The organism is Bacteroides caecimuris, from assembly GCF_001688725.2.
Taxonomy (GTDB): Bacteria; Bacteroidota; Bacteroidia; order Bacteroidales; family Bacteroidaceae; genus Bacteroides; species Bacteroides caecimuris.
Genome location: NZ_CP015401.2, coordinates 2,249,185 through 2,306,855 on the forward strand (window position 1 = coordinate 2,249,185; position 57,671 = coordinate 2,306,855).

The 57,671-nt window shown below is 41.1% G+C and carries 54 protein-coding genes, 5 pseudogenes and 1 riboswitch (2 of these 60 only partly in view); of the genes and pseudogenes, 27 read left to right on the forward strand and 32 right to left on the reverse strand.

Annotated elements, in window-relative coordinates; all coding sequences use genetic code 11:
- Nucleotides 1-2,307: the 5' portion of an ATP-dependent helicase gene (locus A4V03_RS09725; RefSeq protein WP_065538739.1), read on the reverse strand. 72 nt of this gene lie to the left of the window's left edge; the window shows 2,307 of its 2,379 coding nt (coding positions 1-2,307); its start codon is at nt 2,305-2,307; the stop codon falls past the left edge of the window.
- 145 nt (nt 2,308-2,452) lie between these two features.
- Between A4V03_RS09725 and A4V03_RS09730 the strand changes: the two are divergent.
- The 9 genes and pseudogenes from A4V03_RS09730 to A4V03_RS09770 all read left to right on the forward strand — a co-directional run.
- A pseudogene (locus A4V03_RS09730) lies at nt 2,453-2,887 on the forward strand (RHS repeat protein); the annotation flags it as partial.
- Between the two features lie 274 nt (nt 2,888-3,161).
- Nucleotides 3,162-3,779: a superoxide dismutase gene (locus A4V03_RS09735; protein WP_065538740.1), complete on the forward strand. Its 618-nt coding sequence runs from the start codon at nt 3,162-3,164 to the stop codon at nt 3,777-3,779.
- Nucleotides 3,780-3,938: 159 nt separating this feature from the next.
- Nucleotides 3,939-4,032, forward strand: a riboswitch (TPP riboswitch).
- 60 nt (nt 4,033-4,092) lie between these two features.
- Nucleotides 4,093-4,293, forward strand: coding sequence for a sulfur carrier protein ThiS (gene thiS, locus A4V03_RS09740; RefSeq protein WP_065538741.1), 201 nt, complete (start codon nt 4,093-4,095; stop codon nt 4,291-4,293).
- A 4-nt stretch (nt 4,294-4,297) separates the two neighbouring features.
- Nucleotides 4,298-4,963, forward strand: a complete 666-nt coding sequence (locus A4V03_RS09745; protein WP_065538742.1) for a thiamine phosphate synthase — start codon at nt 4,298-4,300, stop codon at nt 4,961-4,963.
- Between the two features lie 121 nt (nt 4,964-5,084).
- Nucleotides 5,085-5,858 (forward strand): thiazole synthase, encoded by a 774-nt coding sequence (locus tag A4V03_RS09750; RefSeq protein ID WP_065538743.1) that lies wholly within the window; start codon nt 5,085-5,087, stop codon nt 5,856-5,858.
- A gap of 12 nt (nt 5,859-5,870) precedes the next feature.
- Nucleotides 5,871-7,568 (forward strand): phosphomethylpyrimidine synthase ThiC, encoded by a 1,698-nt coding sequence (gene thiC, locus A4V03_RS09755; protein ID WP_065538744.1) that lies wholly within the window; start codon nt 5,871-5,873, stop codon nt 7,566-7,568.
- A gap of 87 nt (nt 7,569-7,655) precedes the next feature.
- Nucleotides 7,656-8,780: a 2-iminoacetate synthase ThiH gene (thiH, locus tag A4V03_RS09760; protein WP_065538745.1), complete on the forward strand. Its 1,125-nt coding sequence runs from the start codon at nt 7,656-7,658 to the stop codon at nt 8,778-8,780.
- A gap of 4 nt (nt 8,781-8,784) precedes the next feature.
- Complete coding sequence (locus A4V03_RS09765; RefSeq protein ID WP_065538746.1) at nt 8,785-9,477, forward strand: HesA/MoeB/ThiF family protein; 693 nt, start codon at nt 8,785-8,787, stop codon at nt 9,475-9,477.
- Between the two features lie 62 nt (nt 9,478-9,539).
- A complete protein-coding gene (locus tag A4V03_RS09770) occupies nt 9,540-10,148 on the forward strand; it encodes a thiamine phosphate synthase (protein ID WP_004313169.1) in 609 nt (202 codons plus the stop codon).
- 144 nt (nt 10,149-10,292) lie between these two features.
- Here A4V03_RS09770 and A4V03_RS09775 read toward each other — a convergent pair whose 3' ends face one another.
- Nucleotides 10,293-10,862 (reverse strand): porin family protein, encoded by a 570-nt coding sequence (locus A4V03_RS09775; protein ID WP_065538747.1) that lies wholly within the window; start codon nt 10,860-10,862, stop codon nt 10,293-10,295.
- A gap of 196 nt (nt 10,863-11,058) precedes the next feature.
- Nucleotides 11,059-11,592: an outer membrane beta-barrel protein gene (locus A4V03_RS09780; protein WP_065538748.1), complete on the reverse strand. Its 534-nt coding sequence runs from the start codon at nt 11,590-11,592 to the stop codon at nt 11,059-11,061.
- A 329-nt stretch (nt 11,593-11,921) separates the two neighbouring features.
- Here A4V03_RS09780 and A4V03_RS09785 point away from each other — a divergent pair, with 329 nt between their 5' ends.
- A complete protein-coding gene (locus A4V03_RS09785) occupies nt 11,922-12,485 on the forward strand; it encodes a YdeI/OmpD-associated family protein (protein WP_065538749.1) in 564 nt (187 codons plus the stop codon).
- 380 nt (nt 12,486-12,865) lie between these two features.
- Here A4V03_RS09785 and A4V03_RS09790 read toward each other — a convergent pair whose 3' ends face one another.
- Nucleotides 12,866-13,318, reverse strand: a complete 453-nt coding sequence (locus tag A4V03_RS09790) for a helix-turn-helix domain-containing protein (RefSeq protein WP_065538750.1) — start codon at nt 13,316-13,318, stop codon at nt 12,866-12,868.
- Between the two features lie 143 nt (nt 13,319-13,461).
- On the opposite strand from A4V03_RS09790, the gene A4V03_RS09795 reads away from it, so the two are divergent.
- The 7 genes from A4V03_RS09795 to A4V03_RS09825 all read left to right on the forward strand — a co-directional run bounded on the left by A4V03_RS09795 (nt 13,462) and on the right by A4V03_RS09825 (nt 20,219).
- Nucleotides 13,462-13,653, forward strand: coding sequence for a hypothetical protein (locus tag A4V03_RS09795; RefSeq protein WP_005680880.1), 192 nt, complete (start codon nt 13,462-13,464; stop codon nt 13,651-13,653).
- Between the two features lie 2 nt (nt 13,654-13,655).
- Nucleotides 13,656-13,973: a hypothetical protein gene (locus A4V03_RS09800; RefSeq protein WP_065538751.1), complete on the forward strand. Its 318-nt coding sequence runs from the start codon at nt 13,656-13,658 to the stop codon at nt 13,971-13,973.
- 100 nt (nt 13,974-14,073) lie between these two features.
- Entirely contained in the window at nt 14,074-14,277 is a 204-nt protein-coding gene (locus A4V03_RS09805; RefSeq protein WP_005680877.1) for a MerR family transcriptional regulator, read from the forward strand.
- Complete coding sequence (gene dnaG, locus A4V03_RS09810) at nt 14,274-17,528, forward strand: DNA primase (protein WP_065538752.1); 3,255 nt, start codon at nt 14,274-14,276, stop codon at nt 17,526-17,528. Before A4V03_RS09805 ends, dnaG begins: the two co-directional genes overlap by 4 nt.
- A 241-nt stretch (nt 17,529-17,769) precedes the next feature.
- Nucleotides 17,770-18,744 (forward strand): type IV toxin-antitoxin system AbiEi family antitoxin, encoded by a 975-nt coding sequence (locus tag A4V03_RS09815; protein ID WP_065538753.1) that lies wholly within the window; start codon nt 17,770-17,772, stop codon nt 18,742-18,744.
- The gene (locus A4V03_RS09820) at nt 18,734-19,609 is read left to right on the forward strand and encodes a hypothetical protein (protein WP_065538754.1); all 876 of its coding nucleotides are present in this window, start codon (nt 18,734-18,736) and stop codon (nt 19,607-19,609) included. Before A4V03_RS09815 ends, A4V03_RS09820 begins: the two co-directional genes overlap by 11 nt.
- Nucleotides 19,596-20,219, forward strand: a complete 624-nt coding sequence (locus tag A4V03_RS09825) for a PP2C family protein-serine/threonine phosphatase (RefSeq protein WP_065538755.1) — start codon at nt 19,596-19,598, stop codon at nt 20,217-20,219. The genes A4V03_RS09820 and A4V03_RS09825 overlap by 14 nt, the downstream gene beginning before the upstream one ends.
- Nucleotides 20,220-20,336: 117 nt before the next feature.
- On the opposite strand, the pseudogene A4V03_RS09830 reads toward A4V03_RS09825, so the two are convergent.
- The 4 genes and pseudogenes from A4V03_RS09830 to ppdK form a co-directional block, all read right to left on the reverse strand.
- A pseudogene (locus tag A4V03_RS09830) lies at nt 20,337-20,570 on the reverse strand (SLOG family protein); the annotation flags it as partial.
- A gap of 133 nt (nt 20,571-20,703) precedes the next feature.
- Entirely contained in the window at nt 20,704-21,477 is a 774-nt protein-coding gene (istB, locus tag A4V03_RS09835) for an IS21-like element helper ATPase IstB (protein WP_065538199.1), read from the reverse strand.
- A complete protein-coding gene (istA, locus tag A4V03_RS09840) occupies nt 21,467-23,032 on the reverse strand; it encodes an IS21 family transposase (RefSeq protein ID WP_065538200.1) in 1,566 nt (521 codons plus the stop codon). Before istA ends, istB begins: the two co-directional genes overlap by 11 nt.
- 340 nt (nt 23,033-23,372) lie before the next feature.
- Nucleotides 23,373-26,093 carry a pyruvate, phosphate dikinase gene (gene ppdK / locus A4V03_RS09845; protein ID WP_065538756.1) on the reverse strand — a complete coding sequence of 907 codons (2,721 nt, stop codon included), beginning with the start codon at nt 26,091-26,093 and terminating at the stop codon, nt 23,373-23,375.
- 247 nt (nt 26,094-26,340) lie between these two features.
- Here ppdK and rlmD point away from each other — a divergent pair, with 247 nt between their 5' ends.
- Nucleotides 26,341-27,711 carry a 23S rRNA (uracil(1939)-C(5))-methyltransferase RlmD gene (gene rlmD / locus A4V03_RS09850; protein ID WP_218976230.1) on the forward strand — a complete coding sequence of 457 codons (1,371 nt, stop codon included), beginning with the start codon at nt 26,341-26,343 and terminating at the stop codon, nt 27,709-27,711.
- 10 nt (nt 27,712-27,721) lie between these two features.
- Complete coding sequence (locus A4V03_RS09855) at nt 27,722-28,642, forward strand: RluA family pseudouridine synthase (RefSeq protein WP_065538757.1); 921 nt, start codon at nt 27,722-27,724, stop codon at nt 28,640-28,642.
- 87 nt (nt 28,643-28,729) lie between these two features.
- Here A4V03_RS09855 and tnpC (A4V03_RS09860) read toward each other — a convergent pair whose 3' ends face one another.
- The 4 genes and pseudogenes from tnpC (A4V03_RS09860) to A4V03_RS09870 all read right to left on the reverse strand — a co-directional run bounded on the left by tnpC (A4V03_RS09860) (nt 28,730) and on the right by A4V03_RS09870 (nt 31,845).
- Nucleotides 28,730-30,331, reverse strand: a complete 1,602-nt coding sequence (gene tnpC, locus A4V03_RS09860) for an IS66 family transposase (protein WP_084081121.1) — start codon at nt 30,329-30,331, stop codon at nt 28,730-28,732.
- Between the two features lie 78 nt (nt 30,332-30,409).
- Nucleotides 30,410-30,766, reverse strand: coding sequence for an IS66 family insertion sequence element accessory protein TnpB (tnpB, locus tag A4V03_RS09865; RefSeq protein WP_065538284.1), 357 nt, complete (start codon nt 30,764-30,766; stop codon nt 30,410-30,412).
- Nucleotides 30,753-31,322, reverse strand: coding sequence for a hypothetical protein (locus A4V03_RS20750; RefSeq protein ID WP_065538285.1), 570 nt, complete (start codon nt 31,320-31,322; stop codon nt 30,753-30,755). Before A4V03_RS20750 ends, tnpB (A4V03_RS09865) begins: the two co-directional genes overlap by 14 nt.
- Before the next feature lie 117 nt (nt 31,323-31,439).
- A pseudogene (locus A4V03_RS09870) lies at nt 31,440-31,845 on the reverse strand (hypothetical protein).
- 111 nt (nt 31,846-31,956) lie between these two features.
- Between A4V03_RS09870 and A4V03_RS09875 the strand changes: the two are divergent.
- Together A4V03_RS09875 and A4V03_RS09880 are read left to right on the forward strand one after the other, a co-directional pair.
- Nucleotides 31,957-33,597 carry a B12-binding domain-containing radical SAM protein gene (locus tag A4V03_RS09875; RefSeq protein WP_065538758.1) on the forward strand — a complete coding sequence of 547 codons (1,641 nt, stop codon included), beginning with the start codon at nt 31,957-31,959 and terminating at the stop codon, nt 33,595-33,597.
- Between the two features lie 19 nt (nt 33,598-33,616).
- Nucleotides 33,617-34,315: a hypothetical protein gene (locus A4V03_RS09880; protein ID WP_235827606.1), complete on the forward strand. Its 699-nt coding sequence runs from the start codon at nt 33,617-33,619 to the stop codon at nt 34,313-34,315.
- A gap of 39 nt (nt 34,316-34,354) precedes the next feature.
- Here the strand turns inward: A4V03_RS09880 and A4V03_RS09885 are convergent, their stop codons facing one another.
- Together A4V03_RS09885 and A4V03_RS09890 are read right to left on the reverse strand one after the other, a co-directional pair.
- On the reverse strand, nt 34,355-35,719 hold the full coding sequence (locus tag A4V03_RS09885) for a vWA domain-containing protein (protein WP_065538759.1): 1,365 nt from the start codon (nt 35,717-35,719) through the stop codon (nt 34,355-34,357).
- Nucleotides 35,716-36,441, reverse strand: a complete 726-nt coding sequence (locus tag A4V03_RS09890) for a hypothetical protein (RefSeq protein WP_236588646.1) — start codon at nt 36,439-36,441, stop codon at nt 35,716-35,718. Before A4V03_RS09890 ends, A4V03_RS09885 begins: the two co-directional genes overlap by 4 nt.
- A gap of 71 nt (nt 36,442-36,512) precedes the next feature.
- On the opposite strand from A4V03_RS09890, the gene A4V03_RS09895 reads away from it, so the two are divergent.
- From A4V03_RS09895 to tnpC (A4V03_RS09905), 3 genes are all read left to right on the forward strand, one after another.
- Nucleotides 36,513-36,881 (forward strand): hypothetical protein, encoded by a 369-nt coding sequence (locus A4V03_RS09895; protein WP_065538205.1) that lies wholly within the window; start codon nt 36,513-36,515, stop codon nt 36,879-36,881.
- A gap of 1 nt (nt 36,882) precedes the next feature.
- Nucleotides 36,883-37,227, forward strand: coding sequence for an IS66 family insertion sequence element accessory protein TnpB (tnpB, locus tag A4V03_RS09900; RefSeq protein ID WP_065538204.1), 345 nt, complete (start codon nt 36,883-36,885; stop codon nt 37,225-37,227).
- Between the two features lie 87 nt (nt 37,228-37,314).
- Nucleotides 37,315-39,075, forward strand: a complete 1,761-nt coding sequence (gene tnpC / locus A4V03_RS09905) for an IS66 family transposase (protein ID WP_065538760.1) — start codon at nt 37,315-37,317, stop codon at nt 39,073-39,075.
- Nucleotides 39,076-39,161: 86 nt separating this feature from the next.
- Here tnpC (A4V03_RS09905) and A4V03_RS09910 read toward each other — a convergent pair.
- The 17 genes and pseudogenes from A4V03_RS09910 to A4V03_RS09980 all read right to left on the reverse strand — a co-directional run.
- Nucleotides 39,162-40,004: pseudogene (locus A4V03_RS09910) on the reverse strand (AAA family ATPase); the annotation flags it as partial.
- Between the two features lie 120 nt (nt 40,005-40,124).
- Nucleotides 40,125-40,328, reverse strand: a complete 204-nt coding sequence (locus A4V03_RS21540) for a tetratricopeptide repeat protein (RefSeq protein WP_065538761.1) — start codon at nt 40,326-40,328, stop codon at nt 40,125-40,127.
- 168 nt (nt 40,329-40,496) lie between these two features.
- Nucleotides 40,497-40,736: pseudogene (locus A4V03_RS09920) on the reverse strand (IS66 family transposase); the annotation flags it as partial.
- A gap of 464 nt (nt 40,737-41,200) precedes the next feature.
- Nucleotides 41,201-41,455, reverse strand: coding sequence for a hypothetical protein (locus A4V03_RS09925; RefSeq protein ID WP_065538763.1), 255 nt, complete (start codon nt 41,453-41,455; stop codon nt 41,201-41,203).
- A gap of 64 nt (nt 41,456-41,519) precedes the next feature.
- The gene (locus A4V03_RS09930) at nt 41,520-43,016 is read right to left on the reverse strand and encodes a tetratricopeptide repeat protein (protein ID WP_065538764.1); all 1,497 of its coding nucleotides are present in this window, start codon (nt 43,014-43,016) and stop codon (nt 41,520-41,522) included.
- Nucleotides 43,017-43,132: 116 nt separating this feature from the next.
- On the reverse strand, nt 43,133-43,267 hold the full coding sequence (locus tag A4V03_RS09935; protein WP_236588645.1) for a helix-turn-helix domain-containing protein: 135 nt from the start codon (nt 43,265-43,267) through the stop codon (nt 43,133-43,135).
- 12 nt (nt 43,268-43,279) lie between these two features.
- Nucleotides 43,280-43,558: a hypothetical protein gene (locus A4V03_RS21320; protein ID WP_065538765.1), complete on the reverse strand. Its 279-nt coding sequence runs from the start codon at nt 43,556-43,558 to the stop codon at nt 43,280-43,282.
- Between the two features lie 131 nt (nt 43,559-43,689).
- Nucleotides 43,690-44,079, reverse strand: coding sequence for a YkvA family protein (locus A4V03_RS09940; protein WP_065538766.1), 390 nt, complete (start codon nt 44,077-44,079; stop codon nt 43,690-43,692).
- 5 nt (nt 44,080-44,084) lie between these two features.
- A complete protein-coding gene (locus tag A4V03_RS20755; protein WP_141243586.1) occupies nt 44,085-44,318 on the reverse strand; it encodes a hypothetical protein in 234 nt (77 codons plus the stop codon).
- Between the two features lie 2 nt (nt 44,319-44,320).
- Nucleotides 44,321-44,569, reverse strand: a complete 249-nt coding sequence (locus A4V03_RS09945; protein ID WP_236588644.1) for a hypothetical protein — start codon at nt 44,567-44,569, stop codon at nt 44,321-44,323.
- Complete coding sequence (locus A4V03_RS09950; RefSeq protein WP_065538768.1) at nt 44,556-44,834, reverse strand: hypothetical protein; 279 nt, start codon at nt 44,832-44,834, stop codon at nt 44,556-44,558. Before A4V03_RS09950 ends, A4V03_RS09945 begins: the two co-directional genes overlap by 14 nt.
- Before the next feature lie 4 nt (nt 44,835-44,838).
- Entirely contained in the window at nt 44,839-46,314 is a 1,476-nt protein-coding gene (locus A4V03_RS09955; RefSeq protein ID WP_065538769.1) for an HNH endonuclease, read from the reverse strand.
- 1 nt (nt 46,315) lies between these two features.
- Complete coding sequence (locus A4V03_RS09960) at nt 46,316-48,958, reverse strand: ATP-binding protein (RefSeq protein WP_065538770.1); 2,643 nt, start codon at nt 48,956-48,958, stop codon at nt 46,316-46,318.
- Between the two features lie 13 nt (nt 48,959-48,971).
- Complete coding sequence (locus A4V03_RS09965) at nt 48,972-50,885, reverse strand: Hsp70 family protein (RefSeq protein ID WP_065538771.1); 1,914 nt, start codon at nt 50,883-50,885, stop codon at nt 48,972-48,974.
- Between the two features lie 4 nt (nt 50,886-50,889).
- Entirely contained in the window at nt 50,890-51,684 is a 795-nt protein-coding gene (locus A4V03_RS09970) for a hypothetical protein (RefSeq protein WP_065538772.1), read from the reverse strand.
- A gap of 37 nt (nt 51,685-51,721) precedes the next feature.
- Nucleotides 51,722-52,141 carry a hypothetical protein gene (locus tag A4V03_RS09975; RefSeq protein WP_065538773.1) on the reverse strand — a complete coding sequence of 140 codons (420 nt, stop codon included), beginning with the start codon at nt 52,139-52,141 and terminating at the stop codon, nt 51,722-51,724.
- Between the two features lie 35 nt (nt 52,142-52,176).
- On the reverse strand, nt 52,177-52,746 hold the full coding sequence (locus A4V03_RS09980; protein ID WP_236588643.1) for a phospholipase D-like domain-containing protein: 570 nt from the start codon (nt 52,744-52,746) through the stop codon (nt 52,177-52,179).
- 438 nt (nt 52,747-53,184) lie between these two features.
- On the opposite strand from A4V03_RS09980, the gene A4V03_RS09990 reads away from it, so the two are divergent.
- The 3 genes from A4V03_RS09990 (at nt 53,185) to A4V03_RS10000 (ending at nt 57,152) form a co-directional block, all read left to right on the forward strand.
- Nucleotides 53,185-54,654, forward strand: coding sequence for a hypothetical protein (locus tag A4V03_RS09990; RefSeq protein WP_065538775.1), 1,470 nt, complete (start codon nt 53,185-53,187; stop codon nt 54,652-54,654).
- 405 nt (nt 54,655-55,059) lie between these two features.
- Complete coding sequence (gene map / locus A4V03_RS09995) at nt 55,060-55,914, forward strand: type I methionyl aminopeptidase (RefSeq protein ID WP_024987244.1); 855 nt, start codon at nt 55,060-55,062, stop codon at nt 55,912-55,914.
- Nucleotides 55,914-57,152, forward strand: a complete 1,239-nt coding sequence (locus A4V03_RS10000) for a DNA recombination protein RmuC (RefSeq protein ID WP_065538776.1) — start codon at nt 55,914-55,916, stop codon at nt 57,150-57,152. Before map ends, A4V03_RS10000 begins: the two co-directional genes overlap by 1 nt.
- Here the strand turns inward: A4V03_RS10000 and nhaA are convergent, their stop codons facing one another.
- Nucleotides 57,153-57,671, reverse strand: partial view of a Na+/H+ antiporter NhaA gene (nhaA, locus tag A4V03_RS10005; protein WP_065538777.1) — the end only. The gene runs 801 nt beyond the window's last position; the window shows 519 of its 1,320 coding nt (coding positions 802-1,320); the start codon falls outside the window, past its right edge; the stop codon is at nt 57,153-57,155.

A 57,671-nucleotide genomic window follows, 5' to 3' on the forward strand; every position in this document is an offset into this window, starting at 1 on the left:
AGCTTTTGCGTTATCTCCCGTTCCTTCTACTTTCATCACTTCTCCCAATCCGAAGCGTTCGTGCTCTATCATTTGTCCGGCTTGCACTCCTGCCGCCAACGCAGAACCGGAAGACGATGCCTGAGCTCCCCCACTGCTGCCTACCGCACTTACCTTCTTCAAGTTTCTCGGCACACTGGGAGCTATTATCTGCGCCTTCGGTCGTTCACGCTGTTCAGACGAAGATGTACTTCCGAAAGGTGCACGCGATGGAGAAGCAGAACGGGTAAATCCGCCTTCTATCTCTCTGCGGAAGCGTCCCGCACCTTCATCAACCAAACGGCTGACTCCTGCTTCGTGCGGCATCCGTAAATAGTCAATATCAATATCCCGCAAGAAACGGCTGGGACTTCCAAACTCCATCTTTCCATAACGGAAACGGGTTTTGGCAAACGACAGATAACAATGTTCTTCCGCACGGGTAATGGCTACATAGAACAAGCGGCGTTCCTCTTCCAACGCACGTGGCGAATCTCCTACCATGCCGCTAGGAAACAAGTTTTCTTCCATACCAACCACAAACACGTTCTTAAATTCCAATCCCTTGGCGGAATGGACAGTCATCAAAGTGATCTTCTCCCCATCATCTGCCTTATCGGAATCTTGGTCGGTAAGTAACGAAATCTCCGAAAGGAAATCGGTTAGGAATATATTCGGATTGCCTTCTTCCTGCCGTAAAGCGCAGAAATCATTCATACCGTTTACCAACTCTTCTATATTTTCCTTGCGGCTCAGATTCTCAGGAGAAGTGTCCTGGCAGACATCATTGATAATGCCGGATTGACGGATAATATCCGTTCCAATCTCGTATGCGTTCTTATCTGCCTGGTCGGTAATAAAGCCTTCTATCAACTCACGGAAACCTTGAAGTTTCGTATGTGTCCCTTTGTTGATATTCAAGCCATAGCTCAACGGCTCGCAAAGCGTTGCCCACAGGCTGACTCCATTATCAGTGGCTGCCGATATTATTTTGCCGACGGTAGTATCTCCAATGCCACGGGCAGGATAATTGATGATACGCTTGAACGCTTCTTCGTCATTCGGATTCACCACCAGACGAAAATAAGCAATAACGTCTTTTATCTCCTTTCGTTGGTAGAACGAAAGTCCGCCGTAAATCTTATAAGGCATCGTCCGCTTCCGAAGAGCTTCTTCAAAAATACGGCTTTGCGCATTCGTACGATACAGGATAGCGAAATCCGCATAGCCGTAGGAATGTTCGCGGCGCAGTTCGGCTATCTTATTCGCCACAATATCACCCTCTTCCACATCGCTGTATGCCTGGAACACACCGATAGCTTCTCCTTTCTCTTTCTTGGAGAATACGGCTTTCCGTATCTGACGCTCATTCTTCTCAATCAGGCTGTTGGCAGCACAGACAATGGTCTGTGTGGAGCGGTAATTCTGCTCCAGTTTGAAGACTTTCGTATCAGGATAGATTTTCGTAAAATAAAGGATATTGTCAATATCCGCTCCACGGAAAGAATAGATGCTTTGTGCATCATCCCCTACGACACAGATTCGTTGGTTCTCCTTAGTCAATTGCAAGATAATACTATGTTGAGCATAGTTGGTATCTTGATATTCATCTACCAACACATAATGAAATTTGTTCTGATAACATTTTAAAACATTTGGAAAATCACGAAACAAAATATAAGTATACATCAGCAAATCGTCAAAATCCATAGCTCCCGCTTGACGGCATCTTTCCCAATAACGGGTATAAATATCACGAATAGCTGGCATTCTGGCTGCTATATCGCCTTCATAGGCTTCTTTATTGGTGGCGTAACCTGTAGGAGTGACCAAATGATTCTTGGCATTGGAGATACGGGATTGCACAACTCCCGGTTTATAGGTTTTCTCGTCCAACCCCATTTCTTTAATAATGGAACGAAGCAAACTTTTACTATCAGCCGCATCATAAATAGTAAACTGGGAAGTAAATCCTATATATTGCGCTTCGCAACGAAGGATGCGGGCAAAGACAGAGTGAAAAGTACCCATCCATATATAACTTGACCACGGAAGACCGATGTCTCGATTAACACGTTTCACTATCTCGCGTGCAGCTTTATTAGTAAATGTCAGTGCAAGTATATTATGCGCATCATACCCTTTCTCTTTTATAAGATAATCAATTTTATAAGTCAATACACGTGTTTTCCCTGAGCCCGCACCGGCTATCACCAGCGAAGGGCCATCAATATAAGTCACAGCTTCATACTGACTTTCATTCAGTTCATCTTTATATTTGGTATTCATAACAGCATTATAAAAACAATGAGTTTTTTAACAAACTCTTGGCGTTCAATTTTGTTCTCAATACAAAAGTATAACATTCATGCGAGAATGAAGGTATTTTTACGATTTTTCATCACTAACTATTTTAACCTAATCCCCAAAAGCAATGAAAAGGAGTATCTTTTTATCAATTATTTTGAGTTTGTTTCTGGTTGCCTGCATTCCACAGGCAATGGCACAAAAGCAGAGCCGCTTGGAAAAGCTGCTAAGGTATCTGAACGATAATGACGCCGACAAATGGCAGAAAAACCGCGATAAGATAGATGACGAGACACAAACCTATTATAGCGAAGAACTGGCATTGTTGGACGTTCTCTATGAATTGTGGCACGAACAAAGTGAACAAGCCGCCACCAACTATTTCGGCTGCTATGAAAGAGCCGCAAAAGCTTATTTTCCGAATATCTGCGAAGAAGAGAAAATACAGCTTTCCAACGTACAAGATAAAGCGGAACAAGCTGTTATATCCATCTTGGAAGCATCGAAAGAGCAAATTCCCTTTAGCAAGACATTGATGGACAGCATCCAGTCAAACGGTTATCTGTCGCAGATTGTTTACCAACGGATTTTGGGTAATAACCAAAAAACGTCCGGATGCCTGACTTGCTTGTATGATAAATACGGGAACCGGATTGACAGCAATTCTTATTATGAATATGACAATACGGGGCAATGGATCTCCCGGACCAGCCGGGATAACCCAAAAGAAATGGAACGTATACAGTACCTTTACAAATAAAGTAAGATACTGTGAACATTTTGCAGAAAACTTCTGTTATTACTAATATAACAAGCCAATTAAAACTTGTAACATTATGAATAGTATATTAATGTCTTTAATTATGATGACCATGACTTACGAAATGCCTAAACTTCCTTACGCAAACAATGCGTTGGAACCTGTAATCAGTCAGCAAACAATAGATTTCCATTATGGAAAGCATCTACAAACGTATGTAAATAATCTGAATAGCCTCGTGCCCGGAACAGAATATGAAGGTAAAACGGTAGAAGAAATCGTTGCAACCGCACCGGACGGAGCTATATTCAATAACGCCGGACAAGTATTGAATCACAATTTGTACTTCCTGCAATTTGCCCCGAAACCCTCAAAGAAGGAACCGTCAGGCAAACTAGGAGAAGCCATCAAACGTGACTTCGGTAGCTTTGAAAATTTCAAGAAAGAATTCAACGCAGCAGCAGTCGGATTGTTCGGTTCAGGATGGGTCTGGTTATCCGTTGGGAAAGACGGTAAACTGAAAATCACTAGAGAAGCCAACGGCAGCAATCCGGTACGTGCCGGTTTAAAGCCGCTTCTCGGATTTGACGTTTGGGAACACTCCTATTATCTGGATTATCAGAACCGCCGCGCCGACCACGTAAATGTCCTGTGGGATATCATCGACTGGGATGTGGTTGAAAAAAGAATGTAAACGGATTTACTAGCAAAATTATACTTATAAAAAAAGGTCGTTGTGTTTTTCACAGCGACCTTTTCTCATCCCATCAAAAAAACAGGAACTAACAGAAAAATGAAAAAAAAATCGACCGATTTAGTGTTTTTCTGTTTCTTTTTCGCTTACTTTGCTCCCGTAAAGACAAAGGGGTGCCCCATGAGGGGCTGAGATTATACCCTAGGAACCTGAGGCAGTTAATACTGACGTAGGGATTGTGTTTCTTCTTATCGCCTTTCTATTTAAGCATGCTCTTTGTATTTACTTTCAACTTATTTATTCTGATAGGACAATGAAAGTACAAGTGAACAACAAAGAGGTGGAAATGTCTCCTGACTCTACCCTTACGCAACTGACAGCACAGCTCGAACTTCCGGTTCAAGGCATTGCTATCGCCGTAAACAACAAAATGATTCCCCGTACCGAATGGGAGCGTTTCATTCTACATGAGAACGATAACCTGGTGATTATCAAAGCTGCTTGCGGAGGATAAGGAGATGATTAGTCTACAATTTATCACGCATCAGACCGAACAGTATTCGTACCTCGAATCGGCACGTATGGCACTCGAAGGCGGATGCAAATGGATCCAGCTACGTATGAAAGACGCTCCTCTCGAAGAAGTGGAAGCAGTAGCCCTGCAACTGAAGCCGCTTTGCAAAGAGCACGAAGCAATCCTGATTCTGGATGATCACGTCGAACTGGCCAAAAAGCTGGAAGTGGACGGTGTGCATCTAGGCAAAAAGGATATGCCTATCAACCAGGCCCGTCAAATACTTGGTGAAGCCTTTATTATCGGCGGCACTGCAAACACTTTCGAAGATGTCGTACAGCACTATCGTGCCGGAGCCGATTATCTCGGCATTGGTCCTTTCCGGTTTACTACCACTAAAAAGAATCTAAGCCCCGTACTGGGTTTGGAGGGCTATTCTTCTATTCTTTCACAGATGAAGGAAGCGAATATCGAAATCCCCGTTGTAGCTATCGGAGGAATTACTTTTGAGGATATTCCTGCCATACTTCATACAGGAGTAAATGGAATAGCCCTGTCAGGAACTATTCTCGGAGCAGATAACCCGGTAGAAGAAACACGTAGAATCATTGATTCACCACAGAGGACACGGAGGACACAGAGTTTCTCGTTCTTTCCTAAAACAGAATGATAAACACGTATACTCTGTGCAACTCCATAACGAATAAGAAATTATCAGACCTCTGTGTCCTCTGCGTCCTCTGTGGTGAACTCATAAATCAGCATTTAAATAATCAACTAAAATATATAGAATGGAAAAGTTAGTAATTGCGGGACGCGAATTTAACTCCCGTCTTTTCCTGGGAACAGGAAAATTCAATTCCAATGAAGTAATGGAACAAGCTATTCTGGCTTCGGATACGGAAATGGTAACTGTCGCCATGAAACGAATCGACATGGATAACAAAGAGGACGACATGCTGAAACATATCATTCATCCGAATATTCAGTTATTGCCCAACACCTCCGGTGTACGTAACGCGGAAGAGGCTGTTTTCGCCGCGCAACTGGCTCGCGAAGCTTTTGGAACAAACTGGCTGAAACTGGAAATTCATCCGGACCCGCGCTATCTGCTCCCCGACTCTATCGAAACACTGAAAGCTACGGAAGAACTAGTAAAACAGGGCTTTATCGTGTTACCTTATTGCCAGGCTGACCCTGTACTCTGCAAACGCCTGGAAGAAGCAGGCGCAGCTACCGTTATGCCACTCGGTGCACCTATCGGTACGAACAAAGGATTGCAGACAAAAGAATTCCTGCAAATCATTATCGAACAAGCAGGTATCCCGGTGGTAGTGGATGCCGGTATCGGTGCGCCAAGCCATGCTGCCGAAGCAATGGAACTGGGAGCTTCCGCTGTATTAGTGAATACTGCAATAGCTGTTGCCGGAAATCCGGTAGAAATGGCTAAAGCATTCAAAACAGCTACAGAAGCCGGAAGACAGGCTTACGAAGCAGGATTAGGATTACAAGCCATCGACTTTGTAGCAGAAGCAAGTTCACCTCTTACGGCTTTTCTTGATTAAAACAAATAAACTATGGAACAAAAAATAAAATTCCCCCGCTCGCAGAAAGTCTATTTACCCGGTAAACTTTATCCTAATATCCGCGTTGCCATGCGGAAAGTGGAGCAAGTGCCCAGTGTCAGCTTTGAAGGCGAAGAAAAGATAGCAACACCGAATCCGGAAATATATGTATATGATACCAGCGGACCGTTCAGTGATGCAGAAATGAACATTGACCTCAAAAAAGGACTGCCCCGCATGCGTGAAGAATGGATCGTGAGTCGTGGTGACGTGGAACAGTTGCCTGAAATTACTTCGGAATACGGACAAATGAGAAGAGATGATAAAAGTCTCGATCACTTACGTTTCGAACACATCGCCCTGCCCTACCGTGCTAAAAAAGGAGAAACAATCACCCAAATGGCGTATGCCAAAAGAGGAATTATCACTCCTGAAATGGAATACGTAGCGATCCGCGAAAACATGAATTGTGAGGAACTGGGAATTAAAACTCACATTACCCCCGAATTTGTTCGTCAGGAGATTGCGGAGGGACGTGCTGTACTACCGGCCAACATCAACCACCCGGAAGCTGAACCGATGATTATCGGACGTAACTTCCTTGTAAAAATCAATACGAACATCGGAAATTCGGCTACTACCTCCAGCATTGATGAAGAAGTGGAGAAAGCACTGTGGAGCTGCAAATGGGGTGGAGACACGTTGATGGATCTTTCCACAGGAGAAAACATCCATGAAACACGTGAATGGATTATCCGTAATTGTCCCGTACCAGTAGGCACTGTTCCTATTTATCAGGCACTTGAAAAAGTGAATGGCATAGTGGAAGACCTCACCTGGGAAATCTACCGGGACACATTGATTGAACAATGCGAACAAGGGGTCGATTACTTTACCATCCATGCAGGGATTCGCCGTCATAATGTCCATCTTGCCGATAATCGCTTGTGCGGCATTGTCAGCCGTGGAGGAAGTATTATGAGTAAATGGTGCCTCGTACACGATCAGGAAAGTTTCTTATACGATCATTTTGATGATATCTGTGATATTCTGGCACAATATGACGTAGCCGTGTCATTAGGTGACGGACTTCGCCCGGGTTCTATCTACGACGCAAACGATGAAGCGCAGTTTGCCGAACTCGATACCATGGGAGAACTGGTGCTCCGTGCCTGGGATAAGAATGTTCAGGCATTTATTGAAGGTCCCGGACACGTTCCGATGCATAAAATTAAAGAGAACATGGAACGTCAGATTGAAAAATGCCATGACGCCCCTTTCTATACGCTCGGCCCGTTGGTGACAGATATTGCTCCCGGATACGACCATATCACTTCTGCTATCGGTGCCGCACAAATCGGATGGTTGGGTACGGCTATGCTTTGTTATGTCACCCCGAAAGAACACCTTGCCTTACCTGATAAAGAAGACGTACGCGTAGGAGTTATTACCTACAAGATAGCCGCTCATGCCGCTGACCTGGCAAAAGGACACCCGGGTGCACAGGTACGCGACAACGCATTGAGTAAAGCTCGCTATGAGTTCCGCTGGAAAGACCAGTTCGACCTGTCTCTCGATCCGGAACGGGCGCAGACCTATTTCCGTGCAGGACACCATATCGATGGAGAATATTGTACGATGTGCGGACCTAATTTCTGTGCAATGAGATTGTCACGCGATTTAAAGAAAAGCACTAAAAGCAATAAATAATGAGTGGGGAGAAACAAAACGTCGGGCCACTGACCTACCCCTCTCCCCTCATTTTAATTTTCAATTTTTAATTTATAATTGAATAAAATGTTCTCAGACGAATTAGAAAAAATATCCTGGGAAGAGACGACAAAAGCCATCTATTCCAAAACAGATGCTGACGTACGCCGTGCGTTGGGTAAAAAAGAGCATCTGAATGTCAACGACTTTATGGCGCTGATTTCACCTGCCGCCACTCCTTATCTGGAAGTGATGGCACGCCTTAGTCAGAAATATACAATGGAACGGTTCGGTAAGACAATCTCTATGTTTGTACCGCTCTACCTGACTAATTCATGTACCAATTCCTGTGTCTATTGCGGTTTTCACATCAGCAATCCGATGAAGAGAACGATATTGACGGAGGAAGAGATTGTCAATGAATACAAAGCCATCAAACGGTTGGCTCCTTTTGAGAATCTACTGCTTGTAACCGGTGAAAACCCTGCCGCAGCAGGTGTTCCATACATTGCCCGGGCGTTGGATTTGGCAAAGCCTTACTTCAGCAACCTGCAAATTGAAGTAATGCCTCTTAAAACGGAAGAATACAAGGAACTAACCAATCATGGCCTGAACGGAGTGATCTGTTTTCAAGAGACTTACCATAAAGCAAATTACAAAACGTATCATCCGAGAGGCATGAAGTCAAAATTCGAATGGCGTGTAAACGGCTTCGACCGCATGGGACAGGCAGGTGTACACAAGATTGGTATGGGGGTCCTGATCGGCCTGGAGGAATGGCGAACCGACGTAACGATGATGGCTTATCATCTGCGTTATTTACAGAAGCATTACTGGAAAACGAAATATAGCGTAAACTTCCCGCGTATGCGCCCGTCTGAAAACGGCGGATTCCAGCCGAATGTAGTCATGAATGACCGGGAACTCGCCCAACTTACATTCGCCATGCGAATCTTCGACCATGATGTAGATATCTCTTATTCTACCCGTGAGAGCGCAGAAACCCGAAACCACATGGCAACACTTGGCGTAACCACAATGAGTGCGGAAAGTAAAACTGAACCGGGAGGATATTTCAGTTATCCTCAAACCCTGGAACAATTTCACGTAAGTGATGAGCGAAAGGCGGTTGAAGTGGAACGTGATTTGAAAAAACTGGGTCGTGAACCCGTCTGGAAAGATTGGGATCAGTCTTTTGATTTTAAAAGATAAACAGATGCGATACGACAGACAAATTATACTTCCCGAAGTCGGAGAAGAAGGTCAAAAGAAACTGCAGGAAGCCAAAGTGCTTATTGTAGGCGTGGGAGGGCTGGGCTCTCCCATCGCTCTCTACCTGTCAGGTGCTGGTGTGGGATGCCTGGGGCTGGTAGATGATGACTTAGTAAGCGTCACCAACCTACAACGACAAGTGCTCTATTCCGAAAAGGAATTAGGTAAACCAAAAGCTATCTGTGCTGCGGAACGGCTCTCCGCTCTTAACAGTGAGATCGAAATACACCCCTACGCTGCCCGGCTGACGAAAGACAATGCGTATGATATCATTCAGGAATATGATATAGTGGTGGATGGCTGCGACAACTTTGCCACCCGTTACCTGATTAACGACATTTGCATTGAACAGAAAAAGCCCTACGTATATGGTGCTATCTGCGGTTTTGAAGGACAGGTTTCTGTGTTCAACTACGGAAATCAAAAGAAAAACTACCGGGATCTTTATCCCGATGAAGAAGAAATGCAACGGATGCCTCCTCCGCCCAAAGGAGTGATGGGGGTTACTCCTGCCATTGTAGGGAGCATTGAAGCTACGGAAATATTGAAAATAATCTGTGGCTTTGGTGATGTTTTAGCCGGCGAACTATGGACAATTGACCTGCGGACACTGCAATCTAACAAATTTTCACTATAAAGGTTGGTTTCTGACATAGTTAATTAGTAACTTTGCTAAACAATCCAATTTTAACAAAAGAAATGAAACTAATTGTAGTTACCACCCCTACTTTCTTCGTCGAAGAAGATAAGATTATTACCGCTCTTTTCGAAGAGGGGCTGGATGTCCTACATCTTAGGAAGCCGGAGACTCCGGCTATGTATTCGGAACGGCTATTGACACTTATTCCGGATAAATATCACCGTCGCATCGTTACACATGAGCATTTTTATCTGAAAGAAGAATTCAACCTGATGGGAATCCACCTGAATGCACGTAACCCCAAAGAACCGCATGATTACTATGGTCATATCAGTTGTTCCTGCCATTCAGTGGAGGAGGTAAAAAACAGAAAGCACTTTTACGACTATGTTTTTATGAGTCCTATCTATGACAGCATCTCTAAAGTGAATTATTACTCAACATACACTGCCGAAGAGTTACGCGAAGCACAAAGAGCCAAGATTATCGACTCGAAAGTGATGGCATTGGGAGGTATCAATGAAGACAATTTATTGGAGATTAAGGATTTCGGTTTTGGAGGAGCTGTCGTCTTAGGAGATCTCTGGAATAGATTCGACGCTTGTCAGGACCAAAATTATTTAGCCGTAATCGAGCATTTCAAAAAGCTGAAGAAACTATCAGATTAATAAATATAGCCGATCATAAAACTAACTGGTTATGCTTCCTCATTTTATCCAATAAGAGAAGTGTTTTTCCCAATCATGAAATATTAAAAAAGCCGTTGCGAATTACCTTCTGCAACGGCTTTCTATATTTTCAGTGTTTTCTTATCAGAACTTATATCCTACAACAATAGAAAAGTTCATGTTTTTAGGATTACCAACTTTTTGTACGTCAACTAAACCGAACTGACCTTCCAAACCTGCAATGATTTTACCAAATTCCAATGCAACTCCTACACCAAGACCTGCATCAAAACGCTTCAAAGCATCGTCACCAAACGTATCTTCCTTATACTCTACATTACCCATATCCATTTTCGATTTTCCCGCAATTCCACATGCCAAATAAGGGCCTGCATTAACCACAAGATTAGTATTGTCTGCAACATTAAAACGAGCAGCAGCCATTACAGGTAATTCCAAATAATAAGCGTTGATGGTCAATTCATCTTTTTTGGCACCTTTACTAGTCAGGAATAATGAAGGCTGCAACGACCATGTATCATTAAAAGCATATTCAAAACCTCCTCCAAGCTTAAAGCCAACTTTTGCATTCAGATCAAGATCACCTGTATAATTGCTAAAGTTCATACCTACCTTGGCATTCCAACCTGTAATTTGAGAAAAACCTGCTACTGAAATCAGCGCAAATAAAACAAACAAAACACTCTTCTTCATAATTTTAAAGTTTTAAATTAATACTAAAGGTTTTTATTGACCTCATTGTTTAATAATACAAATGTATAACTGTAATTTGTATTAAACAACTTTTTCGTTAACAACTGCGTAATTTATAGAGATTATACATAAAAAAAGGGAATTCCCTATTTTTGAGAACTCCCTTTCCTATTTTGTTGAATTACTTTTCTTCTTATCAGAATGCGTAGTGGAAACCAATTGAAAGGTCTTCGCTAGTAAGATTAAGTCCGAATGAATGCTTAATAGGAGCATAATCCTCATCATAATCCATATTTCTCCGATAACCCAAGAAACCATACTTAGCTATAAAAGAGAAATTGTCATTCAACTTAACTGCGATTCCCGGTCTCAAACCGACTTGACCTCTTTTAAAAGTATCTCCATCTTTCACTTTATCCAAACCGATTAAAGCGGTTCCATCTAAGAATAAACGCACAATACCACTTTCATAATAAGAGAAACGGATATACGGAGCAAAGTCAAATGAATTCATAGAAACTTTGTTTGCATACTCATGTCCATACGCTAATTCAGCACCCAGCGCCCATGTTTCATTAAAGTTGTATCCGATTTCCGGAGCAATTTTAAAAGAAGTAGTGTTGCCTGTGCTGTTACGCCAAACGTTCAAAGATCCGCCTACGTAAACTTCTTGTGCTTTTGCAGCGATAGTTGCTAACATCACAACTACCAATAACAAACCCTTTTTCATTTTCTTTATTTTTTAAATTAAACATTAGACCCCAATTCGGTCGATTGATTTCTGGGTACAAATGTAAAGCAGTTTTCATAAAGAAACAAATATTTAGTTAGTTTTTTATAATAAACGCCAAATAAATGTTTAACGGAGACTCTGTACATCATATTATATAGCAACACAAAATTCTAGCTATAAGATTCTCTACAAGATTTAGTATCTTTGACGAGTGGTAAGCCTTTCAGTCATCAGGCACAGCCACGTTTGACTGACATTGGATAGTGTAAAATGCTTCGTTATTATGAAAGTAAAAGCAATAAAACAGTTAGTTTAAACGAATTGTTATGTCAATAAAAATAAAGTATTTGGAGAACAGAAAAGATTGGCGAAAGTGGTTGAATGACAACTTTGAGACTGCCAATGAAGTTTGGTTTGTATTTCCCAGTAAATCTTCAGGCGAAAAAAGTATCACATACAACGACGCTGTTGAAGAAGCTCTTTGTTTCGAGTGGATTGACAGTACAATAAAATCGCTCGACAAAGAACATAAAATTCAGCATTTCACCCCTAGAAATCCTAAAAGTACCTATTCGCAAGCTAACAAAGAAAGACTTAGGTGGCTATTGGAAAATAAAATGATACACCCCAAATTTGAGGATAAAATACGAAATGTATTATCTGATCCTTTCATTTTCCCCAGTGACATAATTGAAAGATTGAAGGAAGATAAAACAATCTGGGAAAATTATCTACATTTTTCCGACACATATAAACGTATCAGAATTGCATACATTGATGCAGCCAGAAAACGACCAGAAGAATTTGAAAAGCGATTAAACAACTTTATCAATAAAACGAAAGAAAATAAAAAGATCATAGGATTTGGCGGAATAGAGAAATACTATTAGTCCCAACTAAGAATCCATGAAAACCTAAAATAGGCTGCAAATACTTTCACAAGTATTTACAGCCTATTTATCAGATAGTTAAGTACCTAACCAGCGTATTTGACTATCCTTCTATCGCTGCCTGCGCCCCTCTAATTTACATCTAACATTCAATAAGTTATTAACTTAGTGTATGCAATTGTATTCTCAGTTCTTAGAGAAACACTTTCGACAACATTCAAAAGCAACTTTTTTCTTTCTTAAATCTGATGACTTCTACAAATATTTTGGCTATGCAGCGTCCTCAAATCTACAAAATACAAGTCTCAATCTGAATTTAGTTAATGAATTACCTGTATAATAACATTGCGCATATATTATAAGGTATATTTATAATGTTTTTATCTCCTTTCTTTTAAGAGTTCTATAATAGCGTCCTTATCCTTTAAGTTGGAGTCCAGACGATTGATTTGTGCATTCAAACTATCAATCTGTTCTTTTAGAAGTTTGACAGTTTCTTTTTGGCTTTCAGTTTCTGACCGAGCCTGAGCCAACTGACTGGCAAGTTCGGCATCGCCAATAATGTTATGGACATTTCCTTCCAATGCTACTGCCGCAAGGTATGCGGAAATTTGATGCTGAACCGGACAGAACAGCGAGAAGAAGTTAAAATCTAAAACCTCACAGACCCTAACAAGCCGTTTAGTCTCCATTGTCTCCCTCTCCAATATGCGGTTAACGTGCTGTTGGGGAACGCCAATTCTCCGGGCAAATTCAGACTTGCTAAGCCCAAGCTCGTTGCGACGTCTATCTATCGCTTCACCCACATGCACGTATTTTACATCTACATCCATAGATTTTAATCATTAATTGAATCTTAAATAATAAATCATCAAACGAATATTTGGATAGATAAACCTTTTTATGTTACTTTGTGGCGTTATCATCTCTTTTGTAGGGACAAAGTTAAACATTAAATATTAAACATCCAACAATTATGACTGAAAACTTGGAAAAAATCCGCCCGGCACTCGTAGCCCTCGAAGTAGGCGATTCTGTTACATTCCACATTTCACGCTTGAAAAGCGTCCGCACGCAAGCCTCGGAACTGGGAGCGATTCATAATCGTCAGTTCAAGACGAAGACAAACAGGGAAGAACAAACCATAATCGTCAAACGTATTCTGTAAGTATGGCATTCTTTCAGTTTATAGACCGGATTATCCCATATGAAACCTTCTTGGAAGACCTTTCCGCACGGATTGTCAAGATGCTAAAGACGGATCATGACGACCCGGAATTCATCAGCCAAAGGAAGGCATACGCACTTTTCGGTCGTCGTAATGTAGAAAGATGGAGGCGACAGGGAAAAGTGGAAATATACAAGAGGCCGGGTAAGGTGGAATACAGAACTGCTGACCTCCGTCTTTTGCAGCGCACTGTTCAAGACTATTTCGACATTCCATCAACAGAAAACAAAAATAGATGCAGGAAGGAACAAGGAAAGTAAACTAAATTGTGGCTATATCCGATAAAGAAACTGCTCCAGCGGTATAGCTATTACCAGCATTTTTAAAGAGGCAGCATAAAAGTAAGCAGGTAAATGTTATATGAAAGAAATTAAACCAACGTGCGACCCCAACGGAGTCTATTCGGTTAAGCGGACTTGTGCCGAATTGGGTATAAGTAACAAAACGCTCCGCAAGTACAGGTTGAACGGCTATATCCAACCGCTCAACCCGAACAACACCTACCGTCCCAAATACTCCGGACAGTCAATCATTGAGTGCTGGAACATTCTAACAACCTTATGATTAGCGAGTCCGTCATTCAAAAAGTCAGGAATCTCGCCATTGAAGAGGTTCTTCAACCCTACGTCAAACTCTCACGGAAAGGTTCGACGCTGATGGGGTTATGCCCTTTCCATACGGAAAGAACTGGCTCATTTGGCGTAAGCCCACATAAGAACCTGTTTCACTGTTTCAGCTGTAACCGTGGCGGTGATGCCATCACTTTCATTATGGAAAAAGAGAATCTTTCCTTTATGAAAGCCGTGGAGTTTATTGCCAAGCAGCATAACATTCCTGTTGAATACATTCAAGAAGAGCAAAATGAGGAGCAGATAGCCGAAGCTAAGCATAAGGAAGCACTGTTGGCTGCCCTTGACTCAGTACAGGGTTTCTTCGTAGAGAACTTAAGACATACGGAGAATGGAGAATGCGGTAAAGCCCGGGAATATGCGTATGGCAGGTGGTCGGAAGAGTTTTGTTCCATGGTCGGCATTGGCTATGCGCCTCAAAACAGCCAAACATTTATTGAGTATTGTCAACGAAAAGCACTTAATGAGGAACTGCTGTATGAATTAGGAATGCTCAGACGCAATGAGGACGACAATACTTATGCCATGTTTCGCCAACGCATCATGATTCCCATACGGAACAGGTGGGGACGCATTATCGCCTATACCGCCCGATACATAGGCGACAACAAGAACGCTCCGAAATATATCAACTCCGCAACCTGCCCGATTTATTCCAAAGGGGAAAACCTGTTCGGCATTGACCGGGTCAGTCGCTTGCGCAATGTGGATTACATAATTATTGTGGAGGGTGCGCCTGATGTACTTAGGATGCAGTCCATAGGGTATGACAACACTGTAGCCGCCCTTGGAACATCGTGGACTGACAGTCAGTTTGAGCAACTGAAAAAGTACACCACTTCACTATGCTTCATACCGGATTCAGATATTGCTGAAGGAAAGGTCTATGGACCTGGCTTTGAAGCGGTCATGGCAAACGGTGCTGCGGCAATCAAAAAAGGATTCCATACGACAGTCAGGGAACTGCCTTTCTTGAAAATTCCAGCAACTGACAAGGAATTGGCAAGTGAAGTTTCAGAGGTAAAATACACCAAAAATGATGCAGACAGTTTCATCCGTTTCAGCGAAGACTATACCTCGCTTATGGAAAAGCATTTCATCATTTGGTTAGCCCAGAAACGCTTCCTTGTGGCATCCTCCTTGGTGGAAGAACGGAAATGTGTGGCTGAGATAGCCGACCTATTGCGCTATATCAAAGACCAGTTGGTGTTTGACCAGTGTATCGACCAATTGGCAAAACTGCACGGTAAGGTGAAACTGTGGCGAGATGCCGTCGTTCAGGCTCGTGGGGAAGCCCGGAAGAAAAATGACTTGCCGTCCTCCATGAATGACCTGCAACGCGAGGCGGAGCTGCTGCGTCAGTTCGGTCTGTTTGTCCGTGAAAACTGCTATTATGCCATTGGAGAAGAGGACGAGGATTCGATGCGTATTTCCAACTTCATCATGGAACCGCTGTTCCATATAGAGGACGAGAGCAACGGAACCCGTATCTTTCGGATGCGGAATATATATAATGTATGCCGTGTCATTGAACTGAAGGAGTCCGAACTTTGCTCGTTGAGCAATTTCCAGCAAAAGGCAGGTTCCTTGGGCAATTATGTGTGGTTGGCGAAGATTGACAAGCTCAACCGTGTCAAGGAATACCTCTATTCCAAGACCGACACGGCGGAACGCATCCGAAAATTAGGATGGAATGGTACCGAAGGCTTCTTCGCTTTCGGCAATGGCATACTGGTGGAAGGCACGTTCAGAAATGTTGATGACCTCGGTATTGTCCGTGGCATCAATGGAAAGGCATTCTATATACCTGCCACTTCCAAAATCTACCTTCACAATCAGGAAATCTTTCAGTTCGAGCGGTTGATGGTACATGAGAACCGCAACGGCGTGAAACTGTATGACTATGTATCAAGGCTAATGGACGTGTTTGGCGAAAATGCTTCCATTGCCTTCTGTTATTTGCTGTCCACCCTGTTCCGGGACATCATATTCAAACGTACCCGTCATTTTCCCATCCTCAATCTCTTTGGCGAGAAAGGAACCGGTAAGACTACCCTTGCCACCTCACTCCAGTCTTTCTTCCTGCACGGCATAGATCCGCCCAACTTGGGCGTTACTTCCGTGCCTGCCATGAACGACCGTGTGTCGCAGGCGGTCAACACCCTTGTTGTGCTTGATGAATACAAGAACGACTTGGATATACGCAAGATTGCCTACCTCAAAGGGCTTTGGGGCGGTGGCGGTCAAACCAAGAAGAACACGAATACGGACGGTATGGCTGTCCAAACCATTGTAACTACGGGGGTGGCACTATGCGGACAGGACAAGCCTACGCAGGACATGGCACTCTACACACGTGTTATCTTCCTTGCCTTCACCAAAACCTCGTTCAACCAGATGGAGAAAAGGCATTACGAGGATTTGGTGGCTCTCTGCAACTTGGGACTAACCCATCTGACAATAGAAATTCTGACCCATCGGGAACTATTCGAGAAGAATTTCCCCGAAATCTATTCCATCACCAAGAGAGAACTGGCTGCAAAGCTGGAAAACGAAACCATCCATGACCGTATTTTCGGAAACTGGGTGATTCCGCTGGCTACCTTCCGCACGTTGGAAACGGTGATAGATGTACCGTTCGGCTATACTGAGTTATTCGAGACTGCCGTCAAGGAAATACGCAACCAAAACGAACTGGCACAGGAAAGTTCCGAAGTAGCCGACTTTTGGAATATGTTGCAGGGCTTCCAGACTTCAGGGAAATGTATCGACAAGGCTCATTACCACATCCGGTACCTGAAAGCGTTCCGCCCTCTATCCACCAAGGAAGACATTGAGTTCATGGAAGCGCGTCCAGTTCTGTATCTGAACATGGCAGCTGTGGCATCTTTGTTCAACAGCCGGAACATGAACGCTACTGCAAACCGTTCTAACTGGTCCACTATTATGTCATATCTGAAATCGCACTCGTCCTATTTAGGCTTGAAACAAGACCGGTTTACGATTCTCCTTCCAAGCGGTTTGCCGGACTATACGATAGAGGTTGTCAATGGCGAGCAAGTCAGGAAAGTTAAAGTGAATCGTCCGAAAGCTCTTTGCTTTGATTATCTGCAACTAAAGGATGTGTTTGGTCTGGAATTGGAAACAGAAGTAATAACTGATGTGCAAGATTCAGATAACTTTTAAGAATCAGAGATTTATGATAAATATCTAATAATTAATACGATAACATAAATTATGCCATGCTGAGAATATTGCCAGGACGTCAACAAGTAATATTTTGTTCACTAAATCGAGTCTGTTCATAAATTCGTGAACGCAAGGAAATAATGAACGCAAGACTTGCTCAAACAAGAAATGTTCACTAAATTTGCACTGTTCACGAATTTATGAACAGTGTATAAACAATGAACAAAGGAATATAAATATGGGAACTGACTATATGGAATTATTTCATGAAGCTATTAATAACTTAAGAGTAGCGACAGGGAATGACAATATTGCCATTGATGATAAAATGGATAAATCCGTTTGCATTAATGGCATAGGATTTTGTTGTGAAATTAAGAAAACCATAAGCAACGCCAATATCTTTTCTGTCATAGATGGTATCAATAACACGAACGATGAAGGTATGCCTATGATTCTAATAACCAATAAGCTCTATCCTAAGTTAGCCAATACGCTTGCGGATAATCGTATAAACTGGATAGACAAAGCTGGTAATTGCGACATCAGGCATGAAAATCTGACCATCAAGATTTCCGGGCAAAAAAATATAACTTCGGGTAGTACAAGTAGTGTATCAAAAACAAGTGAGACAAACATCAAACTCATCTTGTTCTTCCTGCAAAATCCCGAAAGCATAAACTGGTCATATCGTGAAATTCAGGAAAAAGTCGGATTATCCCTTGGTACTATCACAAAAGCTTTTGATCTGTTGAAGACGAAGCGATACTTAGTGCAAACCGATAAAGGAAGACGGATTGCCATGCGTGAGGAGCTTATTGAGTGGTGGCAACAACAGTACAATGAGTTCTTGAAACCCAAATTACTCATTCACCGGATGAGCTTCCGCACTCCAGACGCCAGAAAGAAATGGAAAGAAATGCCGCTTCCTGAAGGAATGTATTGGGGTGGCGATTGTGGTGCCAATTTAGTGGACGGTTACTTGATTCCGGGCGAATTTGAAATTTATTCCGAGGTAGTGAGTTCTTTGCTTCTTCGGACTGGTGCGGTGGTGCCTGACCCTAATGGAGAAATACGTATTTACAAGAAATTCTGGATAGGAGATGACAAAGAAAATTTGGCTCCTACTTTAGTTATATATGCCGACTTGATGGGCACCGGTGATAGCCGATGCCATGAAGCTGCTTTAAGAATCAAAGAAAATGGAATATAAAATTACGCGAGACGCATTACAAAATAATCTGCTTTATGACACCCTTGAGGCATTGGGCAGAGTGATGAAAGACCTTCAACTGGATGTGTATGTTGTGGGCGCATTGGCAAGAGACATTGCTATGGAAATCCTTGAAATGCCACCTTCGCCTCGAAGAACTGCCGATCTTGATGTGGCAATCGCATTGAAGGATTGGAGCCAGTTTGATTTATTGAAGGAACATTTATTGGAAAACCATTTTATTAAAGGGGAACCGAAACAACGATTCTATTACATAGGTGCAGATGGTACCAATGATTACGAAATCGACATCGTTCCTTTTGGAGAACTGGAAGCTGACGAGAAAGTGGCATGGCCGCCTGAAGGCAATCCGGAAATGTCGGTCAAATGCTTCAAAGATGTAATGAGCATAGCCGATACGGTTACAATTGATGATGCTATTACTATAAGGATGGCTCCTTTATCCGGACAATTTCTAATAAAGTTTGACACCTGGCTCGACAGGCATTTACTTACCGACAAAGATGCTGCCGATATGCTCTACATAATGGATAACTTCTATTTGGCAAATGTTTCGTTCAAGCAACCTGTTCCTGACGAAGTTCAAGATACAAGCGAAAACTTCGACCTTTTGACAGGTGGAGCCAGATGGATTGCCTGTGAAATGAGAGATTTTCTTACCAGAGAGCATCTTCAATTTTATACTGACCAACTGCAAGAACAGATTGAGTTGGATGAAAGTAGTCCATTAATCAACTCTATGAGTAGCAGACATTCCGGAAGCGACGCACATCAAATTATCAGAAATGCACTTATTGGAATGGTTGAAATATTAAAGAAAGAAGAAAGCGATGAAGATAGATAGTTTTTCAATAGAAGGCATACATTATTCCAATGAAGATAGTTTGTCTGTCCACCAGTTAACTCCCAATAAAGCTGTAGTAGTATTGGCAGACGGCATGGGTGGCTTGACCTTCGGTAAGGAAGCGGCAGATTTGATTATAAGTACAATCACTGCCTTTATTTGTGAGCATGTGGAAAGATTGCCTATACAAGAATTGTTGGGTAAAGCGTTGGAATATGCCGATGAAACTATTTGTCAGAAGAGCATGGGAACTCACAGCAAAATGGGAGCAGCTGTTGCCATAGCCTTCATTGATGACAATAACATTCACTATACTTGGCAGGGTAATGTCAGAATCTACCTTTTCAACCACGATAAAGCAGAACAATTAACCACAGACCATATATTGGATGCTGGATATGGCAAATATTTGCTTACAAGATGTATAAAGGGAGCAGGCTTAAGAACAGATATACCTTATCAATGTAGAGAGGTCAATGCAGGAAATGTACTTCTTCTTTGCACTGACGGATTCTACAAGCAAACAGAGGTCAATCAAATGACAGATACGACATTCCTTATAAACAAGGAATACGAAGACGATGCTTCTTTCATAAAGATAGTATTATAATGGCAATGTCAAGCATAGGCTGGAACATAGGTCGATTGGTCTGTGAAGAAGGCTTGCTCATAACATTCTGAGCTTCCCATATAGCTTTAATTTATCCACTTCGGTTTTTAAATCACCTTAATCCCCAATTTCGTAAAGGTTGACCACCTCCATCCCTTTGTCCCGGGCTTTCCCACAAGTATAATATGTACCCCCTTTCGGTTTGCCGTCAAAGTAGGCTATCACACCACAAGAGTGCGCCAGCATATAGTCGTTTCTTCTGAGCAAGCATCCTTGATAATAGTGCTCACTCAAAACAATAACCTTATCTGCTTGGGCAAGAAGTTGCCTATATCGTCTTTGTTCAATGGCTGACTGGAAAATTTAAAGTCGATTGACCCACTATTATACTCTAAATTGACCCATCAAAAAAATATTAGATTTAAATAAAGAAAAATGCATTTTAACCCGGGTCATTTTCAATTATAATAATCTACAATATATACTATTTCTTTTTAGCATTAATCTTTCTTACAGAATCCCCGGTAAGTTCAATCTTGTGTGCTGTATGTACAATTCTGTCCAGGATTGCGTCAGCTACTGTAGGATCACCAATTGCATCATACCGGCTTTCGACAGGAAGTTGTGATGTTATTATGATTGATTTTAATCCGTGTCTGTCTTCTATTATTTCCATAAGGATTGACCTTTCCCTGGCATCCAGTCCTATAAGAAACAGATCGTCAAGAATCAGCAGTTGACACTTTTCTATTTTTTTCATCTCAGATTCTATAGTGCCCTTGTTTTTGGCAATTTTAAGCTGTCCCATAAGCTTTGACGCATTTGAATACAAAGTCTTTATTCCATTCTTACATGCCTCATATCCTATGGCTGAAGCTATATAGCTTTTACCTGTACCGGAGCTTCCCGTGATGAAAACATTCTGTCCGTCTCTTATAAAATCAAGAGATGCAAGTCTCTCAAGCTGGTTACGGTCAAGGTTACGTTTTATGGTATAGTCTATTTTTTCCATATATGCCTTATATCTGAAGTTTGCAGACTTTATCAGTCTCTCAATGCTTACATTGCGTCTGTAATCATATTCGCTTTCAAGAAGCCATTTAAGAAACTCATCGTTTGTCATACCATCAGAGGATGTGGTCCTGCAGTCATTTCTATATGTTTCAAGCATACCGTAAAAACGTAACTTGGAGAGTAGTTCCATTATTCTGTCCATATTTTTTCCGACAGTTCTGCTTGTTTTATTATTACTTGTCATTTTTATCCATGTTTTTAGAGTTAAAATAATCCTTGCCTCTGAGATTTCTGTGTTTGGGGGTAAGTTCTGGAGCCTGTCCCTCCATCTGTACATGATACTTCTCATCTTCCCTGTTTACCAGAATACTTTCAAGTTCGTTGTATCCGAACATACCGAATTCCATTGCCACCTGACATGAAAGAACCACCCTGTCATGTCCGAAACGCTCCACAAGACTTAATATGCCATCGGCTGAACGTACGGCCTGGACCGGATATTTCTTGGCAACGGCCACACGCTTTATGTACTCTTCCAATACCGGATCAATTCCACATGCCTTGCGGTATATATCATCCATTCTGATTCTGTATTCATGTGGCACTCCCGAAAGTTTGTGGGACGGTTTTTCTGAATAAGTGAAAGGTGTATCATCCTTTCGATGTGTCGTTATGTGTCTGAACTTATGATATATCTCCACTGTGTCCCCATCATACAGTAATTCTACAGTATCGCCGATATACTCTTTAGGAACACTGTAATAGTGATTGTTAAGCGATACATAACTGTTTCTCATGACAGTTGCCGTTTTCCGGCTTTTTGATATAAATTTTGTTGCCGGCAATGTATGCAGCCTGTCTTTCTCGACTTCGAGGAAACGTTCCCGACGGCTGTAGTTGCGATTGTACATCTTTCGGCTGTTCAACGCATCCGTATGCTTCATTATTTCTATGTTCAAGGCTTCAAGATCATTGAATTTCAATCCCGTCATCTTTGAATACACCTCCCTGTAGAGCAGTCTTACAGCATTCTCAACCAGAGCTTTGTCTTTAGGCTTTCGTACTCTTGCCGGGAAGACAACACATCCATAATGGTCTGCAAATGCAGCAAAGTCGTCATTGATTACAGGTTCAACACCTCCAGGCTTTGTTACGGCTGATCTCAGGTTGTCTGGAACTATGGCATTGGGGACACCTCCAAAATAATGGAAAGCATTTTCACATGCCTGGATAAGGTGTTCTTTCTTTTGTGATGGTACAGCCTCGTAATAGGTAATCTGGCTGCATGGAAGTATGGCGGCAAATACTTCTACGGGAACCTTATTGCCTGTTCTTTCGTATGAGAGATAAAGTTTGTCACCGGCAAAATCCACATACATCTGATCACCGGCTATATGATCTATGCGTCCAACAGGAATCTTTACTTCCCTTTCTCGTCTGATATACAAACAAAAAGAACAGTAGCTGTAACCTTGTGGACGATTTTTAAGATATTCCTCATACAAGGACCTTCTTGTTGTCCCACGGACCTTAAGTCGTTTCATGTAATCAGGTATACGTTCTTGAAGATACTTATACTCTGCAGATCCAGACGATTCTTTGTCAGTCTCCGTACCGAAAAGCTCATGCAGATGCTGCTCGTCCATTTTCAACAGACGCTCAAGTTCTATACCCATATCTTCGTATATACGGATATAACGTTTGACTGTATTACGTGAAACAAGGAGAGAAGAACTGATACCGCGGATACTCATTCCTGACTGATAACACCGCAGTATGTGCTTGATTCTTATTTTCATTCTTTAAAATTTTATTCGGTTAATAATACCGGGTTAAAATGCTTTGTAAAGTACGAAAACAAGACTGAAATATGGTAATTATATAGGGGCAACTTTTATTATAATCACAGCGGATCAGTTTCGGTTATAAAGGTGGGTCAGAAGACTTTTATAATAGTGGGTCAATCGACTTTAAATTTTCCACCTATATTCACAAATGTATGTCCAGGTGTATGCAAATACCGTTCATTTGGCTATTCTTATGCGGTCAAATGAACGAACCGTCTGAAAACAGATTAGGCTGTAATGCCTTATTTACAAGTCATTACAGCCTAATTCAACAACTAAGTCGGAACTACCGTTATTCCTCTATGGCAGCCTGCGCCGCCGCTAATCTTGCAATAGGCACGCGGAATGGAGAACAACTAACGTAGTTTAATCCTACTCTGTGGCAGAACTTCACTGAAGAAGGTTCTCCACCATGTTCACCGCAAATACCACATTTCAAATCCGGACGGATAGCACGGCCTTTTTCTGTTGCCATACGAACCAATTGTCCCACACCATTCTGGTCGAGAACCTGGAACGGGTCTACTTTCAAAATCTTCTTTTCCAGATAAACAGGAAGGAAAGAAGCAATATCGTCACGAGAATAACCGAAGGTCATTTGCGTCAAGTCATTTGTACCGAATGAGAAGAATTCAGCAGAAGAAGCAATACGGTCGGCTGTCAAAGCTGCGCGCGGGATTTCAATCATTGTACCTACTTTGAAGTCAATGCTGTCTCCCAGTTCTTCGAACAACTTCGCTGCCTCTGTACGAATCACGTTCTCCTGTTCCTTGAATTCATACAAGATACCAGTCAGCGGAACCATAATTTCCGGATGAGTCTCCACCCCTTCTTTCTTCAATTCCAATGCAGCACCCAAGATAGCGCGTGTTTGCATCTGAGTAATTTCAGGATATGTATTTCCCAGACGACAACCACGGTGACCCAACATCGGGTTGTGTTCGCACAACGATTCTACGCGTTGTTGGATATACTGCAAACTTACGCCCATAGTATCCGCCATTTCCTGTTGTCCCTTCAAATCATGAGGAACGAACTCATGCAAAGGAGGATCGAGCAGACGTACAGTCACCGGACAGCCCGCCATTGCTTTAAAGATACCCTTAAAGTCCGCCTGTTGGTACGGGAGAATCTTAGCCAATGCCTTGCGACGTCCTTCAGCATCTTCTGCCAGAATCATTTCACGCATTGCCTTAATCTTTTCACCTTCAAAGAACATGTGTTCTGTACGGCAAAGACCGATACCTACCGCACCAAAGTTACGTGCAACTTCCGCATCATGAGGAGTGTCCGCATTGGTACGTACCTGCAAACGGGTATATTTATCAGCCAGTGTCATCAATTCTGCAAAGTCACCGGAAAGCTCGGCAGCTTTCGTCTCTACCTTACCATTATATACTACACCCGTGCTTCCGTTCAGAGAGATGTAATCGCCTTCTTTCAGCACCACACCGTCAATTTCCACCGTACGTGCCTTATAGTCAATATTCAATGCACCAGCACCCGACACACAGCATTTACCCATACCACGAGCCACCACAGCAGCGTGAGAAGTCATACCGCCACGGGCAGTCAGGATACCTTCGGCGACAGCCATACCCGCCAAGTCCTCAGGAGAGGTCTCGATACGAACCATCACCACACGTTTGCCGGCAGCATGCCATTCGGCAGCGTCATCAGCGAAGAATACAATCTGACCAGTTGCAGCACCCGGAGAAGCTGGAAGACCACGAGTCAGGATTTTTGCTTTTTTCAAAGCATCCTTGTCAAATACAGGGTGGAGCAATTCATCCAGCTTATTCGGTTCAACGCGCATCAAGGTTGTCTTTTCGTCAATCATACCCTGACGGAGCAAATCCATAGCAATCTTTACCATGGCAGCACCCGTACGTTTGCCGTTACGTGTCTGAAGGAACCAGAGCTTACCTTCTTGAACGGTGAACTCCATGTCCTGCATATCTTTATAATGATTTTCCAATTTTGTCTGAAGCGCATCCAGTTCTTTATAGATTTCTGGCATAGCTTCTTCCATAGAAGGATATTTTGCAGCACGTTCTTCTTCGCTTACACCCGCCAGTTGGGCCCAACGTTGAGAACCGATCTTAGTAATCTGTTGCGGAGTACGGATACCGGCTACTACGTCTTCACCTTGCGCATTAATCAGGTATTCACCATTGAAAAGGTCTTCACCTGTAGCTGCGTCACGTGAGAAACAAACGCCGGTTGCGGAAGTATCTCCCATATTACCGAATACCATTGCCTGTACGTTTACGGCTGTTCCCCATTCGTCAGGAATACTTTCCATCTTACGGTAAAGGATAGCACGTTCATTCATCCAGGAATCGAATACTGCACAGATGGCACCCCAAAGTTGTTCGTATGCACAAGTCGGAAAATCTCTTCCTGTCTGTTCTTTTACGGCAGCTTTAAATTTCTTCACGAGTTCTTTCAGGTCTTCCACTTCCAGCTCGTTATCAAGTTTCACACCTTTCGCTTCTTTCACCTCTTCGATGATTGCTTCGAACGGGTCAATATCTTCCTTATTAGTAGGTTTCATTCCCAAAACCACGTCACCGTACATCTGTACAAAACGACGGTAAGAATCCCATGCAAAGCGTGCATTACCAGTTTTGCGGATAATTCCTTCCACCACTTCATCATTCAGACCAAGGTTCAGAATAGTATCCATCATACCCGGCATGGATGCGCGGGCACCGGAACGTACAGACACCAACAAAGGATTTTCAATGTCACCAAATTTGGATTTCATCAGCCCCTCTACATTAGAGATGGCTTTAACGACTTCATCTTTCAGCAACTCAACCACTTTATCACGTCCTAACGTGTTGTATTCCGTACAAACATCTGTAGTTATTGTGAATCCGGGAGGGACTGGAATTCCAATTAAATTCATTTCGGCAAGGTTTGCACCTTTACCACCTAACAAATTCTTCATGTCGGCTTTTCCTTCTGCCTGACCATTTCCAAAGGTATAAACTCTTTTTTTATCCATAATATTGTGTTTAAAGTTACATTATGACTTTCTTCTGCTCGCAAATCTAAGGATATTTCGCAAATCAGAAAACTTTTTGCGAAAAAACTTTCTATCAAAATGCAATTTCGACATTACAATCTGGATTATTTCTACAGACACGAAAGTTTTCCAAAAAAAATACCTATTTTTGCAAAGTAATTATTAGACTGGTGTAAAAGTGGCAAGAAAGAAAAAAGAACTTCCCTTATTGGAGAAGGTAACAATCATGGATGTGGCTGCCGAAGGAAAAGCCATTGCAAAAGTAAACGACCTGGTAATTTTTGTTCCCTACGTAGTGCCGGGCGATGTCGTAGACCTTCAGATCAAGCGTAAGAAAAATAAATATGCCGAAGCGGAAGCGGTGAAGTTTCACGAGCTGTCACCCAATCGCGCTGTTCCTTTCTGCCAACACTATGGCGTATGCGGCGGTTGCAAATGGCAGGTGCTCCCCTATCCGGAGCAAATCAGATACAAACAGAAACAAGTGGAGGATAATTTGAGACGTATCGGAAAGATCGAACTTCCCGAGATTTCTCCGATTCTCGGTTCCGCTAAAACGGAATGGTACAGAAACAAACTGGAGTTCACATTTTCCAATAAACGTTGGCTGACCAACGAGGAAGTTCGCCAGGATGTGAAATATGACCAGATGAATGCTGTCGGTTTCCATATTCCGGGAGCGTTCGACAAGGTGCTGGCTATCGAAAAATGTTGGTTGCAGGACGATATATCCAACCGTATCCGGAATGCGATACGCGATTATGCTTACGAACATGATTATTCATTCATCAATCTGCGTACACAAGAAGGTATGCTGCGGAATATGATTGTCCGTACTTCCTCAACGGGCGAATTGATGGTAATCGTGATTTGCAGGATTACGGAAGAGCACGAAATGGCACTGTTCAAGCAACTGCTTCAGTTTGTCGCTGATTCTTTCCCGGAAATTACATCTTTGCTATACATTATTAATAATAAGTGCAACGACACCATCAATGATTTGGATGTGCACGTATTTAAAGGTAAAGATCATATCTTTGAGGAGATGGAAGGCCTGCGTTTCAAGGTAGGTCCGAAATCATTCTATCAGACTAATTCGGAACAGGCTTATAATCTATATAAGATAGCCCGTGACTTTGCCGGACTGACCGGAAATGAACTGGTGTACGACCTCTATACCGGAACAGGCACGATTGCCAACTTTGTCTCACGCCAGGCGCGCCAAGTGATTGGTATCGAATATGTGCCGGAAGCTATTGAAGACGCAAAGGTGAATGCGGAAATCAATGATATTAAGAATACCTTGTTCTATGCCGGCGACATGAAGGATATGTTGACTCAGGACTTCATCAATCAGCATGGACGCCCAGACGTTATCATAACAGACCCCCCTCGCGCAGGTATGCATCAAGATGTGGTTGACGTTATTTTGTTTGCCGAACCAAAACGGATTGTTTATGTAAGTTGTAATCCTGCTACTCAGGCACGCGATTTGCAGTTACTGGATGGTAAATACAAGGTGAAAGCTGTGCAGCCGGTAGATATGTTCCCTCACACTCATCATGTGGAGAATGTAGTATTACTAGAACTTCGATAAAAGATAAAAAATGGAAAAAAGACCTAGAAAGACACCTGCTGAAAGAGCACGTGCCCAATATACGAACTATGCAGTCAGGGAATCGATGGAACTCATGGATTTCCTCGCTGCCAAAATGCCGGACGCAAGCCGCACAAAGCTGAAATCTTTGTTAAGCAAGCGGGTGGTATTTGTTGACAATGTGATCACTACACAATTCAACTACCCTCTTCAACCGGGAATGAAGGTGCAAATCAGCAAGCAAAAGGGAAAGAAAGAGTTTAATAACAGATTGCTGAAAATCGTATATGAGGACGCTTATATCATTGTTGTCGAAAAGATGCAAGGACTCTTGTCCGTCAATACGGAGCGTCAGAAAGAGCGTACCGCTTATACAATACTCAATGAATATATACAGCGTTCGGGACGCCAGTTTCGTGTGTATATTGTTCACCGCCTGGACAGGGACACTTCCGGCTTGATGATGTTTGCCAAAGACGAAAAAACACAGCGGACACTACGCGACAACTGGCATGAGATAGTGACCGACCGCCGATATGTGGCCGTAGTGGAAGGAAATATGGAGAAAGACTATGATACGATAGTATCCTGGTTGACTGATAAGACTTTGTATGTAAGCTCCAGCAAATACGACGACGGTGGTTCCAAATCAATCACACATTATAGAACCATCAAACGTGCGAACGGGTATTCTCTTGTAGAACTTGATTTGGAGACAGGACGCAAGAACCAGATTCGTGTGCATATGCAGGATTTAGGTCATCCGATTGTCGGTGATGGAAGATATGGCGGAGAAAACTATTCGAATCCTATCGGACGCTTGGCACTTCACGCTTTCAAGCTTTGTTTTTATCATCCGGTAACGGGAGATTTGATGGAGTTTGAGACACCTTATCCGGCAGATTTCAAGAAGCTGTTTCTGAAGAAATAAAAAATAAAAGCGGAACTCTTTAAAAAAGTACAACCGTCCGCGATAGCAGGTAAGCCATAAAAAGAAAGCCGTCCGGATTTTGGGCGGCTATTTTTGTGAGGGTTTCCAGCGGTCGGGAAGCAGGTCGCGGTATTTTTCGATCGGGGTGTTTGGCGGCCATGCGGCACATCGGTCGATGATGTCACAGAAGTAGTCGAAGACGTTGACTCCGCACTGATGGCAGGTGATGGCCAGCGAGTGGTACAGGGCGGCGGCTTCGGCTCCGGAGTGGGAGCCGATTGTCAGTCGGCGACGGGTCAGGGATATGTAGCGGTTGATTCGCTCGACTTTGTTGTTGTCAAGTCTGTAGGTGGGTGAGGCGAAGATGCGTGGTATCACGTCCCATTGTTTAAGCGCATGTTCGGTGGCGGCAAGCAGCGGGTCGTCGGGTGGCACGCCGATGCGATTTTTGACCGCTGTCAGTCTCATGCGGATTTTCTCGAGCATCACTTTGGAGTATCGTTGTCTCCACTCAAGGTGCTTTTCCGCCGTCCATCCGTCTTTGCCTATGCGGTGCTGATGCTCGAAGTGGTAAAGGAGTCCGAAGAGCTTTGCTATTTCCTGCGCCTGCGGATTGTCTTTCAGGTCGAGGAACTTCCGCTTTATATGCTGCAGGCATGGCAAGCGTTTTATCCCGCTCATCTCACCGATTCCGATATGCCGGTATCCCGAGTAACAATCGCATTGGAACGCTCCGTTGAAGCCTTTGATATGCTGCTTGAAGACTTCGGCAGAGCGGGAACCGTCATCATAGAAGAAGTATACAAGCCCGGTTGTCATGCCGACGAACACCCAGATGTAGCCCTTTTTGATCTTCCTGCCCGAGGGAGTGGCCACCTGCAGCCGCACTTTCTGATAGGTCTCGTCACCACAGATATAATTGTCTTCGACAACTGCCGGCCCGAGAGCCTTGTACAGATTCTCCAGATGAACCCTTACCTTGCTGATCAGTTTTTGTGCCGTGCCTTTGTCAAGGTCGAAGCCGTGGGCACGGAAGTATTCGACTGCATTTTCAAGTGGCATGCAGTGGAGATAGCGTAGCTCGGCGAGTCCGGCAATGAAGGAGGATGTATACTGCGAGTTCAGCAGCGGCGTGGCGGGAGCAGAGCCTTTGTATATTTTCTCGTCCTGCACATATTTGCGTACCTTGTAGATTATTTTCTTGAAGCGCATCGGCTCCATGACGTAGCGCACGACATCGCACTCGCCGATAAACGTCGCCGCCTCGGGATTGAAGTCGGGGCTGTCCGGCTCCACCACAACCGTCTCTACCTCGCACTCGGGATGGGTCTTTCTCCTGGCTCCATTGTTGGTGCGTTTCTTCTGTGGCCTCTGTTCCGGAGTTTCTGATACGGCAGGAGCCGGCATCGGTTTTGTCTGGCGCTCTGACGGCGAGCCCTGCAGACGCTGCACGGCCTGACGAGCAGCTTTTTCTTTGCTTAGTTCCGCGCCTTTCCCTTTTACAGCATCCTCCAACGAGGCTATCTGTTTGCGCAGCTCATCTACTGTTGCCACCAGTCTGTCGTTGGTTGACTGGAGTTTTTCATTGGATAAAGTAAGAGAGCTGACAGAGGACAACGCCTCGTCAAGTTGTCCTTGAAGATACTCGATCTGACGTTGCAAAAACTCTATCAACTCGTTCTTTTTCATGGTGTAAAGTTACAAAAAATATCTGACATTTGCAACTTTCTACACCATTTATTTATTTGATTAACAAATTATTAAGCCTTATTTTACAGCCATTCTGAAGCGATTCTCGACCGTCACCTTCACAGGCGTGAGCCCCCTCATCAGCATATAGAAATCGTCCCATTGGAGCCTGCGCACGCCGTCATCGCCCTTTTTAAGTACCTCCCGGAAACGACCTTGCGACAGTCTTTTTGTGTACATCAAAAATCCGTCACCATCCCATTTCAGAGCCTTCATGGACTTGCGGTCTTTGGAGAAAAACACATACACATCGCCCGATGCCGGAGAGTGCCCCTTCCACGACCACACCATCTGGGTCAGACCGCGTATGCCGTAACGCATCGACACCGGCTGCTGGCATACCCATAGCCGTAACCCCTGCTCAAGACCCCACATGACCGACCTCCTTTCCCATCTTTCTGACGAACTTTGCAATGACAGCAACATCAGTATCAGCTGGAAAGCTGACCGCCACATGACCGTCGACCTTTACTGTTATCACATTGCCCGTGTCAGCCGGAAGAAAACCGGCCTCCTCAAAGATGACATCCTCGAAAGGCACCTCCTCAGACTTATTGTTACCCGTGCCTGTCGGTCCTGTATATCCGGGCAATCCGGCCACACGTAAATGCTTCCGATACAAATAAGAATGCAACTGACCGTATGTTACACCAAAACTCCTGCAATAAGAAGATAAGGTCCCGGGCTGTCTGCCTTGTGCGCATAATTGCTTGAACCGCTCATAAATTTCCCCGTAAAGGCGACTATTTACGCAACAATATCCCGGCAAGGTCTTTATATCCTGAAACTCGCTCTTGAGCAATTGCCGCATCTGACTCTGATCTACACCGTTGGCTATGCAATAGGCTCGGAACGAAGACGGCTGTCTTCCTTCGGCACACAGTTGCTTGAATGACAAGAAAACCTGCCTGTAAAGTTCAACTTTTCCCATAAATCAATTTTTAGGGCAAAGTTAGAAACTTTACAGGCAGGCTTCAATACGCTATCGCGGACGGTTGTACTTAAAAAAGAGACTTCCGCTTTTTATTTATATTAAAATATTCATCTTCTATTGCATTTCCAATGTAAAAGGGAAACCCTCTGAATCTCCTGTCAAATAAAAAATTCCAGTCATTAATCCATGACGTATGTTCACATCATCCATGTAGGAGATTCCATTTCTACCATAATCCAAAACAAGGTTATTACTGTAACGATCCTCCCAATACCACTGAAAACGAAAATGGTCATATGGTTCACCGTTACGATAATATTGATATTCTTCACCAAAGCCATCCGGGTCAAAAGTAAACTCACTATATATACCTTCCATTGGCAGCACTCATGCCGACATCTCCTGCCCATATCCTGCCGAACATCTGCTCTTCTAAGTCTTCATCGTCCTCACACGAAGTAAAGCCAACCAATAAAGTCAGCATCATTAAGATACCTGCATATCTCTTAACCATTTTCATAATCTTCCAGTTTATTGCGTTTATAAATACAAATTTAGCGTTTTTATTTTACTATACACTTCAAGCCATAAGTTTTTTGTACCTTTGCCCCGATAATATTAAAAAAATTACATGAAACTTCTTTGGCTCGATTTAAATAGCTCCTATGCACACTCCTCATTGGCACTCCCTGCACTCCATGCTCAAATAGCAGACGATACCACTATTGAATGGTGCGTAGTCTCTGCCACGATTAATGAAAATACCGGTAGCGTTGTCAATCAAATCTACCGTCACCAACCGGATATCATTGCAGCCACCAACTGGCTATTTAATCACGAGCAACTATTACACATCGTTTCACGTGCAAAAGCATTATTACCTCATTGCTGTATCATACTCGGCGGCCCCGAGTTTTTAGGAGATAACGCTGCTTTCTTATATAAGAACAAATTTGTAAGCGGAGTGTTCCGCGGAGAAGGCGAAGAAGTATTCCCTTTATGGCTAAAAGTGTGGAATCACTCAAAAGAAGAGTGGAAATCAATAACAGGTCTCTGTTATCTTGATGAAAACAATCAATATCAAGACAACGGCATCGCCCGCGTCATGAATTTCTCACAACTTATATCTCCTGAAAAGAGCCGTTTTTTCAATTGGAGCAAGCCCTTTGTCCAACTTGAAACAACCCGGGGATGTTTCAACACATGCGCTTTTTGCGTCAGTGGCGGTGAAAAGCCTGTCCGCACCATTCCTTTGGAAGCTATCCGTGGACGTCTGAATGACATTCACCAGCATGGAATCAAGAATGTACGTGTCCTCGACCGTACCTTTAATTACAACAATAAGCGGGCAAAAGAATTACTCGACTTATTCCGTAACTATCCGGACATCTGTTTCCATCTTGAAATCCATCCGGCTCTCCTTTCCGAAGAATTAAAGCAGGAGTTATCCGCCCTACCGAAAGGTCTATTGCATTTGGAAGCCGGAATTCAAAGCTTAAAAGAACCTGTTCTACAACAAAGCCGACGCATCGGAAAGTTATCCGACGCTCTTGAAGGATTAAAATACCTCTGCTCCCTGAAAAATATGGAGACACACGCCGACTTAATAGCGGGACTCCCACTCTACCACTTATCAGAGATATTCGAAGATGTCCGCACCTTAGCGGAATATGGCGCAGGAGAAATCCAACTGGAATCCCTAAAGCTGCTCCCCGGCACAGAAATGCGAAGAAGAGCAGAAGAATTAGGTATCCAATACTCACCGCTACCACCCTATGAAGTATTACAGACCCGTGAAATATCAGTAGACGAACTGCAAACGGTCCATTACCTATCCCGTATGTTAGACGGATTCTACAATACTTCTACTTGGCAAAAGATTACCCGGACACTAATTCTGGAGAATCCGCATTTCTTACGTGAATTCCTCAATCATTTGGTGCAAACCGATGTCATCGACACTCCTTTAAGTCTGGAAAAAAGAGGACTTATCTTATATGATTTCTGTAAAAATCATTATCCGGATTACCTGACACAAGTCAGCATCGCATGGATAGAAGCAGGAATGTCTCTAAAGAAAGCTCCTGCTGAAAAGGTAAGGACAAAATGGCAAACACCTCCTGAAAATTGGGACGTTACATACGGTTCGTATAGAGATAATTTACGACTATGCTTCCTCCCTCTTGATGAGAATGGACATGGCTATTGGTTTGGTTTTGAATCGGAGATTCAGAAGATAACTCCTGTTTTTAAAGCTAAAAATTTATCATAATACATAATTATAATTCAACATGATAACAAGAACTATGAGCCCTGTAATGCTCAGAAAAGAAATACAGACAGACATAATTGAGAATATACTCCCCTATCTAAAACGAAACTACGATAATAAAATACGTAGAGCAATCGTCAAAAGCACTCATTTACCAATGATTTTCAATCCAATTCATTATTTCAGTAAAAAGACCCATAATGACTGGTACATCTTTTATTATGCCACCTCAAAGAAATGCGCAGATGACGCCGCCTGCCTTGCTATATCACTGGTACAAAGCGAAGAAGGAACTTATGTCTACGAGCAAGTGGTTTCGGGTAATCCGAACGACCCTATTTGTATTTTTCCCCCTCATTTCTTTTCACGCTATCATTCCAGATTCTTGAAAGATGAACCTATCAGCAAAATGGATCTCATCACACATTATTTTAAAAACAACTACATAGGCCTTATCACCGCTGGAACAATGTGGGGTAATCGATGTGCAATGAGCACTACCAATGGATACGCTTTCGGAGAAGTATTGGACTTTGAGGAACGTCTTTTCATTTTTAAGACTTACATCACAAAGGATTTAATAAGAAAGAATCAGACATTTGCAAAAGCATTCAATCAAATTGAAGAACAAAATATGCTAAAAGAGTTCATGAATATGAAAGACCCTGATAAGTATTTATTAGAGTCGTTCGATTTCTATCTTAATGCTAAGTTCTAAGAGAATGTGACGTAAAGTGTGTCAGAGAAACCTCATAATTCAAAGATCCAATCTCCATACCTTATCCAACAATTCCTTATATACATTAAGCCCATTTCCTATCTGTAACCCATAGAAATGAACACCTCTTTCCTGCTCTCTACGAATCCTGCTTTCAGTAGACTTACAACAGAAGGCAAATTCAAAATCACTTATTATCAATACATCCGCCATCAGATAATTCTCCTTAGTCAAAGTATGAAGAATAGTTGTCAGCATTTCTTCCCCGTCCGTGCCACCAGAGAATTGCGAAACCATGAACTCCCTTACCTTTTTCCAATTTCCCGGATGTGCCGTATTCAATACTTGAGCCCGCACCGAGAAAGAAAGCAAAAAGCATTTCCTGCATTGTTTTTTCGCCATTTGAGTAATTTCCATAAGCAAAGCTTTAGCAATGCTTTCTGCCTTTCCCTGCATCGAACCACTCGTGTCAATCGCCACAATCATTGGTCCTTTTATTTGGCGAGGTTCTCTCCGCTTCGCTCGACTCTCCTGCTTCTTCCACACACTATCCGAACGACCGGAAAACAATTGTAATTGTCTCATAGCATATTTCATAAAAAACAAATCTTCTGTAGCAATCTCCGCCAACAGTGCGACCTCTGTCGGCATCAGTGCCTGCAAGTCATTCCCCTCTTCCACCCCATGTATGTCCGAATGTGCCAGAGATGAAGAAAGAGTTTCCGGGATGTATTGCTTAATCAACGTATCCAATTCGTCTGTCTGTTCTTTTTCCCTCCCCATGCAACTCACGATCTCTTTCAACTCCTTATATTTCACACTTATCGTACGATACCGGCTCATTATACGATAATCTTTCATATTCGACCTGCCAACAGAACTTTCAAACTGTTTCTTACTGCTATTCAAACATCTTTGTTTTTCCTCCCGTATCTTCCGCCTATATGCCAAACTCCATTCATCACAAATCTTTTGAAACAAAATATCCATGTCAAACTCCCCCTGTCTCAGCAAGCTGTTATATCCGCCTACATTCAGTTCATACTGAGAATATTGCCCCATCAAATAATCCGAAATCTTCTCCCATAACTCTTCTTTCCGCTCCAAGTCCTTAACATTTAATATTGCATTTATGTATTTCCATTCAATTTCCCTTCTCTGTTCTATCTGTTGAAAACAAGAAAGAAGCATTGAGAAAAATTCCAATATTGAATTCTTTAATAAATCACGCAATATCTCATCAGTCCACCACTGTGTTCCCAGACAATCCTCAAATACAGTAACCAAATATGCCATCAACACATCTTCCTCGCCATACACTGGATATCTACCCGTATCTACAAATTCATCAAAAGCAGACGCATATACCGACAACTGTAATTCAATATCAGTCTCCTCCTTCATAACATCTCTCGCTGGTTACAAATAGTTATAAGTAGTGATTCTATTCGCTTTTCACACTGTCCGGCATATTTTTTTATATATTGCCTATCATTAGCAGAGACAAATAAGTTTTCAGTCCATTGCGCATCTGCCATCTTTCCAACCAAATGTACTTTGAGCTCCTCACATTCCCTCATCCACATATCCAACATTTGTTTGTCATTAGAGGAAGATTCTTCCCGCATTTCTTCTTGGGAATTCCCTTCTTCGGAACAACACAACGGATATTCCTTACTATCAATTATCAATGTTCCTCTTCCTCTCCTGACTTTTATCCGGAAGATATTATACCTTTGTCCGGAAGAAGAAAAAGGTGCATCCATATCAATAAGACGAATAAAATGAGTACGCGATTGTGCATCCGAGTAACAGATTCCATCTCTATCTTTCGTCCGGTCAAGATGCCGATAATCTGTAGAAAACACATAGCAGGGAGTTGTTTTATAATGTTCCACCCTATAATAGAAATAATTGAAAATCTTCGGTTTCACATTATCTTCCGGCACTTTTCTTCGTACGGATTCTTTTTTCATCTTTTCCAATTGCTTCTTTATTTCTTCTATCTTCTCAATATAATCAGTAAACAATGCTTCCGATACCACATCCAATATCACAGGAATAGCCTCCGTTGTATTCCAAAGACAATAAAACAAAAGTAATACATCTGATTCTATAGTAACCATTCTATTTTCCGCCTTGACACGCATCGCAACCCAGCATATCTTTGCGCCATAACCAATTACTAACAAAGATTATGGCAAAAGAAAAAGTAAACTACCAGGAGGTGTACGACCTCTATCAGCTGTGCTGCGAAACCAAAGACCTTCGCGAGTTCTGTGCGGATTATGGAGTGAATTACGACAAGTTCATGAACTGGCAGCGCCACCAGCTGTGGAGTGAGAAGTTAGGCAAGACAGTCCGGGTGGAACAGCCCAAGGTAGCCAAGGTGCAGATAACCGGCAATCCCTGCAACAGTCCAACCGTGAAAATGGAAGTGAAACAGCTTGAAGGTGAGCCTCCTATAAGATGGGTTAAGTTGCAATTGACATCAGGTGCCACACTGTTTCTGAGAAACACCACAGTTCTTGATTTGAGCTTGTTGCTTAATAAAATGATAGGATGATATGCTTGGACTGAGTGCTAACCTGAACTATTATCTGTTCAACGGTAATGTGGATTTGCGGAAAGGCATTTTCCGTCTGTGTGAGAGTATAAGGGAAGAGATGTCACTTGACCCGAGCGATGCATCCAATGTATATATGTTCATGTCCCGTAACCGGAAGGTTGTGAAGATACTTCATTACGAACGCGGTTTTTATGTGCTTTACGAGAAACGTCCTGTCATGGGAAAGTTCAAGAAACCGGTATTTGATGAGGTCTCCAAATGCTACCGGATACAATGGTCAGACATGGCCTATCTTACGGAAAGTATTGTAGTTGACAAGATGTACGTTAGTTCAAAAGATTAATATTAACATATTGACTATCAGTAAAATAATATAAAAATAAACGATAAAAAGTTTGCGTAACTGCCTGGTTTTTCGTACCTTTATATCATGATTGATGAAAGGGCATACGAGTTACTTTGCTGCCAGTTGGGTCTGGCGAATGAGGAAAAGGCAGGGCTTCGCAAACAGGTAAACGAACTGATTGCGAGGCTTAAGGCCATTGAAGAATCCAATAAGGAGAACTCCAAGGCTCTGGTTGATACAATCAATGAATTATCCGTAACAGTCGAGAACTATCGAAAAGAAATGGAGCTTATGAGAAAGCAGCTTGAAGCGAAAGACGAGGTGAACCGGATGCTGGCAAACGAGATTTCCAATCTCAGGCTTCAGCTTGAGGACAGCAGGAAACACCGTTTCGGCCGTACATCCGAGCAAAGAAAACTGCTGAACAACCGTAACCTTGACAAGTCTGCACTGCATAAGTCCGAATATGACGGTTCTGACAGAAAGGATGATGACAACGATAAGGCTGACGGTAACGAAACCGGCAGCAGTACCATTTCTGGTAGCACACCTGCACAGGACAGCCAACCTTCAAGAAGAAAGGAAACTGCACCACGTGCCGTGAAAACCAAATTGAAAGTTGACAAAGTGGTAGTACATGAAGTGGACGAGTATTACACGCTTCCCGAAGGAGGACGGTTCATGAACCGCAACGGTATGCCTGATGTGTGGGAATACAGGGTCATAGAACATGTAAGGGCTCATAACGTGGAGCATGTCTACAAGGTGGCAAGGGTGAAGCTTGCGGACGGCACTTTCGCGAACACGATGGAACATCCGCTGAAAGACCTTGGAGGCATCTTCTCTCCTGAACTGCTTGCCCGTCTGCTCTGTCTGAAATATGACTTCAGCATGCCGGAGAACAGGCAGATAAGACTGCTTGCCAGAGAGGGCATCCACATAAGCAATACCACACTGAACAGCTATATCCATAACGGAATCGCCAAACTCAAGGGTTTTATCGGAGAGGTATTCAAGGGGTTTGTACAGCAGGCTGAATATCTTATGGTTGATGAGACGACCGAACTTGTAGGCATCGAAACAAAGGAAGGCAAGGCTTACAGGAGAAAGTACTTATGGGCATTCTTTGCAAAGCATATGAAGATGGTCTATTATCACTATAACAACGGCAGCAGGTCATCCGATGTGGCGAAGTCGTTCCTGGAACATTTTATGGGGACCCTGTCCACTGACGGATATACGGTTTACAGAATGTTTGATGGAGAAGACTCAAAGGTGCTGCATATAGGATGCTGGACGCACTGCAGAAGGTTGTGGGTTGACGCCTTGCCTTCGGACAGGACAGCGATGGAGATAATAGACTCCATCGGCGATATGTTCATGAATGAAGAGCTGTTCCGCACCATGAAGCTCAGCGGTGAGCAGATAAAGGGGAAAAGACGGCAGCTTACAGGACCGATCCTTGAAAGTATCCATCATAAGGTGGTCATGATGATGCAGGATGCGAAGGTTATGGCTAACGAACTGATGAGAAAGGCTGTCAATTATACGTTAAACCAGTGGAAGTCCCTGAGAAATATCCTCAAGGACGGTGCAGCGGAAATATCGAACAACCTCTGTGAACAAAGGATGAAACCGGTAAAGCTGTTGCTCAAGAACTGTATGAACATAGGCAGTGAGGATGCGGCAGAAAACTCGGCATTCATCTTCTCTCTGATAGAAAGCTGCAAGCTTAATGGCATAGACCCTCAGGATTACCTGAAGCACCTGTTCGAATGTATTCTTCATGGTAAGGACTGCGACAAGAAGACTCTTCTACCATGTTTTTATAAACCGGAATGTTAAAACAAAAATATTTTCTTGCGGGCATTTTTATTTTATCGGCTGAAAAACAGCCGATAAAATTGTCGTGGCGGAAAATAGAATGATTACGATTCTATAATTTCATTTCTTCCATTCAAAAATGCCGAAGCTTGCATGAGATGCACAATCTTTTTCCAGCGACGGTCGGAAATATAAAACTTTTCTCCATCCGCCTCTTCTGTATTCTGTACATATTTCCTCAAACCCATCCGTACATGGGTTATTAATTTCAATATCTCGTCCGACACCTCAATTTGTTCCATCTCATTTTGCCATTGTTTGTAACGCTCATCCGAAATAAGCATTACTTTAGGAATTGATTGCCGCATAGTAGTTTTAGTTCCTTGCCGCAACATCTTATAAAAAGAACGTTCGTTGGAAATACAGTTGGAAACAACACGTACCAAAAAGCGATCCCATAAAGCCTCCAACCCTTCCCCCTCTGCCGGTAACTCGTTGGATGCGGCAATCATTCCTTTCAAAGGTAAAGCAATCTCCTTACGTCCATTCTTGTAAATCTTTTCGTTAAGCACAGTGAGTAATGAGTTCTGTATAGAAGGTCCCGCCTTCCATATCTCGTCTAGAAAAGCAATTGTGGCAGCAGGCAAATAATCATCTACAATTCGCTCATAAATGTCTTGTTCTTTCAATTTAGAAATCGAAACAGGACCAAATATTTCATCGGGCGTACTGAAACGTGACATCAGATATTCAAACGAACTACCCTGCTCGAATATCATCTTCAATCGGCGGGCTATCATACTCTTTGCCGTTCCCGGCGGACCCAATAAAAAAATACTTTCACCCGCTAAAGTAGTCAGTAAAGCCAAAGCCATTATATGTTCTTTCTCAAAAAGTCCCTCACTCATATATTTTAATAAAGCCGATACTTGCAGCCGCACCGGTTTCATCACTTTCGATCTTTCCATAATACCATATTCCATTTTTAACAGTGTACCTTACCTTATCGTTCGGAAATAAAATTGTACTTTTCCGATAACATATTGTTCATCAGTTTACTACCCCTCATTTTAATCTATTCTTTTCAAAGCCGCAACTGCTAATTCATTACCCTGCTCAGCAGATTTACGATACCAATCTACAGCCAATTCTAGATTTTTTCCTACTCCATAACCTTTCTCATAAAATAGTCCCAAATAAAACTGAGCCTCCGCCTCTCCTCGCTCAGCCCGTTTTATATATTCCTCTACTTCTATACTCTTAATTTTCAACATTATTATTTACAGTTAATACTCAATGTTATATTCGAACACATGGAAAAACACAACAGAAAAGATAGAAAACTAGCAAAAATCTCCTATTTCAAATTTCCCAATTCTTTCAAAATATCAACAACTTCTTCATTACCCTGCTCAGCAGCCAAAACGAGTAATCATTCTATTTTCCGCCACACCGTCCTTGAGGATATTTTTCAGGAATTTCCACTGGTTTATCGTGTAGCTCGCAGCTTTTCTCATCGGTTCGCTTGCCATGATTTTCGCATCCTGCATCATCATGACCACCTTATGATGAATCCGTTCAAGAATCGGTCCCGTAAGCTTAAGTCTTTTTTCCTTAATCTCCTCACTGCTGAGTTTCATCATACGGAACAGATCTTCATTCCTGAACATATCACCGATAGGACCTTTGCTATCTTGTCTTTATCAAGTCCGTCCAGACAGTCAAAGTAATCGTACATACTCTCCAATTTGCATTCGTCAAACGAAAATCTACAATATCTTGACGCACCGCCACGTTTTTGTAGGTAATATCAGCGACAGCCATATTATGGCCATAGAACGCAAGTTGCATGGAATAGTATTTGTTGCTGAAAAACTTCGTGCTAAGATGTGTTGCCGACTTGTATATGATTCTTTTATTTATTCTTTATTTTTTCCATGTCTTCCCAAATCTTTTTATAAACCGATTTGAATAGTATATGATAAGCAGGCAGTGTCCTTATGCTTCCACAACGTTTACAGGGTTGTGGAACAGAATAGGTTGTAGCAGCATATTCAAAATCGGATGCTACAAAGATTTTACCACATTGGGTGCATCTGAAAACGTTTTTTCCTCTATACATGATATTATCTTATTTAAACTAACGTTAGTTCGATATAAATATTAAATTTATTTTATAATAATGAGGATCATAATGGAGAGCTTTGTTGTCTCTTCTTATAAGACCTAATTTTTGTTCTAGTTTATGAATTTCTAAGTCTTGTTCCTCTTTATTTTTTATTTTTGAAGGAGTATGATTAATAATCCACTTGACTCCATAATAAACACCAATAAGCGGACTACATATTACCAATCCACCTATAAGACTACACATAAAAAGATCCCATTTGTCTATTCTCATTTTCTATTAATCCCTCTTTCACTACCATATTATCACTCAGCATCCAACATAAAGAACACTCTTTTCATCTACCCAGCCTTTTTAAAGCTTCAACTGCCTCCTCACATTCTAGCTCTGCCGCTTTTCGATACCATACAACAGCTTGTTCCAAATCTTTAGAAACTCCCTTGCCTAATTCATAATACTCTCCTACATTAGCTTGAGCCATAGCTAAACCTTGCTCAGCGGCCATAACAAACCATTTGAACGCTTCAGTATAGTCCGATTCCACGCCAAGTCCTACATCATATACCCATCCAATATAATTCTGAGCATCGGCTTCTCCTTGTATAGCAGCCTTCATCCACCATTCAAAAGCCTTCTCCTGGTCTTGTTCCGTACCTATACCTTTATAATACATCTCTCCAACTAAACATTGTGCCTGGACTTGTCCCTGACGAGCTGCCATCTGCATCCATTCAAAAGCTAAACGAAAGTTTTGAGCAACCCCATCTCCTGACAAATAACAGGTAGCTATAACTGTCTGAGCATCTGCATCCCCCTTCTCTGCCATATCATAAAGCTCATCAAAAGTATATTCGTCTCTTTCAGATTCTTCAGCAACTATTTCATTTTCCTCACATTCATTTTCCTCATTAATCTCAATCGGATTATGGAAAAATAATTCTATACAAGCTATGTATTTCGGTTCGAGTAGCAGTAAATCAGTTGTTAGAAGTTGATGAATTTCATCTATTTTATCCACCTCCACTCCCTTGACGTTGGAGTATTGAATAACCTTCAGAATATCCTTTATCTTATTTTGAGCTATTCGAATGTTTCTATCAGCCGAAATTTCTATTTTTGATAATAGATCGACACTTTTCTGCAATGCCTGCTCAGCCAATACATATCTTCGAGTTTTTTTATAATAGATACCCTGGAAATAGTAAAGACAGGAACGCAAAGACACAGGACACCTGTTTAGTTCTCCATACAAATTTATAGCCTCTTTCAATGTTCTCTCTACTAGATCATACTGATCCCTTGTCCACACATAAAATTCATCCTCTCCTAAAATATCCGCACACTTAACTGTATAGGACAATATTTCAATGCAAAATGCCAGATACCCATCAATACTTTGTTTAACCTCTACAATCATATCATCAAGAACAGAAGAAAGAGGAATTTCTCCCGAAGCATACAAGAAGTACTGTCTACGATGTATCTCTGCTTTTTTTCCAGAGCCATAAGCCTCCATAATCCCCTTATGATACCAACATAAATATGTCTCCCGAACTGCAACCGGCATCTGTCGTAAGCAAAGCACTGCCTTAACTGCATACTTCATCCAATTACTTTTCATTTCCACAAGATACATATATAGATAAAAATATGTAAACTCATGAAAAACTGACATGGGAGGATCATTTCTACAAAAATAAAATGAACGAACAACATTGCCTACACTGAAGCTAATTTTATATTCCTCCCTTCTTTCAGGATGCCAAATCAATTCTATTTGCTTTTCTTCCACCAATTTGGCGTATTCTTCTTCTAAATTTTCTATATCTGCCATTGAGTTTCTCCTTGTTTCATCACTTTTATAAATATATTTCCCACACAATCTGCCAGAAAACTATTTATAATGTATTCTTAGTTCAACTTTATTCTATCAACCAATTTAAATCTATATCAGGATATGCTTTGAATAGCTTGGACAACTTGTAGAGAAGGAGCATTTCTACCTCTGATAATGTGCAATAAAGTAGATGGTCCAATCCCTATTTTTTTAGCAAAAAGAAGAATAGATAGTTTTTCTTTTTCCATAATATACACAATTCAGTCTTTTATACCTTCCATCTTAGAAGGTCTCTGCATTTTACCAAATAACTCCTGGGAAAGTTCCTCATCCTCACCTTCATCTTTCAAATCAGATAATACAGAATCAAAAAGGAGTATTTTAAACAAAACCGTTTCTTCGGTTGTATAATACACGCGTGAATATGCCAAGAGCTTATCATTTACTATTTTTTGCGCTTTAAAACAAAGTTCTTTTTCATATTCATCTTTTACTTGGAGAGGTAATTGAGAATCCCCAATTTTGATTATTATTTTCATAAATATATTTCTTCTTTATTTTCCATTTCACTGCTGTTCCATTAAAATCTAAAAGAATCATTTTAAACAATATCGATTCTTCAGTTGAAAGAAACAAAGCCACCTCTCATCTATCCAACTTCTTTAAAGCTTCAATAGCTTTCTCCACAATCGAAGGCCTGTTTTTTATATCGCTCCAATTCCTTAGATGAAACATTCAATGCCCAAATGATAATTGTCGTATCATCCACAAATCCCATTGGTAAGAAATCAGGAATCATATCTATTGGAGAAAGTAGATAAAGTGTAGCTGCTATGATGTAAATCAAACTACAGATATCATAATCTTTATACTTTCCCGTTGCAATATCACGCAGATAACAATACATTAAATTGAGTTGTTCCCGAAGATGACCCAAACCTTTTCTCGACAAAAACAGCCCTAACTGAAAAACTAACGCTTTCAGCCGTCTCAGATTATAAGCACACTTTGTAGCTTTAGTTATCCAGTTGGACTGCAAAAAATCAACAATAAACGACATAAAATTTAACCTTCTTTTTTGGAATGAAATTTATAATGACATCTATTACAACAATACTCTGATGGAATAGTTTTTCTAATCATTGAAGAGGTTTGTGTATGCATCCATGAAGGAGTCAACGAAGATACGATTAAACTTCCAGCAATAGCTACTCCATATATTCCTGTTCTTTCTATGCACCCTAACATAGTATATGATACATTGTAACTCCCACACTTTGGACATTTTATTTTTCCCATTTTTACAACTTTTTAAAATCAAAATAACCACTACTCAATATACTCTCACGACCCTTTATATTGAAACCTTCAAGTTCCAACCGCTTGGTTACAGCCTCTTTGCTATTAATAGAATCAAATGGCAAATGCCCAAAAGGAAGATTTACAATAAATGTTTGTCCTTTATCAATCCTCATCCCTCCACTAAGCGGAATGTTTACTTTTGTTGTTAATTGAAATTGCGACATATTATCTTTTTTATTTAATTCCACGATTAATACTTTTTACTGCTCTCTCCGGTTCTTTGATTAACCAGTCTATTGTCAATAAAGCTGCCGGATAAGTCAGATCAAATTTATGTTTCAATTCTGACAGTTTAACCCCCTCGACTATATAATCCGTTTCTTCCTCACTGACTAACCAACATCGAAATCCTTTTTGTAAACTATTATCTATTTGCAGCAATTCAGGAGCAATAGCAAGAGCCTGTTTCTCCGTATACCCCCTTGAAATCAATATATTTTTTATTTCTTCCATGTCATTATGCTATTTTACTCATATAACTTTTTAACACATCTTCCGCAAAAGCCCGCGCATCCGCTTCTACAGGCTGCATTTGGTAAACTTTAAATCCAAAGTGTTGCACATCTTTATAACCATACTCAAATTCATTTATACACCAATTAGAGACTTCGCCCTGACGTGGATGTACTTCTCTCACATATAAATTATAATGTTGATAAGCATGGCGTCCTTCATGAACTAACGTATCCAAAACTTGAATATACGCATCTCCGGAATTTGAGCGAATATAGTCAATATTTATTGTTATTTTATTAGAATCTTGTGAATAATTACCGATGTATCCATTTCCTAAGTTTTTAGTACAAACTTCACAAGCCGGACGATGGGAAATTGCAGCTATCTTATTCTCTAATTGCTGTAATACCTCCATTCGATTATCAAAAGATATTTCTTTCCATTCACTATAATCTATTCCCGCCATACTGCTCATTGTTTCTGATATTTTTTCTATCTGAACAGAATCTTGTGGAGCCTCCAAATATAAAGGATTAATCTCATGTTTTATCGACTCAAGCAGCTTTACCAGATCTTTATCTGAATCAATAGCTTTAGGAGGTAAGTCGTCTCTCCTATTTAATTCATCAATTCGGGCAATCAATAGATCAGTATCTTTTAATGGCAATACTTCACTAATATATTCCAGTTGAGAAGGAGACATTTTACTATTGCATGCAGCTTCATCAAAAATTATATTCTCGTCTACTTTTGCCATATCAGAATCAGCCAACAAGTGATCTTGAATCCAACGATCATTCCATGTAGCCATGCCTCCTGTATGTTGATGTTTCTTCATGCTATGAATATCTTCATCAATTAGTTTCATCCGCCCATAATCGATATCATGATGCCAAGTCAATCCGGAAATTTTATCCTTTTCATCCATAATATCGGCATACTGGTAATCATTTAGATTTAAAGATTCCTTCAAGTTCGGTTCTCTGACTAATTCATCTTTTAACATTCTTGTAGCGTATTTCATCTGCATTCTATCTGAACCATTACCATACTTTTTCCAGAATGCATCAGACATACAGTAATCAGGAAGACAAATTTCTCGTTTGATTGGAAATTCAGGAAACACACCTCTATATATTTTTCCTGTGGAAGAAACAAATGGCTGCATCGAATATTTCACACCATTCACACTCTTTCCGTCCCAAAAATGCTGACCTGTTTTTATAGTTTGTATCTCTGGGAAAAATTCCTTAAAAAGAGAATCTTTGTTTAAACCGGTCTGTTCTGACACTTCATTTATTCTGCCATCTACATTCCGCACAAAATCAATCTTTTTTTCTAAGCTTAGTTCCTCCCATGTCTCAGTTTTTATTTCTAACTCCTTTAAATAGCAACTCTCGGAGTGCCCCAATATTGGACTCTTCACCCTTTCATTTGAAGTATCTATATCTTCAACTTTTTGATTGAATAAATTCATACTATTTCACTTTATTCACTTTAACCCAATACGTATCTGTAGATAATGAACTAGAAACGACACATTGACCTGTCATCAATTTCGCAATAACTTTACGTTGTTCATCATTTAGCCCCATTGATTCACTAATTGCTTTACAATCATCTTCAGCCACCAAACGATGCGTAATTTTCAAATTCGTATTTTTAATCGCATCAGGAATCAATCGTGTTGGCACTTGATCTACCAAGAATATCCCTTCCCCATACGCCCGGATTTCTGACAACATATTACTAAATATCATTGCCGATTTGTATTGAGGCAATTCCTGATTCTCACATTTCGCCATCACCCGATGAGCTTCTTCAATAACCGTCAAATGCCGACAAGTGTTATCATTAAAATCAATCTCCCCTACTTCAGCTTGCGCAGCACGATACTCATATAAGAATTGAAGAATCAAAGCCATAAAGAATGACTTATCAACATCATCTCCTACGTAAGAAAGATTGATGATGCAAGGTTTACTAAATAAGTCCGCCCAAGGAGTTGAGTGAAGCGTATTCAGCATTTCTCCCTTCCATCCTCTTTTCAGACTATCAATACGGGTATTCAAACAAGCTTTCATATTTCGCTCTATCCGCTCTTCATATTGCCGATTAGAAATGACTTTATCCACACTGATACTCATCCCGTTCAACGTAGGCGGGAGCGTAACACCATACTTTGGCTCTTGCCCCAACCAATCTGTTGACTTGTTCTGATAAACCGTATAAATCAAATCCTCCATCAACACAGGGAGAATGTCATACATAGGAAATGCTGCCGCAAAAGTTGATTTCAATCTATCAATATGAGTCAATACGTTTGGCTCCTGTTCTTCTTTTAACCAAACTAATTCAAAAGGATTTAGTTTCATTTTTTTAGGAGTAAAGCCTGTTTTATACTTCTTACAACCGGGAATATAGATATCAATAGGATTCTCTGGATGTTCCTCATTATATTTTAAAGCCCAATCTACATATTCCGTCTTTGCCGGCTCAATTACCAAGAACGGACAGTCTATATCCAAACCATTCAATATAGATTGAACCGTATTCGTCTTCCCACTACCGTTAATTCCGGAAAGCAAAGTATGACGAGATAACATATCTATCGGAATATGATATTCTAGTTTTGTTTCAGTTCCACCATATAATAATTTTCCAAATGTAATCGTATGTTCTCCCCCTTCGTCCGGCTGATTCAAACTAAATTCTGGAGAACTATCTATCACACTAATCCCAGGAACTGCACGTAATGGAAAATTAATCAAATAAGAGAGTTCTTTAGTGGTAAGAAGTGTCCTCAACTCTTTAAAATGATTACCTAAAGGATGCTCAAAATATTCATCAGAAGGAGTTTTTATACGTATCGTTGGTGCTGCCATTAATGCTAAAGTATTGTTTTTCTCTTCATCAACCAATGAAGATACATCATGAATACGAACCGGTTCAAAAATCGATTCCTGACCACTCAATATAGACCTTAGCTGCAATGACGCACTTTGAATATCGGCTTCCTTTTCTGCCATCAAATAAACACCCACGTTCCAACATCCAATAGCCTTTCCAGTCTCAAATCGTTTGGAATGGTAAAATAAATGTTCTGAAACGGATTCGATATGCTTATTAACCAAATTCTGACTGATACTTTTACTCTGATTTTGAGTAACCCCAATAGATTCTGTTTTTCGAGAGATACACGAAGCCACAGCTACACTAGCCGGTGGAAAAAACGAAGATACCAACAGTAAACTTGCATCTGCAATTTCATGCATATTAATCGTTTTCTTTGAAATAGAATCTGAAAATCCTTCAATAATCCCTTTTGCTTTACTAAAGGATTCATTAGTTCCCTCCGATGCACTTTCTGAAAAATTAAAAGATTTCAAAGATTCAGCTTGTCCATTAAAATCCCTACATTTATACAATATTTCATCAACCTCTTGTTCCGGTACTGGATCTGCAACAACTAAATAAGAGAAATTCTTCTTCCTCATTCCCGCAATCAATTTGTCTATCGTTGCCGGATAAATTGATTTATATTGGCTTTCCATAGAAGGAATACCCGTTATAGAATAAATATAATCATATCCTTTCTGTTCATCCTTAATTTTATCGGTTATAAAATCCAAACGTTTTTTTCCTTTTACCGTTCTACATTTTATTCCTGGCCAAATCCCCTCTATAAAGTCTGACAAACTATCTACAAAAGAAAGCTTAACTTCCCGACTATCAATCGGACGAATACCTATATAAAGATGACAAACTCCATTTTCTGTATGCACCAAAAAGATTAGTTGCGTCTTCTTCGGCAGAAAACAAGCCGAAAGAATCTTTTGTATAGCCGAAAAACAATTCTCCACATTATTATCAAGTGGCCTCCCGATACGTTCTATTTCTATCCAATAGGGTGCCAATGGAGAATCGAACTGATGAATCGCTTCTAATCCAAATCCAGCACCTGTCCACCCCTCTTTACCTATTTCATTCAGATATTTTCGTTCCATCGTAAAAGACAACGACTGAGCTACAGCGTTAGCAGCCAGCACTTTTGCTATTGGTTCAAAACGGTCCTCATCTTGTCTTCCATCTTGAGGTTTCTTTTCTAAAATTGTTTCCATCTTATTTTATTTTTTACTCTATAGGAATTCTGACTCTATCTATATTATATTGAATTAACTTTTCAAGATAGGATTTTAACTCTTTAGACACAATATTGCTAAACGAAGCATCTTCCAAGAACGTCTTAACCAACTCCGATTTAATGTCACTCTTAATCTTCGACTCGTTCTTTTCAAGTTCTTGGCATATATCCTTACGTCTGTTTTCCTCTGATTTAAATTTATATATCAAAAATTTAATTGCTTGATATATCAAAGAAAAGACACCAAATAAAAAGATACCAAGAGCTGCCCATAATAATTTGTTGACAATCCCCGATGTGTGTTTCATACATATATCGGAGATACTTTGTATATCCAAACTGATATCCGAAACCTCATTACGTACATTCTTAATCTCTTGACCAGGGGCATAATAGCGAATAATGTCATTCAGTTCCATCCTGACATCTTCACTTTCATACTGAAAGAATTGATTAAAAATCCCAGAGATAACAGACGATAATTCACTTTCTGTGAATTTTTCTAATCTCATGCGGATATCGGCTTCCAAGTCTTTTGCCCCTAAATTCTTATCCAAATCTTTTCTTTTAAAATCCGAACAAGCCTCGTGCACCACATTCCATGAAGTTTCGGAGATACATTCCGCCATATCTTGGACCAACTTGTCCATTCTCATACACAGCCTTTGAGATTCTACCAACTGCATCTTTTTTCTTTCCAAATCTTCTCTCAATACGGTTGTCACCGCATCAGCTGTTCCTATTAGGGCGATCCCTCTTGACACAGTCAACGAAGGTTCTGAATCACCCTTCACTTGCTCATCTGAGAGTTGAAACATTTCTGTAATAATCGGTTTTAAAAAGTTCATCCTTGTTGCTCCTCCAGCAAGATAAACCCCATAAACCTTTTTACCACGAATCCATTGATTCAAATAGTTCCTTATGGCATTCTTTATATCAGTCTTATAATGACACACTTGTTCCAACCATTCATTGAATTCATTCACATTCGAAAATCTCAATTTCAATGCCACATCTTCATATTTATCAATATCCTCTTCTGGTAAGGAATCCAAACTTACAATATGTGCCAATTCTATTTTCTCTCTAACACGTAAATTCGTATCGCTTGTATTATAAATAGCTTCTTTCTTCTTTCTACACTCAAAAAGAAATGCATCTTTATACATCGGATATTTCTTTAGAAAATCAGAAAATACATTATCCTTTAACAACCGTTGCTCAAAAATCGCCTGTTCAATAATAGATGCACCGCAAGGATACCCATGATCTATAGGATCAGGATCATCAAAATTCAAATAAGTAAAATCCAGTGTACTTGACCCTAAATCAAAGACAATGCCTCCTTGCAACACATTTTTCTTGAATTCATCTCTATTTATCGCATAGAAAATAGCTGCACGCGATTCTGAAGTCAGTCCCCCTAACGGTATACCGGCTTCTAAGGCCATCCGCTGATACAAATCTTTCGTTTCATCATCTGTCCATCCGGAAGGACGAGCAATATATACAATATGATTACCTTTTTGCAATTTATCAACTTTCTCAATAATGCGCGCATATATAGATCGCATATATTCAATCATCAGTTGCTCAGATTCTCCTTCTATTTCTTTAGGACATTGCTTAAAACCAACTCTCATTTTAGCACCATCCATCATGAAATCTGAATGAAAAGCATCCTCTCCAATATAACACCTCCCGTCCGGAGTTATATTAATAGCTGAAGGAATCACCTTTAAATTTCCAATTAATTCTACATCATAAGGTATAGATTCTCTCTTTCCGGCCGATTTATCCCACTCCAGTTTACACCAGGCGGCGGATGTTTCGCCATGCCCAAAGTCTATCCCAACCACATACCTATGCCGATTCTTATCCGGCTTAACCAACAGATAGTCCATATTATTATCGTATTTCCGTTATTTTTCCATTTATAATAGCCAAACCATAATTCTCTAATATTTCGGGAAGTTCTGCAATCTTCTTCTCTACTCTCTTTATCTTTTTATCCGACTCATTAGTGTTTTGCTCTATAACCACCAATTCTTGAATAGCTTGAAGCAACAAAGGATAATCCTTTTGTAAAGAAGGTTTTTCTCTTTTCTCACACATATTCTTCACCCGCTTCACTTGTACACGGTACGTCTCTATCAAATCATCTATTTTCCCACAAATATTTTTTATAACATCCATAAATATTTGAACATTTATCGGATGAGATACATTCTCACTTACCACTGACTTAGTTTTACATAGGGAAGAGCCATATATCACAACAGCAGTGCCCGCAATAGCACAAAAAATAGCTTTCCAAGTATCCAACAAAACACCAGATGTCATACCAATAGTTGCTCCTGTAATGGCTCCCGCCATTAAATATGGATCTATGCCCTTTCGCTTATTCTTGTTCTCGGACACATAGGATACATTATCTGATTTCGTCTCCATTCCGGCAGTAATCTCGCGTGCTATATCCTGTTGGGCATTAAGCAACTCTATAGCCGCAACTAAAATATAATCTTCAGATTGGGTTAAGTTTTGACGATACTCTCCGTTTCCTTCAAACATAGTATTCAATATGTTCATAACCACGCTTTGAATCTTGGATGCATCTTGAGGCAACACTAAATTCTCCAGTTCTCTTTCCAGCTCATATCTGTTCGACTCGAACATTGATACTAAAGTTATCTTATCTTCCATATTCACTCTTACTCTTTTCTTTGTTACACATTTAATATTATTCGTGAGAAATACTTTGTTCCGAATTATATTTTACAGTCAATGCTTTCAAATAAGCAATGCCGGATAACATAATTTGAACAAATGCAAGTAAAGAATCTCCCAATGGTATAAAACTCAAAAACAAACTTGCCATAAATGCAAAAACCAAATTGACAATAATAGCAATCAAACACGTTGATACGAAATGTTCCCAAAATGGAATGTTTACTAAATCACAAATCCTTTTATACATATGCCATAAAACACCAATAAAAAGAAACGAATCCAGCCCAAATGTTGGTAATATCATCACTAATGAAGCACACCATGCATGCCTTTTGACCGTTTTTGCCACTTGGTCCGACAATAGCTGATTAGCAGCCGACTTTAATGTTGCTTTAACAAATTGCCCTGCAACAAACTCTATTCCAAACATATTTTTATAATTTTTAATTATTTCCTTTTATATCATCAAACCACCTTATCTCCACAAAACAACTTCCTCCCACATCCCTTACAATGTTTCCCCATCCAAACTTCATCAAACTGCTCCACCGCACTCTCCACCAGTTCGGGAACCTCCGTAAAAATTCCTGCTTCAAAGTTCCTAGTCTTCGTACTTTTCATTCCAAAAGCCGCCCCCGTCATATTCGCACTGCCAATGTAAACCGACTGCATATCGAAAACTAGAATTTTGAAATGAACACGAGGACAAAGAACACGCTCAACACCTGTCCAAAGAAGAGGATATTTGTCAAAGTCAGCACGGAAATTCGTACCGGGTTCTTTCGCATGAATTAAACGAATAGCCACTTTTTCTTTCACTTTTTCTTCTAAAAGTTGAAGAAATGGAGTAGCTGTAGAAGACAAAGACTTTACATACAAATCTTTCAAATCAGCAGTACCAATCCAAAGTGTGTGTTTCACCTTATTAACTTGATCCATTAATAAAGCATAGTGCTCTTCATTCTTTACGTATCTTATTATATCCATGCAATTACTACAAAATAAAAAATACCAGAAATTATAAATAAGCTTCATAATAATTCGTTCTTAAAATCTCAAAAAGCACAATGCTGAATTTAATCTTAATTAGAAAAGAAAAAGCACGGTACCATCATTTTATCGTCCTAAAGGCACCGCCAAGTAACCTACCCCGAATAAAACAACAGTCCGTGCCCATATATGGAACACGGACGTCTGTCGTTCTTTGTTCGGGGTTTATTATAAAAATTGGCGGTATTTATAGGACCCGAAAGAAAACAAACGTCTCTTTACAATCTAATATGTCTTGTACTGCAAGCAATACACGGCAAATATATCGATTATAATTTAAAATCCGATATAGGACGGACTGTTTTTTTCTTTCGCAAAGAAAATCAATATTTATTTGTTGACACATCAATTAATAATATAAATTTGCCACTTAAACAAAAGATGAACCACGATTAGTATTCACATACTAAATACTTAGAAGATATGAAACATGATAATCAAGAAGACATACAGTTGCGCAATCGTCTAAACGATCTCTGCCAGTTAAGATTATTTCGGAACACAAAAAAAGAATTCGGTGAATATATAGAATATAATCTGACAACCAACAACAGCATACAGAGAATAAAACCTTTCACAGCACGATGTCTATATAGAGAACTGGAAAAACAAATCTTACAAGACACTTACAACGAACTGGATATCAATGAAACATTGGAGACCTACAAAGAAGCTTCCGAGTTCTATATTCATGAGATCAAGAAAATAAATATCAATCCTGAAACAGACGTTGACCTCCTGTATGCTTACCTCAGATATGTCTGTATAAACAATCTGGAATCACCGGAATGCAATGACAAAAAATTAAACAAGCTACTTAATGCAATCAATAAACGCCCGACAGTACAATTGGTCCCTTTACTGCTTATCATGTTAAAGATACTCCCAACATATAAATCCAAACAAGGAGATGTGAAAGATATCGACGGTGATTTCATAAAACTTCACCACTTCTTTACAGAATTTGCTCGAAAAGAACCTTCCGTACAGGAAATGCCGGTACTGGAATTTATGAAATATGATTTCACCCGACACAAACAGAAGAACAGAATCATGTTAATCTATATGACATATTGTGCAATAAACAACTTTTGCAGTTTGATAAACGCTACAGATTCATATGATTTAGCAATACATATTAATCACAACACGCAATTGCCAGACATAGGAGAACATTATTGGTATGACACCGACCATTACAATGACACAACCACTTTTTGGGATTTTGAACAAACAGCCACCGATAATTATTTCTTATATCAATATAAGTTCAAACTGGACTTACAGGAAATTCATCGCAAAAGATTTGAAATAACACTTTTCAATCAATGGAATACACTCGTTCTATATGCAGCAAAAAGTTCCTATATGCATATTCTTTTAAAGGAAAAGAAACAAATACAAACAGATAAACAAGCTTGGTATAAATGCGAAATGGACGATACTCAGTCTCCCCTAAAAATAGAGTTATGCGAATTAGTGGCAGGAAAAGCCATTTTGGATTTCCAATCACTGACCCGACTGACGGATGAGAAAATGACAGAACAAATCAATAATTGGAAAGAGAAGTTCAAAATGATTGATATAAAAGAGGATGGTCAGGCAGAGGAGGATTATGAATTTCGGGCAGCTCCGTTTGCTATCACGGAAGAATGTATCTTCATCAAACAAGAAGCTAAAGAAAATGAAGAAAAGCCCGATTGGTACTACCGCGTCCCCAAAGAGATAAACGAAGGTCTGAAGAAAATCACCATCAATGATTTCGTGGGCATATTGACCATACAAGAAAAGAAATATATCGGCTTCTCTCCCATCTCTTTATTTCTTGATGTCACGAATGACGAAGCTATAAAAGAAAGCAAAGTTGAACTGGTAGAACGTATTTTTCTATGACATGCCAACACCCTGTCACAAACCGTCTTTATAGAACTTTTCCTCTCTACTTTTACCGTTTTCGCCGTTGCCCAACGGCGAATTCATGGTTGCCCAACGGCAAATTCACTGTTGGGCAACGGTGTTTTCCTCTATTTTCCGACCTTAGTTTCCTGTTTTTCTCGCTCAAATCCGTAAATAAGACAGTAATCATATCAGGAAATAAATATTACATATTTCAATCTATTAAATCATGAATCACCTGTTCATAAACCTTGAACTATTCATATTATACAAATCGTATAACACAAAATCAATAATATCTCATCTTCCCGTAAAGACAGAAAAGTTTTAGAAGCCAGGCAAACATATCTTCCATTTTATTCTCTACCTTTGCAGAACGATTAAAAAAAACATCCTATAATAATGAAGAACTTTATCAAGGGATTCCGGTTTACCCCCTCCAATTATCCGGCAGCAGTAGAAGAGAAAATACAGAAATATAGAAAACAAGGATATAAGCTTCCACCACGTAAAGTACTCCGCACCCCCGAACAACTGGAAGGTATCCGTGAAAGTGCCAAAATCAATACGGCATTGTTGGATTATATCTCGGAAAATATCCGTGAAGGAATGTCTACCGAAGAGATTGACGTAATGGTTTATGACTTCACAACCGGACATGGAGCCATCCCTGCCCCACTCAATTACGAAGGATTTCCGAAAAGCGTTTGTACGAGTATCAATGATGTGGTATGTCATGGGATACCCAATAAGAATGAAATCCTGAAAAGCGGAGATATTATCAATGTGGATGTATCCACGATTTACAATGGATACTTCTCCGATGCATCCCGCATGTTTATGATTGGCGAGGTAAGTCCCGAAATGCGCAAACTCGTTCAGGTGACCAAAGAATGTATGGAAATAGGCATTGCCGCCGCACAGCCCTGGAAACAACTGGGCGATGTGGGCGCAGCCATCCAGGAGCATGCAGAAAAGAACGGATTCAGCGTTGTCCGTGACCTTTGCGGACACGGTGTGGGGATGAAGTTCCATGAAGAGCCGGATGTAGAACATTTCGGACGCCGCGGCACAGGAATGATGATTGTACCCGGCATGACTTTTACCATCGAGCCGATGATTAATATGGGAACCTACGAAGTATTTGTAGACGAAGCTGACGGATGGACAGTCTGCACCGACGACGGGCTACCCTCAGCCCAATGGGAAAACATGATACTGATTACTGAAACCGGAAACGAAATTCTGACATATTGATGGAACTGATTCTACTTATTATAATTGCCATATTAGTGACAGTCCTGCTGGTATTATCACTGACAAAAGGCAACAACCAAACTCAAGCGGAACAATTACAGATAGCTTTGCGCCAACAAATGCAGGAGAACCGGGAAGAACTGAACCGCAGCATCCGGGAACTTCGCATGGAGATGGCGCAAACGCTCAACCAGAATATGCAGCAACTCCAGGATGTCCTGCACAAGAACATGATGACCAACGGAGAGTTGCAACGCCAGAAATTCGACACAATGGCGCGCCAGCAGGAAGTTCTGATTAAATCGACCGAGAAACGTCTGGACGACATGCGCCTGATGGTAGAAGAAAAGTTGCAAAAGACACTGAACGAACGAATCGGCCAGTCGTTTGAAATCGTCCGTTCGCAGCTCGAAAATGTACAAAAGGGACTCGGAGAAATGAAATCCCTGGCACAGGATGTCGGCGGACTGAAAAAAGTATTGAGCAACGTAAAAATGCGGGGAACATTCGGTGAAGTACAACTCGGAGCATTACTCGAACAAATGATGAGCCCTGAACAGTATGACGCAAACGTCAAGACGAAAAAGAGCGGAACCGAATTCGTCGAATTTGCCATCAAACTTCCGGGAAAGGACGATGCCAACAGCACCGTTTACCTTCCGATTGACGCTAAATTTCCGAAAGACATATACGAGCAATATTACGATGCTTTCGAAGCAGGAGATGCCGCGTTGATGGAATCATCCGGCAGGCAGTTGGAAAGCACGATTAAAAAGATGGCCAAGGATATTCACGATAAATATGTGGATCCCCCGTTTACTACCGATTTCGCCATCATGTTCTTACCTTTCGAAAGCATTTACGCTGAGGTAATCCGAAGAACAAGTCTTGTAGAGACGCTTCAGAAAGAATATAAGATCGTAGTGACCGGACCGACGACACTAGGAGCTATCTTGAACAGCCTTCAAATGGGATTCCGCACACTAGCCATCCAAAAGCGTACCGGCGAAGTTTGGACTGTATTAGGAGCCGTCAAAACGGAATTCGGCAAGTTCGGCGGATTGCTTGAGAAAGTACAGAAGAACCTGCAAAGTGCCGGCGACCAACTGGAAGAAGTAATGGGAAAACGGACACGCGCCATCGAACGGAAACTGCGGCAAGTAGAGCAGTTACCACATGAAGAAAGTCGGAAGATTCTGCCGATTGACGGAATAGATGATGAACTTACAGACGAATAGTCAACGCCCCTGCCCCTTTGCAAGCACCACCCGAAGCACCATATACCCCAATAATCCAGAAAGTATGGAACCCGACAACACTCCAAACTTAGCCTGGTTCAACAAGACCGGATAATCAGTTCCGAAAGAAAGGTTGGCAATGAAAAGCGATACGGTAAAACCGATGCCACCCAACAATGCAACTCCGGTAAGATTCATCCAGTTCATTCCCAATGGTCTGGGAGTCAGTCCTGTTCTGATAGCCAACCAGGTGAACGAATAAATACCGATGAATTTGCCAAACAGCAAACCGGCTGCCACCGCAATACCCACGTTGCCGACCAACTCGCCGCCCCCGCTAAACACAACACCAGCATTGACAAAAGCAAAAAGCGGAAGAATCAGGTAATTGACCGCCCCATGCAGATTGTCTTCCAATGATTGCAACGGACTAATCACACGGTCGGAAGCCGACTCCACCTCTTTCAGTCTGGCAATCTGCTCATTAGTCAACACAATACTTCCCGACTCCATTGTCGG

What these genes read in the sequence shown, in the direction of transcription:
- A4V03_RS09735 (WP_065538740.1), top strand. Translation starts at nt 3,162, where the DNA reads ATGAATAGTATATTAATGTCTTTAATTATGATGACCATGACTTACGAA.
- thiS (WP_065538741.1), top strand. Translation starts at nt 4,093, where the DNA reads ATGAAAGTACAAGTGAACAACAAAGAGGTGGAAATGTCTCCTGACTCT.
- A4V03_RS09745 (WP_065538742.1), top strand. Translation starts at nt 4,298, where the DNA reads ATGATTAGTCTACAATTTATCACGCATCAGACCGAACAGTATTCGTAC.
- A4V03_RS09750 (WP_065538743.1), top strand. Translation starts at nt 5,085, where the DNA reads ATGGAAAAGTTAGTAATTGCGGGACGCGAATTTAACTCCCGTCTTTTC.
- thiC (WP_065538744.1), top strand. Translation starts at nt 5,871, where the DNA reads ATGGAACAAAAAATAAAATTCCCCCGCTCGCAGAAAGTCTATTTACCC.
- thiH (WP_065538745.1), top strand. Translation starts at nt 7,656, where the DNA reads ATGTTCTCAGACGAATTAGAAAAAATATCCTGGGAAGAGACGACAAAA.
- A4V03_RS09765 (WP_065538746.1), top strand. Translation starts at nt 8,785, where the DNA reads ATGCGATACGACAGACAAATTATACTTCCCGAAGTCGGAGAAGAAGGT.
- A4V03_RS09770 (WP_004313169.1), top strand. Translation starts at nt 9,540, where the DNA reads ATGAAACTAATTGTAGTTACCACCCCTACTTTCTTCGTCGAAGAAGAT.
- A4V03_RS09775 (WP_065538747.1), bottom strand. Translation starts at nt 10,862, where the DNA reads ATGAAGAAGAGTGTTTTGTTTGTTTTATTTGCGCTGATTTCAGTAGCA.
- A4V03_RS09780 (WP_065538748.1), bottom strand. Translation starts at nt 11,592, where the DNA reads ATGAAAAAGGGTTTGTTATTGGTAGTTGTGATGTTAGCAACTATCGCT.
- A4V03_RS09785 (WP_065538749.1), top strand. Translation starts at nt 11,922, where the DNA reads ATGTCAATAAAAATAAAGTATTTGGAGAACAGAAAAGATTGGCGAAAG.
- A4V03_RS09790 (WP_065538750.1), bottom strand. Translation starts at nt 13,318, where the DNA reads ATGGATGTAGATGTAAAATACGTGCATGTGGGTGAAGCGATAGATAGA.
- A4V03_RS09795 (WP_005680880.1), top strand. Translation starts at nt 13,462, where the DNA reads ATGACTGAAAACTTGGAAAAAATCCGCCCGGCACTCGTAGCCCTCGAA.
- A4V03_RS09800 (WP_065538751.1), top strand. Translation starts at nt 13,656, where the DNA reads ATGGCATTCTTTCAGTTTATAGACCGGATTATCCCATATGAAACCTTC.
- A4V03_RS09805 (WP_005680877.1), top strand. Translation starts at nt 14,074, where the DNA reads ATGAAAGAAATTAAACCAACGTGCGACCCCAACGGAGTCTATTCGGTT.
- dnaG (WP_065538752.1), top strand. Translation starts at nt 14,274, where the DNA reads ATGATTAGCGAGTCCGTCATTCAAAAAGTCAGGAATCTCGCCATTGAA.
- A4V03_RS09815 (WP_065538753.1), top strand. Translation starts at nt 17,770, where the DNA reads ATGGGAACTGACTATATGGAATTATTTCATGAAGCTATTAATAACTTA.
- A4V03_RS09820 (WP_065538754.1), top strand. Translation starts at nt 18,734, where the DNA reads ATGGAATATAAAATTACGCGAGACGCATTACAAAATAATCTGCTTTAT.
- A4V03_RS09825 (WP_065538755.1), top strand. Translation starts at nt 19,596, where the DNA reads ATGAAGATAGATAGTTTTTCAATAGAAGGCATACATTATTCCAATGAA.
- istB (WP_065538199.1), bottom strand. Translation starts at nt 21,477, where the DNA reads ATGACAAGTAATAATAAAACAAGCAGAACTGTCGGAAAAAATATGGAC.
- istA (WP_065538200.1), bottom strand. Translation starts at nt 23,032, where the DNA reads ATGAAAATAAGAATCAAGCACATACTGCGGTGTTATCAGTCAGGAATG.
- ppdK (WP_065538756.1), bottom strand. Translation starts at nt 26,093, where the DNA reads ATGGATAAAAAAAGAGTTTATACCTTTGGAAATGGTCAGGCAGAAGGA.
- rlmD (WP_218976230.1), top strand. Translation starts at nt 26,341, where the DNA reads ATGGATGTGGCTGCCGAAGGAAAAGCCATTGCAAAAGTAAACGACCTG.
- A4V03_RS09855 (WP_065538757.1), top strand. Translation starts at nt 27,722, where the DNA reads ATGGAAAAAAGACCTAGAAAGACACCTGCTGAAAGAGCACGTGCCCAA.
- tnpC (WP_084081121.1), bottom strand. Translation starts at nt 30,331, where the DNA reads ATGAAAAAGAACGAGTTGATAGAGTTTTTGCAACGTCAGATCGAGTAT.
- tnpB (WP_065538284.1), bottom strand. Translation starts at nt 30,766, where the DNA reads ATGTGGGGTCTTGAGCAGGGGTTACGGCTATGGGTATGCCAGCAGCCG.
- A4V03_RS20750 (WP_065538285.1), bottom strand. Translation starts at nt 31,322, where the DNA reads ATGGGAAAAGTTGAACTTTACAGGCAGGTTTTCTTGTCATTCAAGCAA.
- A4V03_RS09875 (WP_065538758.1), top strand. Translation starts at nt 31,957, where the DNA reads ATGAAACTTCTTTGGCTCGATTTAAATAGCTCCTATGCACACTCCTCA.
- A4V03_RS09880 (WP_235827606.1), top strand. Translation starts at nt 33,617, where the DNA reads ATGATAACAAGAACTATGAGCCCTGTAATGCTCAGAAAAGAAATACAG.
- A4V03_RS09885 (WP_065538759.1), bottom strand. Translation starts at nt 35,719, where the DNA reads ATGAAGGAGGAGACTGATATTGAATTACAGTTGTCGGTATATGCGTCT.
- A4V03_RS09890 (WP_236588646.1), bottom strand. Translation starts at nt 36,441, where the DNA reads ATGGTTACTATAGAATCAGATGTATTACTTTTGTTTTATTGTCTTTGG.
- A4V03_RS09895 (WP_065538205.1), top strand. Translation starts at nt 36,513, where the DNA reads ATGGCAAAAGAAAAAGTAAACTACCAGGAGGTGTACGACCTCTATCAG.
- tnpB (WP_065538204.1), top strand. Translation starts at nt 36,883, where the DNA reads ATGCTTGGACTGAGTGCTAACCTGAACTATTATCTGTTCAACGGTAAT.
- tnpC (WP_065538760.1), top strand. Translation starts at nt 37,315, where the DNA reads ATGATTGATGAAAGGGCATACGAGTTACTTTGCTGCCAGTTGGGTCTG.
- A4V03_RS21540 (WP_065538761.1), bottom strand. Translation starts at nt 40,328, where the DNA reads ATGTTGAAAATTAAGAGTATAGAAGTAGAGGAATATATAAAACGGGCT.
- A4V03_RS09925 (WP_065538763.1), bottom strand. Translation starts at nt 41,455, where the DNA reads ATGAGAATAGACAAATGGGATCTTTTTATGTGTAGTCTTATAGGTGGA.
- A4V03_RS09930 (WP_065538764.1), bottom strand. Translation starts at nt 43,016, where the DNA reads ATGGCAGATATAGAAAATTTAGAAGAAGAATACGCCAAATTGGTGGAA.
- A4V03_RS09935 (WP_236588645.1), bottom strand. Translation starts at nt 43,267, where the DNA reads ATGGAAAAAGAAAAACTATCTATTCTTCTTTTTGCTAAAAAAATAGGG.
- A4V03_RS21320 (WP_065538765.1), bottom strand. Translation starts at nt 43,558, where the DNA reads ATGAAAATAATAATCAAAATTGGGGATTCTCAATTACCTCTCCAAGTA.
- A4V03_RS09940 (WP_065538766.1), bottom strand. Translation starts at nt 44,079, where the DNA reads ATGTCGTTTATTGTTGATTTTTTGCAGTCCAACTGGATAACTAAAGCT.
- A4V03_RS20755 (WP_141243586.1), bottom strand. Translation starts at nt 44,318, where the DNA reads ATGGGAAAAATAAAATGTCCAAAGTGTGGGAGTTACAATGTATCATAT.
- A4V03_RS09950 (WP_065538768.1), bottom strand. Translation starts at nt 44,834, where the DNA reads ATGGAAGAAATAAAAAATATATTGATTTCAAGGGGGTATACGGAGAAA.
- A4V03_RS09955 (WP_065538769.1), bottom strand. Translation starts at nt 46,314, where the DNA reads ATGAATTTATTCAATCAAAAAGTTGAAGATATAGATACTTCAAATGAA.
- A4V03_RS09960 (WP_065538770.1), bottom strand. Translation starts at nt 48,958, where the DNA reads ATGGAAACAATTTTAGAAAAGAAACCTCAAGATGGAAGACAAGATGAG.
- A4V03_RS09965 (WP_065538771.1), bottom strand. Translation starts at nt 50,885, where the DNA reads ATGGACTATCTGTTGGTTAAGCCGGATAAGAATCGGCATAGGTATGTG.
- A4V03_RS09970 (WP_065538772.1), bottom strand. Translation starts at nt 51,684, where the DNA reads ATGGAAGATAAGATAACTTTAGTATCAATGTTCGAGTCGAACAGATAT.
- A4V03_RS09975 (WP_065538773.1), bottom strand. Translation starts at nt 52,141, where the DNA reads ATGTTTGGAATAGAGTTTGTTGCAGGGCAATTTGTTAAAGCAACATTA.
- A4V03_RS09980 (WP_236588643.1), bottom strand. Translation starts at nt 52,746, where the DNA reads ATGAAGCTTATTTATAATTTCTGGTATTTTTTATTTTGTAGTAATTGC.
- A4V03_RS09990 (WP_065538775.1), top strand. Translation starts at nt 53,185, where the DNA reads ATGAAACATGATAATCAAGAAGACATACAGTTGCGCAATCGTCTAAAC.
- map (WP_024987244.1), top strand. Translation starts at nt 55,060, where the DNA reads ATGAAGAACTTTATCAAGGGATTCCGGTTTACCCCCTCCAATTATCCG.
- A4V03_RS10000 (WP_065538776.1), top strand. Translation starts at nt 55,914, where the DNA reads ATGGAACTGATTCTACTTATTATAATTGCCATATTAGTGACAGTCCTG.